This window comes from Bacillus sp. FSL K6-0268 (assembly GCF_038005425.1).
GTDB lineage: Bacteria > Bacillota > Bacilli > Bacillales > Bacillaceae_G > Bacillus_A > Bacillus_A thuringiensis_S.
This window is the reverse complement of record NZ_JBBOTF010000005.1, coordinates 1-57,671: the sequence shown is the minus strand read 5'-3', so window position 1 is coordinate 57,671 and position 57,671 is coordinate 1. Positions and strand designations below refer to the sequence as shown.

The following is a 57,671-nucleotide window of genomic DNA, read 5'->3' as shown; positions in this document are numbered from 1 at the left end:
GTATATTGAAAAAGCGATTGAATTATTACGATCGCAAGGAATGGAAATTCCAGAAGAATATGTGCAACACATTTCTCCATTAGGTTGGGAACATATTGCATTAACGGGCGATTATATCTGGAATGTACAGCAAAAGGCATCGATTCATCATTTAAGACCTTTGCGAACAAAATATGCAAGAAATAGATACTAACACCCATTACCGATTCCGTATGTAAATACGGAATCGGTAAAAATGTGTCCAAATTGTGTCTAAACGTACAATTTTCCCGAAATGGTATCGTGAGGCCATGCCCATCAACTTAAGCCTTTTTACTACCCCCAAGTACAAAAAAAACGTTATTCTTTCTTAATAAACTATAAGGAAGGGTGACGTTTTTTTATGAATCTCTCGATTCAAGAGGAGTTACAACCATTTGCAGAAGAATTACAGCGCTATATCACACCTGATTTTTTGGAAGAACTCGCAAGAGAGATGAAATTTGTAAAGAGAAAGCGCAAATTTTCGGGGGCAGATTTAGCTACCATTTGTATTTGGATTAGCCAAAGGGTGGCCAGTGATCCTTTAGTACGATTATGTAGTAGGCTTCACGCAGTTACAGGTACTGTACTTAGTCCGGAGGGCTTAAATAAACGATTTAATGAAAAATCAGTGTTATTTTTAAAACATATCTTTTCTTTGTTGTTACAACAAAAAGTCTGCGAGCAAACGCACATTTCTAGCCAACTTTATACTCATTTTAAACGTATTCGCATCATGGATGCCACTATGTTTCAGGTACCTAATACTTTGGAACATATATATCCTGGTTCAGGTGGTTGTGCGCAAACAGCTGGGATCAAAATTCAATTAGAATATGACTTACATAGTGGCCAATTTCTCAATTTTCAAGTGGGACCTGGAAAAAATAATGATAAAACATTCGGAACAGAATGTTTAGATACGTTACGACCAGGCGATTTATGTATTCGTGATTTAGGGTATTTCTCATTAGAAGATTTAGACCAAATGGATCAACGGGGGACATATTATATTTCGAGGTTAAAGTTAAATACGAACGTATATGTAAAAAATCCAAGTCCGGAGTACTTTAAAAATGGTACCATTAAAAAGCAATCAGAATACATACAAATCAATGTCATGCAAATTTTGAATCAACTCCAACCAGGTGAAACAATAGAATACCAGCAAGCTTATATTGGAGATAAACAGCAGTTATTTTCACGTCTCGTTTTTCATCGTTTAACAGCAGCACAATTACAAAAACGCTTGAAAAAAATTGCAGAAAAAGAAAAGTTGAAACATAGAACCTATTCAGAGAAAAGTAAATTAGTAGCAGGATTAAATGTATATGTGACAAATGCACCTTGGGAATGGGTTCCGATGGAACAAGTACATGAATTGTATACATTACGCTGGCAGATAGAAATTGTTTTTAAAACGTGGAAATCATTGTTTGATATAGATCATTGTCGCACTGTCAAACGAGAAAGAATAGAGTGCCACTTATATGGAAAACTAATTGCTATTTTTTTATGTTCTTCTACTATATTTAAAATGCGCCAACTTTTGTTACAGAAGAAACAAATAGAATTAAGTGAATATAAAGCGATAGGAATGATTCAAGATCACCTATTTCTCCTCTATCAAGCCATACAGAAAAACACCCAAGAGATAACAAAGCTTCTAATTCGTCTGTTCCACCTTCTACAACAAAACGGACGGAAATCTCATCGATATGAGAAGAAAACGGTCTTTGATATCATGGGTGTTCATTATGAGTATAGTATAGCTAGGGAACAAAAGAAAGCTGCATAGTTTTAAAAATAAAACTCGGTAGAGTTTATTTAGTGTGCGTGCTTTTAGAAATAATCAATATGATGAACAATTGGTAGCTATTTTGAAGGGAACTTCATTTTATTTGTTCTCTTAAGTTGATGGGCATGTATCGTGAGGCCTTTAGATGAAACCTATATCAAAGTCAAGGGAAAGTGGCGTTATCTTTATCGTGCGATTGATAAGGAAGGTCACACATTGGATATTCAACTTCGCAAAAAGCGAGATCATCAAGCAGCCTATATGTTTATGAAAAGGTTAGTGAAAGCTTTTGGAGAACCAACGGTTCTCACAACAGACAAGGCTCATGCTTTACTTTGTGCGTTTAAAAAACTAAAACATAATGGCTTTTATGTGCATACGAAACATTGTACTGTTAAGCATTTCAATAATCTCATCGAACAAGACCATAGACATATCAAACGACGTTTTGTTAAATCCGCAGGATTTCAAAACCTGCGCCATGCTTGGGGTATGGCAACCAAAAGCGAAATATGGGGCCATATGCAATAATTTCCCAAATCAAAACTAATTATTGTAACAAAAAGGTATAGAATTAATATTGTGACGAATTATTTTTGATACAGTATTTTGTTACAGCTAGTTCAACAGTTAGGATATTTCATATTTTTAAACACAAAACGTAACAAAAACGAACGTTTAAGTTACAGTTTGGTCCCTTCACTAAAATAATTGGAATTTATTTGCATATGGCCCCGGAAAAGTGTTTTGGTTGCCATACCTCTGCTTCACGTACATTGAAAGGAATCGAAACGGTTCATGCCATATATAAACAAAAGAGAAGTCACATTCCAGACTTCTCTTTTTCAACGTACAAGGAATTACAGCAGTTATTTAAAACTGCTTAAACTACAACCGTATTTTGTAAGCAGGTTGATGTTTTTTCAAACTTTGCAACAGAACCTAATTGGTACTCACTATATCAACTTGATATGTATTTCCCAAATACAGTTAATTACCCAGAGTATTTTATATTCTTTCCATCTACGATAAAACGTGGCTTCACTTATATTCGTGATTTTACATATTTCTTTCACCGTCTTGTTTGTTGTTTCATGTAATTCCATTGCATGTTTCACTCCATCATGTTTTAGATTTAATTTTTGTTTTCGTCCTTTATATATACCTTTTCTTTTAGCAACTGCAATTCCTGCTTGTTGTTTTTCTTTGATCATTGTCCGATCTAACTCACTAAAAGCAGACATAATTGTCAAAATAAATTTTCCAGAAGGCGTTCTCGTATCAATCCCTAAATTCAATATTACTAAATGAATGCCTCGTTTTTCTAATTCTTCCGTTAGTTCCAGTAACTGTTTTGTATTCCTTCCTAGTCGGTCCATTCTAGTTACAACCAACGTATCTCCTTTAATGAGTTGATTTAGCAATTGGTCCAATTTTCCTTTTTGTTCTAGTACGCCAGATATTTTTTCATGAACAATTTGATCTACTTTTGCATTCCTTAATTGTTCGATTTGAGAATCTAAGTTTTGATCAAAAGAAGAAACACGTGCATATCCAAAAATCATTACAATATCCTCCAATCTCCCTTTTTAAAAGACAAGTGTATATGATAGCTTGATTATACAGTAAAATCAACACTCTCTCAACCTATCGATAAAGTACACTCTATTGATAGTGAAATTAACGTTATAATAAACATTGAATATAATAATAATACAATAAAAAACGTATAAATTAATGTGGATTTGGTATATTTTGTCTTATTCCCCCTCGTATATTAATATTTAAGCCCTATCTCAGGCTTAGTTTTTCTCTCTAATAAGAGTCCAGTAATAAAGAAAATACTTGGACGTCTCAAGATATTTCTAGATAATGGTCTTAGGATCATTTGGGACAATTCTGTATTCCCCTGTGGATTTACCACACGAAAAGAGTGTTTCTCAGTGAACGCGCGGGGCTCCCTACTCGCAGGCTGAGCAGCCTGATCCTCGAACCTAGATGTTAGTAGCTCTAGGGCGGCTTTCGATTCAGGACTAGCTCTTATACACGAGGTTGTTGGTCGGCGTACACACTAGAGATATCTCGAGACGTCCAAGCAATGATTCTAAATCGAAAGGAGGTCTCTTACGTGAGATTATTTGTTGGTCTAGATGTAAGTTCGTTTGATATGAAAGTTTGCTTTTTAAATGGTGAAGGAGAAAAGCTAGATTCTTTTTCAGTCAGTAATGACTTACCAGGTGCACAGGTACTTAAAGAACGATTATTACAGTGCACAACCAATCAAGAGGTTGAAACTTTAAAAATCGGCTTAGAATCTACATCTGTTTACAGTTTTCACCCATCCATGTTTCTCCATCATGACGAAGACTTAAAAAGATTTGGCACAAAGGTATTTCTTCTAAATCCAAAACAAGTCGCAAACTTCAAGAAAAGTTATTCAGACATGAATAAGACTGACGAAATTGATGCCTTTGTCATCGCTGATTATTTACGATTTGGGCGAAATCAAATGTCCATCGTGAAAGAAAGTCAATACGTGGCATTACAGCAATTAACAAGAGCTCGTTATCAACTCGTTAGAATGTTGACAAAGGAGAAACAACATTTTCTACAACACCTAAGTTATAAATGTAATACGTTCTCACAAGAAGTCGATTCTTCTATATTTGGTAACGCCATGATGGAATTGTTCCTTGAAAAATTCAGTCTAGAAGAGCTAGCTGACATGCCTTTAGAGGAACTCGCTGAGTTCCTACAGGAAAAGAGTAAAAATCGATTTGGTGACCCGAAATGTGTCGCATCAACCATTCAAAAGGCTGTTCGCACGTCGTACCGTTTAGATAAGGTGGTAGAAGACTCAATCGATATTCTTTTAGGAACATCAATCGAAATCATTCGTACCTATCAAAGACAAATTAAAGAACTAGAAAAATCTATTAAGCGGATCATGGCTGGATTAACGCAAACATTAGAATCCATTCCTGGAATCGGGCCTATATATGCCGCTGGTATTATCGCTGAAATTGGCCAAATCGAAAGATTTGACGATGAAACCAAAATCGCAAAATATGCCGGGTTATATTGGCGTACATACCAGTCTGGCCGGTTCACCGCTGAAAATACTTCATTATCTCGTAATGGGAATCATTACTTGCGGTATTACTTAGTTGAAGCCGCCAACTCTGTAAGAAAGCATGTATTGGAATACCAAGAATATTACGCAAAAAAGTATAATGAAGTACCAAAACATCAACACAAACGTGCACTCGTTCTAACCGCAAGAAAATTTGTGCGATTGGTGGATGCGCTACTACGTAATCACCAACTCTTTACGCCTGAAAGGTGTGTGAAAGTGTGACATAAAACTTGTCATCGCTACCTTTCAATCAATTCCAGTATTTTACATGCGGTGCTGGTCTAGTTTCGTGATGTCTTTTTTAAGCAATTTGTCCTTTGATAACTTCAAAATATATTATTTTTCAGTTGACATACTACCGCAGGTCTCTATTTCACACGTCTAATTCCGACGAAGTGATCAGCCCAGTATTTTTGACTTAAATCCGCATAATGCAAATGGGTTCCACCCGCATTAAACATTTTATTATTACCAATGTAGATTCCAATATGTGAAATACCTTCTTTATATGTCCCTTGGAAGAAAACCAAGTCACCTGGTGCTGGATTATCCACTGGTACCGTAGCATTATACATAGATTCAGCGGTTCCACTGATCTTAATCCCAACTTTGTTATAGCTCCATTCAATAAGCCCTGAACAGTCAAAATTTGGTGGCGCCCTACCCGCCCATACGTAAGGGTAACCGTCATATGGTGTTACTAACGCCATAATTTCATTAAACTTCGCATTAGCTGGACCATCGCCTGTTCCATCTCCAGGGCCAGATCCGCCCCCCTGATTCGTAACAGTATAATACTTTAAAACTTTTTCAACATAGGAAAAGTCGCCATAACAGTAGGGCGATCGGAAGCCACATTGCGTTCTTCCTCCATTGTGTTCTAAGGCAAATTGTTTTGCCAATTCAAGCGTATATTCACCACCATTACTGTTTATATAGTTTAAAAAACCTGGCCCGAAATTATAAGTTTGCAAAGCTAGTTTAATACGATTTATATCAGAAGGACTTTGTACATTTGCTATTGTAATAGAATGTTTAAATTCCTGTACCCCGCACCAAACGGAATAGTCCGGATCAGATATACCATTCTGAATTTTGGGATATCTTGTATTAAAAGCCCCTTCCGCTGACTGCATGACATCGAGCAAACGGCCGCCGCTTTCCTGCATAATTAGGCTAAGCATTAAAGGTACATAAGGCTCTACACCAAATTCTTGTGCATATTTTCGTACAAGGGGTTCCCACTTTAACACTTCCGCTGGTACGGTTGCAGTTCCTACTCCTGGTCCAATAGGATTTGCATTCTGTCCTCCCTCTTCTTTCTTTTCCATGCCTTGCCCAAACAAAACAAGTATGATAAATCCAAAAAAGAATAGAACTGCAAAGATTTTTGCCGATAACAGCGTCAAAAAGATTCGTAATTTCCAAGGTTTCTTTTTCTTTTTTTTGATACTCTTGACCACTTCTTCTTGCAGTTCTTCATGAATGACTTCTTGTATTTGTGCCTTCATCACCTACCTCCTCCTTCCCGTCTCTGAAAATATTATTGTTCTGAACGTTTTTCTCTACTTATAAGAATCAAATATAGAAACCCTAAGAAAACAGGCGTATATGTGAAAATATGAAAGATTGTTAGTAATATAGGAGAGTGTTGCTGTTGAATAAAATCTAGTCCACTGCCGTATCCAGCTCCTAAGAACCAAATAAACAATACCGTTCTAAATTGGAGTTTTTGATCCAAAACGATAAAATCGAATAAAACTACAACAAGTAGCACTAACATTGGTACAGTAATCGTCCATAATTGATCTATTTCTTCATTTGTGAAGAGCGTCAAGATGAGATATGACCACCCAAATAAACCTATGAGCCAAAACATACCTAAACTGATTGTACATAACTCACTTAATCTGTAACGTTTCATACCATGCCACACTCCTTTTTTGTTAAGGGGACTGAGCCCCTTACAGGACTCAATCCTCTTTATTCGGTTCTAGACGTTCTAATTGCTTAGGTTCTGATGCAGGTAGATTCCAAGATTCACTTCCAGCTGCAATCGCATCTGGAATGACTGGCGGTGATGGAATTTCAATTTCTTGTTGTGGCAGAATTTCACCTTGTTCTGTAACTCTTGCTGGTATCAAATCCGGAATAGACACCGTTTCACTTGGTGTAGAAACGGGAGATGTTTCTACTACAGGTTGTGGAATAGTTGACTTGACATCTATATCTGTATGTTGCGGGATAATACGCCCTTCCTCGTCTACTTTTGCTGGAATTAGGTCTGGAACAGAAACGGAATGAAGTGATGTTGGATCATTTGGAAGCATATTGTGTATGTCTTCTTGTTGTGGTGTAATTGCGTTGCCTTCAATCTCATTAGATGTAATGTCTAACTCCGTATCTGACAGTGTTGTTGTGTGGTGTTCTTGTTGTGGTAGGTGAATAGACTCTTGTTCTATTGGCATCTCATTTGTAGGGTATTCAATAATGTCTAGTGCTGATGGGTCTGCAAGTTCTTCCTCGTTTACCTTCGGCTGATCTGCGTCATATATCGATGGTTTCTCACCCTCTTCTAACGATACATAATGTGGTGGTAAGTTAGCGTCTTCCATGTCTTCCGGTACAGGTGAAGTAGCCTCTTCTGTCTGTTCCATTACAGAATCTAATTCAGATTGATCTAAACGAGCAAGTGGTTTTTGACCAGATTCATCCGTTTCCTCTTGCGTTGCATGTTGTTCTTCCGCCTCTGCTTGCTCTTCACTTTTAAGCGGAATTAATTTACGGCCATGCTTCTCTTCTTGTTTCTCTTTATCCTGGTAATCAGCTAAATCCTCTGGAACATTTGCTTTGGCAAGATGTGGTTTTCTATCTTTTTCCGATTGGGATTCAACTGGCGTCTCTGCGTCTCCCACTGCTGCCAGTTCGGCTGCTGTATTAAAATGATCTCCTATTCGCTCAATTGCTGCGCTACCAGCATCCATTGCTACTTCTTTTCCCCGATTTGCAAAACTCTCTGTCATAAGGGAGATATCTGTAACCGTTTTATAGATGTTTTTCGTTTTCTGGAAGCATGCTGCGATATTGTCTCTAAAGATGTAGCATAGAACGAACACGATAATTTGAAAAATCATCGTAGATACATACCCAGCGAGTCCTGCTTCAGGTAAAACATAGATTAATTCTGATACTGTGAAAATAATGACAAGCATCACGGACATTAACATTTTTAAAGCAAGTGGTCTAACCCATTGTTTTGCCCAACTTTCTAATACTTTACGATGTCCTGGTAATAACGCCACTGCTAAAACGATTGGCGCAATTAAACTCATTACAAGGAACCATAATTGAAAGGCTACAATCAGTAAACAGAATACTAGAATGGGAAGACCGACGAATGGATTTACAATGTAGTAGATAATAGTGAAGATGATACGCTCTCCCACAGAATCCATTTTCATCATTTGATTTTTCTTGTTTTGAATTTCATCCCCCACTATTGTATCTCTCGCTTCTCCAATTGGAGTTTTTAATAACGTATCTACACGATCCTTACCAATTTTCTCTTTTGAATCTTCTCCATACTGTAGAAATAAGTAAGGTCTCTCCACTAATATCCCCCAAATTTGTTTCTTGACTGATGATATAGCGGCTTCTTGGGATCGATTTGGATCACCTGCTACTGTTCCCGTAGATTTTGCTAAAATGATTGTGCTAATTTCTGAACTAATTGTATTCGCTGTTTTTAGTACTGTTCCCGCATTTCCAATGAAAACGAGTATAAATGTAATGACTAATACTGTTTTAACGAGTTCGTTTAATCCTGCGGTTGGTTGACGTTTTACAAAAAAGATATAAGCTGCGTAACAAGCAGATAACATACATGTCAGGCCAATAATAGAAGGGAACAATCCCCCACTTAAGAAGCCCATTTTTCCGTCTTCTCCTTCACCAATACCTGAGATGTTTTGCATTGCTGTTGCCAATTTATCCGCAACCGCTGAAACAATATCTAATTTCAACGCTTGATCAACTAAAAAAATCGTAAGCTGCGTCAACATAATATTGAGTTTAAAAGCCAAATTTACAAACCACTGACAGGTACTATAAATCATGCGCTGAAGATCTTGCCCAACACTGTCATCACCAAATATATAACCACCCAGTTTCTGCAAAACGCCTTTATCATCTTTTTTGGGTGTTTCGGTGTCAATTTCATAATACTTATCTTTATACACCTCATCTGTATGCCCTTGAAATAAACTTTCTGATATCCTTGGTCCTGGTTGTTCTTGCTTTTTCTCTTCTTCCGCTAGAGTCACTGATGACCCTAGCGGCATGAGTAGAAATGCAAAGATCATGCAAAGTGAAAGAATTTTTTTCATTCTTTTTGCCCCCATTTATGGACATGTACCGGTTTCACACTTCCTACAATATTATCTATACTGTGTGACCTTTCCCATGACCAAATATAATTTTTCCATTTCCCATCTTTTTCATCTTTTACTATCTTGAGATCAAGCGCTCTCTGCACTTTATCAACAGGATGATAATACACCACATGGTAGTAATACTCATCTTTTCCTTCTTTTAAATCGTAACGATACAAATCATATCTTTCTCCCATTTCTTTACTTGCTCCAGGATATGTGTTTCCTCCTTCCATAAATTTGTATGGTTTATAGAATAGTGCTTCTAATTTTGCTGAATCCATCTCAATAAATGCCTTCACATAATCCATTGCTGCTTTATCTGCTTCTTTCATATCACGTTCTTTTTGGCTTTCTTGTTGGTTTGCATTACTCTTTGTTTCATTTGCCCCACAACCAGATATTCCACCAAGCACTAACATGCCTGCCACACACATTCCAGATACGAATTTCATTTTTTTCATTTCCCTCACCCTCCATATACAGATAATTTAGACTTTTCTTACCTGTATTGTACTACGCTTTACGCCATTTGCATGGCACGTTCTTCTTCTGTTTTCGTTGAGGAATCAAATGCTAATGCAAGTTCTTCAAATACTGGATCAATATCAACAATGGCTGTTCTCCCGTAAATATCCTGGAACAACGCCTCGCCCCTTCTAAGCTCTCGAAGCATACGCACATTTTCTTCTGTCACTGGTAAGTTGTAATATTTCAACATTTCTTCTGCCTGGTCATCCTGCTTAAGTGAGAAACAAAACTTCATCCCTACATTGGCAATCTCTTTATTTTCCGAATTGTAGTCAGATGCGTTTTGCGTCCCAAGATATAACCCGATGTTATGATAACGACCTTCCCGAATAATTTTGTCAGAAGCGCTTGCACCTTCACGATTTTGTAACATACTAGACGCTTCATCAACCATGTAAATTTTAAAAATTTCACGATCCGAGAACATGAGCGATTTCCCAAATGCCCCTAGTGCAATTAAAATACTACGAGATAATTTATCCGTTACACCTTCATGATTTTGATTCCCTTTTGGAATGCGTAGATGCTGAATTTGTAACACTTGTAGTGGTCGTTCTAAACTAAGTACGCGATAATTTTGACCAGGCTTTCCGAATAACAAGTTTCCTAGCTGAATGGATTCTAGCGTCGCTAATCGGTTTGTTAATGCGTTTAACTTTTCTAATTCATTTGGAAGTATATTGGAACCTAATTTCATTTTTTCTAACTCTACTCGAACAAGAGATAAACAAGCGTCTTGATCCTTCGCTACCGTCTCAATCGCTTTATATAAGTAATCGTATCTTGTATCATTTAACCCGACTTCCGCTAAAAACGTTAAGATTTCAAGTGCCAAACTTTTCGCATCTTCTATCGATGCACTAATGCGAAATGGATCTAAACAGCCAGCATCTTCTTTCTGTTTTCCGAGTGTCCAAACTTCCAAGAATCCCAAATCTGGTTTATTAAATCCAGGTAATAACTTTGGCCAATCGGTCCTATCACCCTTAGGATCTGTAATGAATGCTCTCCCGCCACTAAGAACAATCCAAAAGGCTAATAGATTCATTAAAAACGATTTTCCTTTTCCAGTTTGCCCTGCAAATATGACGGATAAGCTATCAAACTCTGTCACAATATGTTCTAACGCTTTTGCCGCCAAATCTGGACGAATAAAGACCGGACGCTCTAATTTTTTGGTTTTCCCAATGTAGAATCCTTGATTATCTCCAATTTGTGTTGTGGCACCAAACATGCCTTGTGCGAGTACGCCTGGTTCTACAAACAACTTGAAATCTTTGTTGTATCGTTTTGATCCTGGTAAGAATTCATAGAAGTAGGCCAATTGGTCACCATATGGATTTACCAGTTCAATTTTCATTTTTTTATATTCTGTAGTGAGTGTCTTGATTCTCTTTTGCAATGTCTTCGCATCATTCGCATAGACACAAAATAGAACACTTAACTCATAACCTGGCGCACCTGTTCTTTCAAAACGATCTTTCACCATCCGAACACCTTGTCGTTTCCCCTCAATCGTCATATCCTTTGAGCCGCGTCCCATCATCGCTTGTTTTTGCTGATCTTCTAATTCCATTTCACTGTTCGTTAATTTTTTGGTTACCATTTCATTTTCTAAATGGTGCGCACGAATACTCAGCTCAACTGGAAACTTTAAAGCCTGTGATTGCAGTCGATAAATCCATTCGCCACCTGGAAAAAGAGAGGCCTCTGGCATACTCTTGACTGCTAAAAAAGCAACGTGCGCTTGTTCTACCTCACCCGCTTCATTTTGTCCTTCTAGGATGAGAGAACGTCCTGGACTTTCATCAATGACGCAATCTGTTAATTGAATCATTTCTTGCAAGTTTGGACGGCGTACTTTTACCATCTCGCCATCTTCCTTTGGTAATTCCATTGTTGTACCAACACGCCAATGTTTTTTCTCGTTAGGTTCCGTCATGCCACGTGTAAAGTTATGCTGGAAGAGAAAACGAATGGAAGATGATGTTGCCCGCTTTGTATTGGGAAACGCACTACGTACTTGGTGATACACAAGTTCTTCTAATTCTAAGTACGATTCGATTTCCTCTTCTAAAATATCTGTTGGAGCTAATCCTGAAATGTTGCTTGCCGTTTGCGTGAATCCCTCTCCCATCTTCTTTAAGAACTTCCATGACTCTACAACGGGATTCATAATTTTTCTTTCTTTTTTTGCTTGGTTCATCTGAACCAAGATATAAAAGCGATACTCCATACTTTCTTTTGCCATCGATGAGTTTCGAAGGTACTTTTTTACTTGTTCAAAAAAGTACCTACCAGTTGGCGCCATCGGTCCTTTTAATGTCGCAATATGTTCATCAATAATTTCATCACAATTGGTTGTACGCGGAATCACCAGAAAATGTACGTCGTAGTCTTGTTGATTAAATAAGGCAAGCTGATTACGATAATACGTTTTCTTTGTACTTTCGTCTTTGTGATCGTATCCAAAACCTTCTGCCTCAAATATGCATGAACAGCGACCATCTGCACTAAACGCTAGGTTTTTTTCAATATGTTTCAGTGGGTTTCGTTTCATACTGTTGAACATCTTGTAATTCCTCCTTTTGATTCAAAAATGTAAGAGAATAGGCGTGTATGTCTACATTCTTCTTTTCAATGGGTTGTTCTCTATTTTCTAAATCAGATGGTTCATACTGTACAAATGTAGCTCCTCTTATCACATGTTTTTTTAGTTTAGACATACGAGCCAAACGGCTACTTCGATGCTTTCGAAACAGAAATCCTACCCGAGCACGAACATAGGCCAATAATGACTTGTCGTCTGTTTTATATTGATCCACACCCCAAACAAGAAAGATAGGAAGGACAATGTAGTAAATGAGATAAAATCGATCAATAAAATCACCGAACCACCATTTAAATGGTGGAAGGATGCGGAGCGCTACAAGCCCCGCCTCCACCACTACAAAGTAACCCATTGCGCGCCAAGTAATCGCGCGGGGAAGTCGTTTTCCCATGAGTTCGTATTGTCTTCTCAAAAACTTCATATAACTTCCGTAACAATACACCACAATAGAATTTTGTTTTGGTTCTTGCATGCTCTTTCCCCTCTCTTCTTATAGGCCGACAAGTCTACCAAAAAATTCTCCGATTGCTTTCAATGCATCTGGTTTATTGATGAAGAAAACCATTGCCGCACCGCCTACAACCAAAGATGCAAAGATCGTCCAAGCACGTTTCACTGCTAAAAAGATACCCCCGATAATAAACACAATGTATAAGGCGTACGTTCCTTGCTCTTTCACTTCATCAAAAACCCCTTTTAATCCCATTCCTAATACCATATCGTTTAGCATTTGAAACATATACATTCTCCTCTCGATTCCTTAATTTTGTAGGTCTGTCACAACAAATTGTTTTCCATCTTGTTTCACAAACAAGGTGTATACCGTCTTCATTTTTGTTTCAGAGTGTGCGTCCATTAACACGACCTCTGCTTGCACCTCATAAGTGCCTTTCGTTTTGCCTGGATACACTTTTGAAGAAGTAACCTTATCAAACTTCATTGCTCCTTCTAACCCTTTCACACGAGGATTATCAAGTACATAAGCTAATTCTTTTGGTGATGCCGTTGTATACGATTTAAAAAATGTGGGTAAAAATTCTTGCATGTCTTTTTTTGTTTTCACATCTTTCATTTCTTCCCGTTCATTTTCTTTTTCTTTTACATTCGCTTTTTCATCGACTTTCACAATTTGCGGTAATCCATTGATAACAAACGCTTTTCCATCGGTTTGTACCGGAACTGATACTTGTTGCCAAACTTCTTTTACTTCTTCCCCGCTGTTATCTGGTTTCTGTCGGTGTAATTTATACTTCACTTTAAAAATGATGTTGGCTTCCTTTTCCTTCTTCTCATCCACTTTTAGAATAGTGGCATAAAGAAAATCGGAATCCCATTGTAGGCCGTTTGTTTCTAGTCCAGCTTGCGAATCGCCCGTTTGTGACAAATACCCTTTTAAGCGCTCTGCACGCTTTTTAAGGTCTTCTTCTCCTCGTTTCCAGGTAAAGTACTCTTTTGTAAATAAACGAGCAAATTCGATCGCTTCTGGACGTGTCGCAAGGTTTTGCTTGGGTGCGACTTGTTTTGTTTCTGTTTGCGGTGTTACTTTTGCATCTGCCTTCATCGTTTTAAATACTGTGGTACAAGAAACGAAAAACATCCAAGCTAATATCCCCCAAAAGAGCCATTTCCCTATTAATCTCCCTTTATAAGAGGGAACACGTAACGCCTTACGTGGTTCTCCTTCTTTTCCATTTTTCATGTTCTGAAACCAATGTTTGATTTTTTGAAACACAGCTATCATTCCTCCTTTATTTTTTACGATTCACCACCAAAAGCGATTGGTCCACCCAGGAACTTTGCAACCCCTACCATTTCTTGACTAAAGAAGAGAGACGTACCAACCAGGCCATATCCTAAGAATTTCACGCAGCCTTCCCACTGTTTCCGTTTGGCACAAATCATCAACCCTAAAAGCGAATACAACCATATGGCGAGACCTACACACCTTACAAGCGTCATTGGATGAATCATATCCATCATCATGTTCCTCCTCTATCGATCTACCAGTTTATATACACCTACTGCAACGACTCCCAAAATCAGTACGCCTTCCCAGCCTTGGCTATGATACGTCTTGATTACCGTTTCTTGTATTGCTTCCCATGCGGCTTGTGCGCCTGGTACTCTTGCGAATATCCAATCTGAGAAAACCACTAATACGATGATGCTTGCTACAGAGGATATAATAAATTTGAACACATTCTTACAACCTCACTTTCTTGTCTGGATTCCGAATATTTCGATAAATGACCCCGAATGGTTCTTGTAATATCTCCTCATACCCTGTGATATACACTGGAATGTCTGGACTACTGACATCCTTCAAATAGCGAATTAATTCTTTTTCTCTACTCTCACTCCCCGCTACAAAGACCAAACGCCATAAGGGAAGCTCATATGCCATTCCTATATGCATGCGATAATCTGCTCGTTTCTCTTCTCGTTGCATAAAATCGTTGTACCGAAGAATTTTCTTTTGTAGCACCTCTTTTGAACCATACGATCGTTCCATCTCTATAAATACACACATATTTTTATCGAGTTCGTTTTTCAGTCCAATAAGAGCTGTTCCATCGGGCCGAATCACTTGATTTTTCCCGTTTGCATATTGAAATGTACCACGTGGCTCATTAATCCACCCTTTTAATTCAAGTTTTTCTGCTTTTTTTGAAGCGATTGTCATAGCACATTCAATATGTGATAGCATCACACTATGATATACAAATGATGCTGAACGTTGTGACCATTTCGATTTCCAATGTACTTCTCCCCGTAAGCCTCTTACTACATCCACCCCTTGTGACGCCAATGTATAAACACGCTGCGGTCTTCCTGATTTCCGGGTTTGATATCGAACAGACGCACATGGTAAATGTTCGCATTTCAGATAATTCGCTTTCGTTAGTTTTCCTAAGCGATTCAAAACGGATCTCTTTTGATATCCCGTATAAATTTTCGAATGAATGTATTCGAAGTCTACATATATGTGATTGTGTATATCTACCAGTAATTGTTCATCATCTAAGTGCAATACAACATTCATACGATTTCACTCCTTTTCCCAGCTATCAAAACCACTGACTTCCTCTTCTATCCCTGTTTCTATTTTTTGATTTACTTCTTTTGATATGTCAGGCTGCTTTTCACTTTTTATGTTCTCCATCTCATGTTTCGCTTCCGCTGTAATCCTTTGGTTCGTTTCTACATTTGAGTTAGGAAAAGGAATAACTTGTGCCGCTTGCTTATTTTGTTTTGTTTCTTGTATGTTTGTATTTTGACTATTCCTTTCATCCACTTGCTCTTTGCTTTCCTGTTTTTCACTTGTTCCCCTTACCAAGGAAGCCTTCTCTTCCATTTCGTCTAAACCGGATTCAATGGTTGGTTCTTCTTTTTTTAGCATCACTTTTTCAGATACAAGATACTTCCCTTTTCCATATAAGAACTCATCAATTTCTTTATCAATTTCTGAACCTGATTTTCCCGTGCTACGCTCCAGTTCTTTAATTTTCGTTTTCGTCCATTCATTCGAAGCTTGAATTTCTTGTTCTATTTGATAATTGGCTACTTTTCCACTTGGCAAGTATCGCTCTAATGGCGGAACACGTATCGTACACCACACATTTTGAGCATCCCCATCTATTCGGTCCTGTGTTTGAATGGCCACCACCAAGTTAGGCAAACTTTGCAGATATTCTGTACGAAATTGTTTTTGCATAATTCCTTCTAATGTTTTCGCAGAATTAAAGCCTTGCCTACAGACAAAGTAATTTCCGCCTGCTTCTGTTAACATGTCTGTCAGTTCTTTGTCTAGCTGCCCTGATACTTGCTGCGTAATCACCCAAAGACCTAATCCGTGTTTCCGATCTTTCGCAATAATTTTTGGAAGAACTGGCACTTGTACGTCATGCGCTTCATCAATCACCACTAAATGAAGTTTAGAACCATGTGGACGCTGCTGTGCAATGCGGTGATATTGACTACTGATATAACCGACTGTAAGTTGAATATCTTCTTTACTCATTCCTGCTAAATCATAAAAAATGAGATGTCCTTGATCCATCCATTTGCGGATATCTAATGAAAAGCCAGTTTGCCCATACATACGTTTCAAGTACAAGGTATTTCGGAATATATCTAAACGATTTAATATCGCTTGTGTGCTGTCCTCTAAAGCTTTCCCTACTTCATTTTTCCAAAAATGAGCGTAGTACTTTTTCTCTGTCCCTTGTAGATTTTGCAACACATTTGCTCGGAATAATTCATCGCTAATGAATAACGGGATACTTAAAATCGTATGATTTTGACTTCCATCACACAGCAAGGTACCAATAATCGCTCGTAATAAACGCTCTGTTTGTTGCGCTTGCCCTGGAATCATTAACTGAATCATTTCCATAATGGATTCAACAACTGTTTGGATATCTTCTCCTGGAAAGCGATGAAATAAATTGAGTGCTGGTGGATAATCCGTATCTCGAAAACGGATAAAATGAACCTTACTCCAATCAACACGTTTCCCATCCTTTTCCGCTTTCAATAAACGATTGAGCGCAACATAAGCCAAATCTTTTGTTGGATCAAAAAGGGACTGTCCCCCGGCTTCATCTGGATTTTCTAACCATTCATCTATGATGCTCTGCATCACTTTCATAGCAACTGTACTTTTACCAGAACCAACTTTCCCTGTAATGTAGCCATGATTTTTGAAAAACTCTTCTCGAATCTTTACCAGCCTATTTTTGATATAAGGATGCATGACATGACCAATCGTAATACCTTCTGCCAACATGTCATCTGGTATCATTGCTTCTCCTTTATCGAGATATAAAATGTTCTTCTCTATTTTATTGTTTTTATCACCTGTCACATTGGGAAGATGCATCAAATTGAGAAGCTCTGATCCCGTCCAGACCATTTTTCCGTATACTGGATGGGGTACAATTGGCATACAACGTCTCAACCTTCTATACCGAAGCTCATTCACATCTGCCATTAAACTGGCTACCATATGACCAATATTTTTAATCACTGGTACACCTGGATGATGATTACTCGCAAAAGAAACAGAAACTTGAAAAGCCACTTCGTTTTTGGAAAAGCGTTTGTTTAAGGCACGTATTTCTTCTTTCTCAAAAGCATCTAATCCATCTTTTTTCTTTTTTTTGATTGCTTTTTCTGCTTTTCGAATGCCCTTTGTCAATCGATATCCATTGTCTGGAGAAAAAGCAATGTCTACCCATGTCTTTTCCTCCATCGCATTTCCTAGCATCGGTAGTACATCTCGTGTATACCGCGCTAAGGACAACGTTGCCTCCAAGCGTTTTCTTTTTAATACCATTCTTCCTCCCACTGCTTTTTTCGTTGGAAATGGCATTTCTTCTTTCAAGATGGTATACACCTCACTGTTGGTATACACACTCTGTATGGCTTCCACAATCAACTGTAATTTATCCTCTGGACCACCAATATAGTAACGAACACGCTCCTTACGACCTTCTGGACGGTACATGATCATCCGATACCAATCTCGCCCTTTTCTCAGGCGTTCAAGTGGTTTCCGTCCTGTACCATGTACATGTCGGATCATTTGGCCTAACTTTTCTGTTGTCACTTCATCCTCAATATGTGGAATCAACATGACATATCGATACCGTTTTGTTTCAAAATGTAAATACAAGTAATGTAGGGCTATGCGAATCACAGCATATACGATTATTCCCCACAAGATTAGGCGGCAAATGCTAACTGTTACATCAATCACTGTTGGTACACGTTTCATGATTTCCGTCACTATTTTTTCTCTGGAAAACCAGACAAAACCCACAGCTCCTAAAACTAAGAGCGCTTTCCAATTCTTCTCAATCATATTTTCAAGTTCTTTATCAAACTTGCTGCGCGCCACTCTTTCACTTCCTTTCTATCTGGTAATGACATGACTTATGCGAGTTCTAACACTTTTTCTTGATGTTTTTGTATACGTTGTTCTGTTGCTAAGTGGATCAGTATGTGGGGCTGCGGTTGATTGATTTGTTCTAACAATGTTTTATATTCGAAGAGTTCTTGCTTGATTTGCTCTATATCCATTTCTCCATTTACTGTGACTTGTTCTTTCCAAAATGCTTCCCAGCATTCATGACGATTGGTATACATGGTTTCTGTTCCTCCTTTTTTTGATGGAGGACACTCTAGGAAAGGGCATCCTCACATCAATCAAATGTGTTATCACTTATGTGTATGTTGATGAAAACTCGTTTTTGGATCTATGAGTTTCATTCCCTTTTGATGACCAGCTAACGTCATCAAAAAACTTGAAAATGCCATCCCTCTTCCTGTCATTCCAATCAATTCAGATGAAAGTTTTGAATGATTCGCTTGCTTTCCCACTTGTCTATTCAATCTACCAATATAAAATCCACGTTTGCTACGCATATGCTTAATTGGTTTCATTCTATTTTCTCCTCTCATCGTTTTATCTTTTTATATCGTTAAATAGAAATATTGTGTGATTTTAAGACTGCTCCTCATCTAAATTATAAGGATCACCAAATTTCGCTGCTAATTCTGGTGGTGGTTCCTCTTGACAGCTTGCAATGATCCCTATATGCGACTGCTCTAATTCTTCTAAAAATGTAAGGAACCGCTCTGGATCTTGACGATACCATTTCATCGCTTCATCTATTACAACAACCTGAGATTGCTTGCACTGCTGTTGTTCTGATAAGGTGAGAAACACTCCTTCATGCGCAAAAGGAATCACACAAATCTGTTCCTCGTATTCTTGATATTCTCCACAACCATCTAATATGGTCAATTGAACATCATCTATGATGACGTTGATTGTTTCTTTCAATAACTTTGTTTTCCCTTTTCCCACGCTTCCTTGCACCAAGATATTTCTATTGTCTTCTGCAAACACGAAATGTTGACTGATTCCTTTTCCCGCTTTCCCCGTTACCAATACATTTGACTTGCTCATGTCATACCACTTTGGTTTTATAAAAGCTGGAGCCTTTGTACTTCTTCCAATAAATGTTCCATTCATGCAAACCACACCTTTCCTTTTCTTATTTAGATTTTTTTAGTGATTTTGAACAGCATTTATAATTTTCGACCTGTATAACCAGAAAGCTGCACAAACGATGATTTGGGCCCCTGTAAGTAAAGTAGAATGTATTAGCATACTCATTACGTCCCTCCTTATAACTCTTCTAAATCTGTAGAAAGGATTTTTACTAGTTGTTGGTGATCTTGAAACAGAACATGTTGTATATCGTTTCGCAACTGAAACCCATCTTCAGGTAATGCTAGCAAATACGATTTTTTGTATTTGATCCCATTGATCTGATAATGTACATCAAACACGCACATTGTGTCCCGCCCTCCCTATCAGTTGAGAGTATTACTTACATTTCTTGTTTTGCTTTTTTACGCATTCTGTACGCGTAAACTGCTGCGATGCTGCCAAGAACTACAAATGTAACTCCAATCCATTTCCAATATGGATTTTCTGCTTTACCGCCTGTCGTTGGTAAATGATTTTCTACTTTCTTCGGTTGTTCTGGTTGTTTTACAATAGGTTGTGGTTTCTCTGTTGGTACAGGTTTTTCGATAACCTGTGGTGTTTGTGGTTGTTTCTCTGGTTGTGGTTGAGGTTGTTCTGGCTGTTTTGGCGTTTCTGGTGTTGGTGGAACTTCTTTTTTCTTATCTTGTACTGTGTGTTTGATAATTTGACCATCTTCTTTGATTGTAAAAGAGAATGTCTCTTCGTTAATTAGATAGCCGTTTGGGGCGAGAGTTTCTTTATACGTATATGCCCCTGCTGGAATCTTCTCAAATTTCGCAATTCCTTGCTCATTTGTTTTACCTTTTACTACTTCTTCGCCTGTCTCGTTATAAATCGTAAACTCTGCTCCTGGAAGTTTATTATTTCCGTTTGCTACATCTACTTTTGTGATTTCTAAGCTACCTTCGATTTTTTTATCTTGTACGGTATGTTTGATAATTTGGCCGTCCTCTCTAATTTCAAAAGAGAATGTTTCTTCATTAATCACATAACCTTGTGGTGCGAGTGTCTCTTTATATGTGTACTTTTTTGCTGGGAGTTTCTCAAACTTCACAATACCTTGCTCGTTCGTTTTACCCTTTACTACTTCTTTACCTTGCTCATCGTAAATGGTGAACTCTGCACCTGGCAATTTGTTATTTCCGTAAGGTAAGCACCCAGCGCCTTTTTGTATTTCTACAATAGGTTTCCAAATACTCCCTCCCAAACCGTACGTACCCCTCTCGAGGTATACGGCTTTCCACCTATCCATCTAATCTTCCTGCGTGTAGGTCTCGATGGCATTTTTCACATAGAGCTAACGTTTTTCGCTGTCTGGCTATCATTTGTTGTTCCCATAGCTTTTTCCCCTTTAAGTCTTTTAACTTTCTTATGTGATGAATATGAATTTTAATTCCTTTTGACTCACACCATTCACATTTTTCAGCCAAAAGTCTTTCAGTTAGGCTAGTTCGCCATGTGTATGTTAATGTATTGGGAATTTCATCAATATTTATATTTTTATCTTTAATACTCTTGACCCACTGAAATCCCTCATGATATAAGAATCGTGTTTTCATTCCATTTTTAGTTTTATATGTAACAGCGAATTTTCCATTAATGTTATATTTTTTACGTATTTTACCGATTGATGTTTTATATTTGGCCGCGAAAGTTTTATACATGCTATATTCCATAATGTATTTAAAGTTATTGAGAGTACTTACATTACAGGCTAGTTTGAAATAGTTATACAGTCCTCTAATTTCAGCATTATATATACTTAAAATTTCAAGGTCGTCTTTAGTGATTAAGTAAGCCCTATGTTTAGGTTTCCATGTATTCTCTTTTGTAATAAAAAGAACATCTAAAGCTAGTAACTTCTCAAACCATATGTCTTTAGATAGTTGTAAATGACATACTCCTAGCTGCGTTCTTCTAAGATAACCTCTTTTTGTTTTCTTTACTTGTAAGGAGCGATTTATTTTAATATCATAACTGAGAAATTTAGCTGCTTTACTACTATGCGTGATAAGAGTTTTATCTAGGGATAGCTCAAGACCGAGGTGATTTCGAAGAAATTTATGTATATCTTCTTTGAGTCGTATAGCCTCTTCTTTACTCCCTATTACTCCTAGAATAAAATCATCTGCGTATCTGACGTACTGTAGCCTTTTATAGTTTTCATCCATTGGTTCGCCCTGAGATATAGCTCTTTTCATACTTGATATTTCTTTACATTTTTTCTTAATTTCTTGTTTCTTTTTCTCATCTAATGTATGCCAATGTTCTCTACATTTCCTTTTCAATGTCATTTCTCTGGCATGCAACGTCCCATACTGCTTTGTTTGTCGTCTTTTCTGTCCCCTATCAAAATTAAGTTTATATTTTTCAATATATGTATCTAATTCATTTAGATATATATTGGCAAGAATAGGGCTGATAATTCCACCTTGCGGAGTTCCACTATATGTATTGTGAAATACCCAATTTTCCATATACCCAGCTCTCAGAAACTTCCAGATTAGGTTAATAAATTTTTCATCCTTAATATTTCTACGCAATAGTTTAATGAGTATATGGTGATGAATATGGTCGAAAAAACTTTTGATATCTCCTTCAATAAACCATTTGACTCCATTGAAGGTATTTTTACACTGCATTAAAGCAGTGTGGCAGCTTTTATTTGGACGAAATCCGTGAGAAGATGTAGAGAAATGCTTCTCGTAAATAGCTTCAAGTATGTTTTTTACTATTTCTTGTATGAGCTTATCCTCAAATGAAGGTATTCCCAATGGCCGTTTATTTCCATTTCTTTTAGGAATATATACTCGTTTAACCGGTGTAGGCTGATACGTTTGTGCTTTAAGCTGGCTAATTAACTCAGCAATTCGGTCCACATTCATTCCATCTATCGTTTTGTCATTTACTCCCGCTGTAAGATTCCCTTCTTTCGCATACATCTTCTGATAGGCCAAATAATAAAATTCTGGGTTATAGAGATTGCGATATAACTTTTCAAATACGTAATGCTCTTTTGTTGCATGGGAAGATAGATTATCTAAAACTATTTTTGGATTTCTCATAGCGTCTCACACACTTTCCAATTTTGTTTTAAGATAGAATAGGCTGTTTCCCTTCGCCATGTATTAGGCTTTCCCCAACTCAGACTACTACGAAAACTCCGTTACCTTGTCAATTTTTCATGAGTCACACTTCTTGGCAGTGCCTTGAAGTCATTCTCAATAGCCTGTAATAATATTAGGCATTTTGATTTAGGTAATCCCCGTTTATCACTTTAACAACTGGCTTTCTACAATATCGGGTGTGACTTTCGCCTTTTTCCTCTTATGGAGGATGGGTGGTCCTGGATCACTAGGATTAAGAACGCGGACGGTATTCTTTTCCCTGCATAGAGTTTGGTTCCAACTCTATTGGGACCATGTAACGTTTCTAACTATCTTTCGCTACTAGCGACATTATACTCCCTCAGGCTATCATTCAAGCAGTTTAGCTTTCATCCTTGTTTGTAGTATTTCACCTTGCTCTTCAGTCTTGACGGGATAGTTCGCCAACTTAGAGCTTTATCAACATGCTATTGTCCCCTTCCGATTTCTCTTTCAGGTTAGTTGATTGATGATAGGGTATACATGTGATCTTTCCCTACATTAGTGCCACCTAATGATTTGTTAAAGCGACCCTACGGGCGCACATCCGCTACATCTACCTTTGTGATTTCAATCGTTCCTTTTGCTTGTGTGTTCTTAGCCATCAGTTCAATTGTTTTACCGTTTTCCTTAATAGTAAAAGGAATTGGCTCTTTCACAAGAATGTAACCAGCTGGAGACGTTTTTTCAATCCATTGATATTGGCCAAATGGTAAGTTCTCAACTTTGATGACACCATTTTTATCCGTTGTGTGCTCACTAATTGAATTTCCTTTAGAATCCGCAAGTGTAAATACCGCACCTTCTAATTTCTTTTTACCGTCTTGATCTACTTTTAGTAGCTGTACATTTCCTTTGATTTGTACATTTTTCATTTCAATAACAGCAACTTCACCTGTTTTCACTTCAAATGTCTTAGGAGTTTCGTCTAAAACATACCCTGTAGGTGCTTTTACTTCTTTAACCGTGTACGTCCCTAGCTCTAAGTTACCTAGTTCAGCTACACCGTTTTTATCTGCTGTAATCGTTCCCATAACTTCTTGGTTACTGTTAAAGACTTCAAATACTGCACCTGGAAGTGGCTTTTTATTCTCATTCACTTTCATTACTTTGAGTGAACCATTTGCTTTCCAATATACTTGTAAATCTGTACTTACTTGCTCTGTACTACGTTCTAATAAAACCGTTGCATCCTGGATGGTTTCAGTTCCCTTATATGCAATCGCATTGTAATTCGTTAGATTTGAAACAACTTTTAAGGATAGTTCGTTACTCTTAGAGGATTTCGGTACTTGAATACGGAATTTTTCTCCTATCTGGAACATTTCCTTGGCTTCACCTTGTTCTGTGACAACACGTGTACCTTGTGGTGCATTGTTCATTTGTACTTTGAATGTACCTTTCTTCGCGTTTGTTTGTACTGCATATGTTGTAGTTTCAAAATATTCGCCGTTTAGCTGTGCTTCTTTCTTATCTGTTGGAACTACATTCATGTATACATCTTGCGTGTCTTGACTCTGATTCGCTGCATGAATGATTGCTTTCGTTGCTTTTTCAACAGCTGCATCTTTAAATTGTAATTCTGCCGTATTGATTTGCCCCAATGAATTCCATAGGGCCAGCTGTGTTGAATAATGCGCCTGTTGCCATGTGGAAACTCCTAGTTCTTCTGGACTCTTTTGTGGGTATCCGTTTAACAAGACACGGTATACAACGTCATTCGTTTTCCCCGCCTCTGGGAGGTCTTGACCACTTGGGGATTGCAACCCATATACAAGGCAATAAGCGATTTGACCACTTGCATTCTTCAAAAGTTCTGTACGAACATCTTTCCCATACTGCGGACTATAGGCCCAATCCATCGAATATTTTTCATGATTGATGACCTCCGCACTTGCTTTGTTGAGCGGAATGAAGAAACTCATCGCCAATAAGAGTATACTCATTACCAGTGGCAATAGTTGATAGGATCGTTTCAATATCATTTTGACAGCTCCTTTAGTAGTATCAAGTTTTCAAAGAACTAAATAAACTTAATTTTCTGAAATATAAAACCATAAAAATAAGTTAAATTTGTTTCTTTTATTAATTGTTCATTTACAATATAGATGTATAATTATTTTTTACTAAAACTTAAATCATTCTAATTTTGCTCGGTAATACGTGGAATAGAACAACTTCTCAACTGGTTGTTCAAGTAGATTTGCAAGAAAAAAAGCCCTACTTTCAACTAGCCCTTTTTTTCCAGTCTCTATATGGTACAAAGTTTTTATTGGAATATTAGAGATTCGAGAAACTTCCTTAATTGTAAGTCCTTTTGCTTCTCTAACATTACGTATTATTGTCAAATTCTCACCCCCTTAACTACATTCTATTCTCCTTAAAGGAGAATGTCAACACCAAAAGGATAAAAAAATATCCTTTCGGTGAATAAATTGATTGGAGTGAAATACATGATTCATAACTTTTTCGGAGAAAACGTTAGAATATTAAGAAATTTTAAAGGGCTAAATATGAAAGAACTAGGGGATATACTAGGTGTAGCCAGTAGTACAATTTCGAATTGGGAAAACAATAGAAAACAACCTAGTTTTGAAATGCTTCAAAAAATCTCCCTTTATTTTAATGTTAGTACAGATCGACTTTTGAATCATAAAATTGTTGATGATGATTTATTTACAGATGAACAACGAAAAGAGGTAGTAGAACGTTTAGCCCAAGACCTGTATGAAAGTTACAAAAGTATTCCCGATAGGGATAAACCTTTTTTAGAAAATGAATTACTTGAGTACGCTAAGTATTTGAAACATCGAATCGATATTAAAAATAGTATTCAAAAAAACAACTAGCCAAGATACTATTCTGAATTTCCCTGACTTGATTTAATAAACTCAATTAGTTGTAATATTTCACGATAAGTGTCTAGAACTGAATTATCCTTGTCTAATGTTTCATTAAACCAATTTTTATCTAATTGTAATTCCATATAGAGATCCCCCTATTTTTATATTAAATTTTTGAATTTATTGCCAAAGTGGCACGAAATTTTTTCGTTTTTTAAAAATGTACCACCCCCAAAATGCAAGTAAGACGCCACCAAACGGTGACGTCTTACTTTTTTATATCAACTTACTTTTCATCCACCCCCGGGATCAGTTTGCATATAGGGGTCAACTTGCATATACATTATTTTAGAATTTTCTTGTTTTACTTCTTGTTGTGAGCTTGTTGTACCTGGTTGACAAATCGCTACCAATATCATTAAAGTATAAAAAGTAGTAATGATAGATCTATTCAACAGTTCCCACCTCTTCCCTTATTAATTCACGTTTTACATATTGAGAATAGAAAATATTACCAGTTAATTCAAATGCCTCTAGAGCTTGTTTCAACCCTATTATATCACCATTTACTTTAGAATATGAGTACATTTGGAATGGAGAAAACCCATTTCCATCTTTCTTTACTTCTTCGTATAATATTTTCCCCTTTACTTTATCTCCATACATAGATTCATAAAAAGCTAATTCTGATTTACTAATAAATCGAAAATCAATTTTATCTAGATTAAACCCATTAGCTATATATAAATGAGCTAAAGTAGTCTTAAATGCAAGATATTTTTGAGCTTTTTGTGCTACTTCAATATTTTCACACATTGATATAGCTTTTTTTATGTACTTTTCTGCTGTTTTTATACATTCGAAAGTATAGCTCTCTCCCAAGCAACACCAAGCCGTTGCTTTAATGGTATTAATATCCATTTTAGAATTAAGAATTTCATAGCAAGTTTTTCTACAATTTTCAATATCATTTTTCATTAAATAAATATATGCTAGTCTTTCTTTATATTTCATTTGTAAACATTTTTTTATATAAGACTGATCTATACCAACCAAGTTAACTTTAAGTTTATCTGCATATGGGATTATCGCATTATAATTCTGTTTATCATACATTGCTTCCATATAAATTATATTTAATGCAGCCTGGCAATCTGGATCTGCTGAGAAATCATTTTCATAAATTTCATCAAGTAGTTTTTGTCCTCTAGCTTCATTTTGGTTTCGCTTATTTTGTATTTGATATATAGTTATATACTTTTCTACACTTGCTGTTTTCTCATGTTTTTCTACTAATTTTTTTATTAAGTCAAATTCACCCATGGCCTGACAATAACATAGTGCCTTGCGAATATTTAATGGTCCTGTACAAAGAAGGATATATTGACGAATAAAATAATTTTTTTCTTCTGAATTTTCAAAAATATATTGAACAAGTTCTAGAAACACTTCAAATTTAAATTCTTCTGTCTTTCTTTGTAATCCATTATTAATAGTTGTTCTACTTGTTCCAATATCTTTAGCAATTTTTCTAATGCTCATCTTCTTTGATTCTTTAATTTTTAATAACTCTTTCATCAACCTCTCCACATGAATGCCTCCCCTTAAAGCAAAAGTTATTTCCCAGTAAGAACATTTTTTAGAAACTCATAATTTTTATGAGTTATTCTCTCTAGAGCATTAAGATACAACTGATTCTTTATTTTAAATATGATTAATTAACATCACGGATTTTTTACTTATGACTTAATAAAAAGTGATAGGAGATATACTAAATTGAAGAATACTTTCAACCTAATCTATTGTTCTTCTTACTATATAGATACCATTATTTTACCATGTAACCCTTATCAATTGATGTTTTTTGGGCTGTCTAAAATATTTCTCAAGTTTTTGTATATTTTACCACAAAACAGAACTCATGTTCTGTTTTGTGGTAAAAAAAATAAACTTTCTGTTTTTTTATCATCTAATCCAACAATATATTTACAGTTAGGATAATATAACACTCTCAAAGGGATTGATATTATCTCAATAACAATATAATATATAACATATGAATTATAACTAAAACTTACATAATTAATTTTGAATTAAAAAATAAATCATAAAACCCCCACAACACACCCGTTTTAGATTGGTCTATAGTTTGGCGACTCTAACCAATTTAAAACTCCAATGAAAGTAGGGGTCTTAATTCACAAATCAATATTCACTTCTATAAAAATTATAACACAAAGTGAATGTGGTGTGAATAAGAACCTCTATTTTCCCAAGATTTTTCTGTAAGTGTGTACAGAGGGAAAAATAGGAGGTCTTTTTGTGTTATTAACTAATTTTTTACTGAGTACAGCAAAACGAGAATTAAGTCCGCAATTATATCGTATCCCTAAGTGTAAAGAGGGGGCTATCAATCAAGCAGTTAAAAGTGTGATCAAAGATATTGATAGCATTCTTTTAGATTTGGAAAAGGTAACTACAAAAGAATTCTTCGAAAAAACGCCACGCCGATATGAGGCATTGGAAGTCGTACTTTCCTATCTTGTTCAGGAGGGATTTTCCCAAGTTAGACAAGAGCAAATTAGCAAAAAATCGGGTATTTCTGTACCACTAATCAACTTTATTCTGAAATGGCTAGAAGACTTGGAAGTATGTCATCAAATTAAAACCAGACGTCACAATAAAATTGCGCCATCTATCTACATTTTAAGCCTACATAATAATTACTTGAAAATTATTGAGTATTTTAAGCAAAAATGGGCATTAACAATTGATATTTTTTCTACATTTACAGAGTTTCTGTCCAAGAAAATTGGTAAGAAAAAACATAAGGATACAGATAAAAAAGAGGATGCTCCGGTTTCTACATGCCATGGATTTAATTTATTTACTCCTATTGAAGAAACTGGTGAAGTAGAAGCTGAAGCAAAAGAAAATGAGGGGCAAAAAACGAATCCTAAAGAAGATAAAAAATTAGAACTTAGATTCCAAGAGATGAATGACCATATGAGTGATGCACAAAAGAAGCTGTACATGTACATTCTGACGCAAGAAACAACTATTACTGAAAAAGATGCTTATACAATTGCATTACGTATGCCACCAGATGTTGACTGGGAGGTAAAAAAGACTTTCGAGGAGTGTGTACGTTGGTTTGAACGTAACCAGGCAGATGTAAGTACGCCTGCGCATTTCATGAAGATGTACACAAAGAAACTCCATGCGTATAGGAAAATGCGCATGGAGAAGTATAAAAAAGATCGAGAGTCTAGAGTGGAAATTGACTTTAAAAAATTCAAAGAGATGCTAGATCCTAACTCTTAACTTGTATTTCTCGCAACAAAATAAAATAACTGTAGCCTTGTTCAAAAAAATGACAGTGACAAGGCTTTTTGTCATGCAATCATAATTTTTATTCTTAAAATCTATTAATCTTATTATTTAATTTCAAGGTGTTAGCACCGTTTTCAGCAAAAAAATACGTGAGATTTATCATAGAATGCTAGCTAACTTTCATCAGCAATTAAATAAGGAATTGAATAAGAAGAAATCTCTAAGTCCTTGTGAGAGTAAGGATAAAACCCCTAAAATAAATCCTAATGTATTTAATGTTTTTATTTCTTATAAACAAGATTTAATAAATAAGGTATTCTATGAAATTTTTGTATCTTTCTATCTATGTTTTTTAATCCCATTTTTAAGTATAGTGCTGAAATTTCCACTTACTTTTGTATTTCATATATAAAAAATGAACATACTGTTTCATTCATCCTGTGTAAATCTCCTTTTAAAACACAAACATAATTTCACTCATAATATGAGATTATTCGTCTATTTTTCTTACAGATCATAGTTTGGCAAATAAATATATGCATGAATTTACTACAAAAGAAACTATATATACAAGCAAATGATACGATGAAAAAACAATGAAACTTTGATGACTATCTTGTGAATAATTAATGTTCACGGTCATCAATTATGCATACGTTTAAAAGTATTCTCAAGTACTGATACTATCAATCTAATTACTATATCCAAATGTAAAAGGTAAAGGCTCAGCTCTCCTGTTAAGGGTATCTCGATTCAGCTATGAATCAGATTCCGTTGACAGGCAGATTTTCAAAAACTACATAAACGGGGCGGCGCGGGGGTCTCAATTATCATGGTTATCACAAGGCGATCATACCTCCTACGTTCGCCTTTGGCTCACTCCTCTCGCTCTGCTGCGCGGCGCTCGGTGGCTCGGCTATGCCTCTCCACACTCCTCACCCCCCAAAGGCAAACACCCAGATCCTCAGCATGGTCCCTCCAGGTGCTCAAAAAACAACTTCCCCGCTTTCATTGTCTAGCGCGGCGCATGGGTCTTCCTTTTGGCGCGGCACGATGCTCTATTTTGGATTCGCTCCAGCTGTTCGTTCCAACTGGAAGTTCAAGCAAAGAAAACTGCAAGACGTAGAATCCCCTATTGCTTGTTTTTGTGGTTTTCCTATATAATTGCGGTACACAATTTTTAGGAAAAAGGAGTGTATAGCCATGACATGGCATTCCGCCCTTGATTTGTTCCTTGCTGACTTATTAAAACGTGGTCGCAAGTCTTCCACAGTGAAACAATATCGATATGATTTAGCCTTATTCATCTCTTATCTACAGAAACAGCTTAAATCGCCTCCAGAAGACGTTTTTAGCTCTTTTGATGTAAATGTATTAGAGTGTTACTTAAAATCGCTCAGAAAGAAACGTGGGGCTTCCGTTTCGAATATGAAGCGTGTACGAGGTGTTGTAATCAACTTTTTACAGTTTCACGGTGCCGCAGACAGTTTAAAAAGCGACATAGCGCCGCCAAAACTCACCTCTAAGCACTTTGCATCCGATGAGGAAATAGAGAAGTTATTACACGTTATGCGAAGTTATAGCGGATTAACGGAGTATCAGGCGTCTGGAAGGAAGTTTATTATGGATCGTAATGTATTATTGGTTCATTTCATGCTGCATTACGGGCTATCAATCCAGGACATTATTACTCTTTCTATGCATGATATACATTTCGGTACCAATACCATTACGCCAGGAGGCTTACACGCCTATAAACGCTCTATCACCTTGTCAAAAGACGATGTAAAACTTGCCCTATCCTATTACAAACAGATTCCAAAGCTTATACGGCCACGCCAGCAAACCGGAGATCCTTTCTTTATCGCGTTCGATTTTGCACCGCAAACGTTCCGCTGGGATTATGATAAAGATCAACCTGATGCCCTAACAAGAATCGCCGTTCAACGGATGTTACAAAAAGAAGCAAAGCGAGCTGAAATTAAAGTTACGCCTACCATGTTGCGGAATCGCTTTATCCTAAATGCATTACAAAGTGGCATGAAACCCATTGAAATCAAGGCGTTTTTAGGATTAAAAAGCATTGAAGCATTGCATAGATACACTCAATTCTGGAATCAAGAACAAAACAAACACAATCTAATTAACTTTTAAAAGCCCTGGTGCAAGAATGCCAGGGCTTTTAAAAGTCATTCACGGTAAATTTAACACAAGTCAATACAAATGAATATAAGTTAATACTTATCAATATAAAAATTGTTGGTGTGTTAATGATTTTTATGAGGTTTTGTTGGTATTTTTGTATTGACTTGTATTAAATTGTATTTATTTGTTTGAAATTGTATTGACTTTTAAAGTTTATTTAGCATATAATGGAATTAAGTTAATCGATAAAAAATAATCTTTAGGAGGTTTTTATATATGGTAATTTTTAAAGCTGGTGCAGACGCGGGAAACAGTGGTTTAAAATTAAATGTATTAGGGCATGATCCTTTATTCATACCAAGTATTTATTCACATCATATTGGAGAAGCAACAAACATTTTAAGTGAGGAAGATATTTTTGTTGAGGAATTAGAAAATAACATTGATGTTACCATCTCATCACCTACCTTAAAGGAAAACAATATGCGTTATATTATTGGTCAAAAAGTGATTGATGAAAACATTAAAGGTATTGAAATGGAAAAGAAATCTGATAAATCGAAAGATGATCTAGTGCTACTTGTTACATTAGCTGGTTTAGCAATTACAGCTATGAAAAAGCAACCAAATAAAGATAAAATTGATGTTACTTATGATCTTTCTGTTGCATTACCTGTCGCAACAATTACGCCTCAAACAGCACAAGCATTTGTAGAGCGTTATATGAATCATCATACGGTAAAATTCCACCACCCAAGCGGACGTGAAGTAGTAGTTAATATCCAAATTGAATTTTGCAAGTGTTTACCAGAAGGCGCGGCGGGTTCATGGGGAATCGTTTATGATGAAAAAGGTAAAACCATTAAAAGAAAAGTAGAAGCTACAGAAGGAAAAACTACAGAAATAGACTTTGTTGACAAAACAATATTATCTTTCGATATTGGCGCTGGTACGACAGAAGAAGTTGTTTCTCATGGTGTTAGCTTTAAACATAAAATGAGTCGTGGTTTACCATATGGAGTGAAAGAAACCTTACTTGATATTATCAAGGTTTGGAACTTAAACAATAAACAAAAGACAATAGACAGTATTGCTGAATTTAATGCAATTTATCTTGATTCTGAACATCCTCGTCATATTCGTTTAAAAGAGGCATCACGCGGCGCATTATTAGGTTTAGCAAATCGAATTGCAACTGATATTATTAATAAAATTGATGATATGAAAGATGATCCGTATGTATTCATTTATGGTGGCGGTGCCGCAATTGTAAAAGAAAGCCTACAGCAAATTTTAGAGCAAAAAGGACGTTTAACAAATGTTATTTTCTTAAAAGACCCACTTTTCGTAAATGCACGCGGATTACTTGTGTACACATGCTCTCCAAGATTTGAAGAATTAAAAGAAAAAGCGCTTGCTCCTGTCGGTGAAAAATAATGGCTCGTAAAATATACAAAGCTGGTGATAGAGCAAATGTCTATATTAAGAAAGACATTTCACCAGAAATGATTGATTTTATTAACAAACAAAGTGATCTTACGATGTTCTTTTTGTATGCGGCGCAACAACTTCATAAACAAATTGGTAATACAGATGTAGCGGAAATCCTACCGCGCAAATATACTTTTTCATTAGATAGCGAAACAAAGCCTTTAACAGCAAAACAAGATGAAGAGGCGAAATCTGTTCATACACCTGCTCTGGATCAAACACATGTCGAAACAAACCAAGAAATAACGAAGCCTGGGGAATCCCATGACGAAGAAGAAAATAAATCTTGGAATAAACTAGATGATTTAGACGATGATCCATATGCATAATGCAATAAAAAAGAGTTGTTTTTTTATAAGAACAACTCTTTTATTAAATTTAACTTTTAAAAAAACCTAAAAATTTTTGAAATCCATTTTTTTTAGTTTCCTCTATTTTTTTAACTTCTAATTCCAAGGCTGTTCTATCCCTTTCTTTCGTTAATTCATTTATATTTTTCAAAAGGAATTCTGCTTGCTCCGTCAGTTTTTGATTTAACATTTTCTCGAAATCTTCACTCTGTTTTTCCATTTTTTCTTCAAATTCTTTTTGTTGAATTTCTAATGCCTCACTCACAATTTTCCCGACAACGTCCGCACTTAGCGGACGTATTAAAGGACGCTCTTTTTCACGGACAATGCCTGTCCGTATTTGCCCTTCAACACTTGATATAACAGCATGGACAGCGTCTTTCATACTCATATTGTTTTTTAAGCATTTCTGAAGTAATTTTAGATTTTCAATATCTTTTTCTAGGAACGCTCGACGTCCGTTAGCATCTTTAATAAACTGATAACTTTCTTTTTCCAATGCATTTGTCCAATTGCGCAATGTAGAGGGGTTTGTTTTAAGGCGCTCCGCAACCTCTGCAGCCCAATAGGCCTTTTCTTGTGCAGTATTCTCCGTATTCATAGTATCGTCCATGGACACGTCCACCTCCTATTCTGTTATTATTCTACATCAAAAACGTCATGCCTTTGAACCTTATTTTAATTACCTCTTATTGAATAATAAAAAATAGCTATTAATACAGGAAAATCAAGTAAGATGGATACCTCAACGCATACACAACACTAAAAAGCACTGCGATTTTATCGCAATGCTTCCTTAAATCGACTATCAATCTAATAAAATTACAATCTTTTCACGAAACCGGTTATGCAACACTTGTCACTATACATAGTTTTATCAACAAGTGTTGCAATGTATATGTATGCTATATTCCAAGAAATATTTACAGTTTTTTTGCTGTCTATGAATTTACTTTATTATATGTTCGCCCTGACGAACATATGATATATATTTTTCAAATTGGCAAGTATAAAAAATATAGCTTTGTCCATCCTAGTGATAGTTACATATAAAAAGAGGTGAAAAATATATGTCCAGACAAAAAAAGCGTACAAAATTTGGACAATGGTTAGATAATAAGAAAATCGAACAAAAAGAATTCCAAAAAATAGCTAAAATTGGACGTACTACATGTCATCATCTTTGCAATGATGAAAAACACATCCCATCTGTGCCAATCCTTCGTGCTGTGATAAAAGCTATTAAGAAAATTGATCCTCAGGCTAAGTACAATGATTTTTTTGATATTTAGTATTTTGAGAGAATATAAAAAGCACAAGAACTAGTTCTTGTGCTTTACTAATCTTGTATAGCTTCCATACTATACAAACTGCCTACAAAAATATCATCCATATTGCTTTTGTAAATCTGTCCAGGATCGACCATACATACGTGAATGCCTTTTGGTAAGAAAACTATTATTATATTGTTGTTTTACTGGTGGTGCCATTTTACAAATAAAAGCTGGTTGCATTTCTCCTCCAGCTCTCACACTAATAATTGCATGATGTGCAGGTATTTTATACGCTTGCTCTAATGAAATTGTTTCTTCAAACCGATGTTTAGACAATTCAAACGTTCTTGTATGATCATTCATAAAAAGAAATTGCTGCACTCCACCACCTTGTAAATTCTCCTGTAAGGATGGCTGTAATTTGTTCCAGTGATGGAATGCATATATACTCCCTAAGCGCTCCTTACGTCCTTCTGTACCAATACGCCCCATTAATTTTGTTAAACCTTCACTTTCATATTGTTCAGGTTCATTAAATACAATGAATGCACCATTTTTCTGTTCTTTTTGGCTCATTAGAAGCCTTGTCATGAACGTTTTAAGTGTGATCCAATGAACTAACGTTTTAACTGCATGTTCCCCCAATCCCCTGGCATTTGGAACACGTAAGATAATCACTTTTCCCTCTTGCATCCATTTGGCGAAATCCAGGTCTTTTAGTGGATCTTGTGCAAAGATGTCATATAGTCTTTCGTTTCCAAAAAAACGGTTTAGCCTAGTTATAATTGGATCACATTTACTTCCTAATTGCTCGTTATCACCCCATTGTATTAACTCATTCGCAAGGCGCAGATTCCCTGCGTTCACTAACTCTTGAATACGGTTAACCCGAAAATCCTCATCTTCTATAATACGTTTGATATTAAATAGGCTTCCTTTGCTCGCCTTTGCCGCATCTGTTAAATATTTTTCACTTCTGCTTAATCCCTCAATTTGTAGAAAATCAATCATTTCATCAGCAAACCTAGAAGATCCATTACGCCCTAATTTTGTAATAACTTCTGTTAAGTCTAAAGGTGGTATATAATCATCATCATTTAGATCCAGATCAATGATTCGTTCTGACGGCAATGCATCACGTATTCCATCGGCCATGCCGCGTTCTCCTTCTTCTAGAATGGCATCTGGTATAACAAAACTGATTCCATGTTTTAAATTGCTCTCAACAACGAAATTTTTTATGGCGCTATCTTTTCCAGCACCTTGCCCGCCAATAAAGACGTATCCCCTGTAAAAGTTATCAGGATTGCTAACAGGCATATAGATTGGTATTCTTTCATCCTTCAACTCTGCATGACCTAGAAAAATGCCAGTTTCATCACGCATAATAGCCGGTATTTCAATTTCGACTTTCTTTTTCACACTCAATGCATCAGCATATTTTCTTTGCAGCTCCTTCACTGGCATTTGCAAAGCCAATTTGCTCATTTCATCAGTACTAATTAAATTTACATTTGGATCAAACCTGGTCTTTTTCGATAACGCTAGTGTGTTTAATTCATTTAATATCTCTGTCCGACGATGTCCGATTTTGATTTTTATACCATGCAATTCATTTGTTTCTGCCAAATCTGCCATAGAAAGCGCCAATGTTTCGCTCATCGTTTCCCTGGTTAATCGATCATTAGAATGAGCAGCTACACGTATGCGACTTTTAAAAACAGGCTGATTTCCTTTTTCATGGTTCACACGGTTTGTTCCCACTTCATCAACAGTAGTATGGACTTTTTTTATTACTCCTTCTTTACTGAATTTCTTATCAGATTTGAAAAAGGCATTCGAAAATGCCTGAAATGTATCCGTCAGTAAATCATTAATTTCGTTCACAATTCCAGCAATGCCAATTTTAGCACCTGTTATCAGCCGTCTGCCGCTCATATTGGCTCGTTGAGGTGGCTTTCCTTTCTTTATCTTTTCAAAGGCCCAGGATGCGTTTTTAATCCACTTTTGACGGTTCTCAGCTTCATTACATACACTTAATCGGCACATATCGCCGTCATTATTCAATTCATCAATCACACTCATAATATTAGCAATCGGTGTTTTGGTATCATTGCTATTCGTGTTTAGGGAAAAGATATCGTGTTTCAAGTATCGCATTTCCTGCACAATGGTATTTTCATGTGGTATCTGTATATCATCTATTGACGCCTCTTTAATTGTGACACTCATCTTATTTCCAAGTTTACGCTTTAATTTTTGTGCTTGGTACTCGCTAGTTCCTACGTAAAACTCTATTTTCTTTTTGCCTTTGATCTGTTTGAAAACAACATCAAACCAAAAATAATCTTTCTCCCGATAGTGGAATTTCAGGCCGTCGCGCTCCAATCTGCTACCGCTACTCTCATACATTTCATACATTTTATAAATCGCTCGCCATAAACGTTTTGTATTGTTCGATACGTCCGAATGAGGAATAATGCGATACACAATCATTTCATTGTGTTCAACAGTTAAAAACTCTTTTAAACTGTACGTTTGTTTACGTTTGAACCAGTTTTTTTTCACTTTCTTTGGTTTTTCATATGGAACCGGCAAATAAATAGCCTCTCGTATAACAGGTAAATTCGTGCTTTCCATATCAAGAATTACAAAATTATCACCCTGGATCATGTTATACACCTCCCAAGATGCAAACTGCTATAATGAGTGCACCAGCAAAATATGCAAGTGGTTTCATCATGCCACCTTTTCGAATCATTGCACCAATTATGATACAAGCCGCCGTGAGTAGTGCACCGTAACCCATAATGTCCGGCAAATTCATTACGAACCAATCCCAAATTAACAAACCGCTTTCTTTGAAAAAATGGCCAATCGGTTTCAGAATGAACTCAATTTCTGTTTCTACGATACTATCGCTAAAATCGTTTATAATATCCATGAAAGAACCTTCTTTTGCTTTTTCGCCAATATAACCCGAATTTGCCGCAACCATTTTTCCGCCTTCAAATACAAATTTCATTAAAACCATCCTCCTATTGGTCCATACATTGGCACATAAAATCCAATTAATTTAACCAAAACAATCCCAGCAACTATTTTTAAAGAAGTTATGGCCATTTGTTCTAACATGTTCAATCACCTCTCTATATTGTTTTTAAGAAATCTCTTATATCAACACTGTGTCTGGCAAGTATATATCCACACGATGCACCTATTAATATCTCTATCGCTTTTGTCCGATGTCCTAATCCCCAGGATGCGCCTGCGAATACGATAACGAGTACCACGCCCGCATCAAATCCCCTCATAACTGCCTCATGAATATTTCCGAACGATCCATTCAGTCCTGCAGCCAAAATACTCTTTGGTAAGATGAGAATTAATGCCGGTGCAATTGCGCTAATTACTTTTCCGATAACCTCAACATCAGATTTTTTCTTTTTATTTTTATACGATCCATCCATAAAATCTCGAAAAGGAATTGTTTGTGTTTTCGTCATGCTGTAACACCTCTCGTATATTTTTTTATGAACTACACATACTACAAATAAATACTTAAAGTAGGAGGTCTAACAATATGCATGTTGCTATTGCTGCAGTTGTAGGCGCGATCATTGGATCACTTGTTAATATTTTTGTTGGGTAAATAAACAGGCAGTGGGCTTTGTGAAAGCTGCTGCTTTTTTGTTTGTTGTTTTATTTGTTCAATTCGTTCTGCAGCACTTAATTTCTTTTCTTTTTTTATTGACTGTTTTTCTTGTTTTGTTGGTGAATCTACTTGCTTACTGACGTCTTCATGCACCATTTTTTTGTTTTTCTCCGGTATGTCTTCCCAAATTAATCTTTTTACATAACCACTAAAATTCCGTCGCTTTACATGCTGTAACATAATACGATCTTTCAAATTCTTTTTATTAAATGCAACAGGCTTGCTAAACTTTGATTTTTCCAATCCTTTCACCCTCTCTGCTTTAATCGATAATAGCGGTATTACTAAAACGTATTCCTTGCTGTTTGTACGTTATTCACCTTTTTATGCGAAAAAATTTCCTTTTCTTACTCCTAATCGATATAAGCGGTAATATCACTTTGCCCATAAAAAAAAGCCCTTGTGGACCGTATTTTCAATCATTAGCTATCAGCGCGCTTTACGCTATTAGCTATATGCAATGGATATTACACTTGTGCAAGTACAATAGAAAAAAAGAATGCATTTAATAAATCCAGAAATATAAGAATCTTAAATTTTTATCACTACACAAAATGGTATAATCATACTGTTCATTATAAAGCAATAGGGTACATTGCTAAGGTTCTTAAACAAGTTAGAGAGGGGAAAACAGCTATGTCACTTTTACAGAAACATTTTGAAGAAAGACGTGAATTTATTTTTAACCGTTTAAAACAACCACAATATGTGGACCAGAGCATTGAAAAAATTCGACAGGCTCAAAAAGAAATCAAACAAACAATCCGCGCAATTAAGGATATGTTTCTTCTGGATAGAACAACAGATCCTTGTTTACCGGATATCGCTCAAGTTTCTCTTCTACACATTATCAATTCGGATTCATTTGAGAACGTAAAGAATCTCGTTCCTTCCTCTGTTAGAAAATTGGATGATGAAGAACGAGCAAATATATTAGATGAGACACTCAGTATTGTAAATAAAGTCACGAATTTAGAGCGCACAGTCTTTGTTATGATGTTTAATTCAAAAGAACAACTCCTTATGGATTTTTATAAAAAGAAGCGTAGATCACAGACCGAGCTTCATTTTGATGTTGCGGATAAAGAAGGATTTGACCAGGCGTTTTATGAAACACGTATTGAGGAATTGCGGAATGATATTCGTGTGGTAGCATTTAAAAAATTCTGCTCTAATGAACCAACGCCAGACGATTTAGAATCCTTTAAAGAACGTTATGAAACGGCCATATTGCCAAAAGTACAAGAGATTGTTTCTCTCATTGAACCAAGTCTCATAGGGTTAGATGTATTTTTGAACCCAGTGATTGGATATGGTACGAATCAAATTACATTAGATGAAATGGTAAAACAATTAAGTAAAAACCTTGCGTTACTTCATAAATTATCAAAAACCGAATATTGTCCAACCGTTGAAATGACGGTAAAAGAATATGCTTTTTTAGAAGCCATGAACGATTCTAAAAAAATAAAGGAGTTGCAACCATCTAAATGATGTATACACAAGAAAAGTTTTATGAAAAGCTAATAGAAGAAAAGAAAGAAGTGACGATTTTTTTAATAAACGGTGTTAGAATACCTGGCAAAATTATCGCTGTTGATAAATTTTCCATATTAATTATGAATAAAGATCAACAGCAATTGATATATAAGCAAGCTCTCTCAACCATTGTTATGTAGAAAATACATATTGATTATAGATATTAGATTCACTGTTACAACAAAAAAAGAACCCTTCATAAGGATTCTCAACAGGAAAGAACAAATATATAAAAATAAAAAGAATTAAACATATTATAATTTAAAAATACATTAAAGTATATTGAGAAAAATAACCATCAGATTGAATTTTCTGTTTTAGCGATTTAAAATAAGTTATGAGCTGAGTGAGTTTTCTGTCATCGAAACCCTTGTGTCAAAAAGATAGGATTATTCCTATCTTTTTTGTTACTCTTGAAATTTCATTCTATCTTGGTGTACCATTAAAAAAGGAATTGAGTGGACTAGACTCAATTCCTAAGTACTGTTCATTACTGACAGAATACCTGGTAGAAGGATCCTGCGTTTATTGTAGGATTCTTTTACTTTGTTTTCAACATAAAATGTAACACTGTATATGCCATTTTTCTTGCTGAACATCCTCTTTTGAGTGCTAATTGTTGCAGTAACTTTTGTTGAAAGGGTGATAATTCAATTTCTATAAAATGTTGAAATGCATGATATTGGTGAACCGGAATATCCTCCATATAAATGTAATCTAATCCTTCTATAACAAGCTCTGAAGCAATCTCGTTTAATTCTTCATTGTAAAGCGCTAATCCCTCTAATTTTTCATATAAATACGGTTCTAATGAGATGAGTAGTTTTTTGTTATTTTTCCGAAGAATTGTTCTTTGTTTTTTCCAATACGTTTGTTCTTGTAATGCTACAGATAACATTTTAAATTTCCCCTTTACAAATAGATTTAATATTCAGTCTTTCGATTGTTTATCTTCCCTAAAGCAGCTTGAAGTTTCTAGCTATGCTTTTCTTACATTATTGATTGCCGCTAAACATGCAGCTATTCCAAGGCGTTCTTCACTATATATTTTTTTATTTACAGTTAAGTACCAGCAACCATTTTCTATTACTGTAAAAAGGTCTTTGTAGCGTCTACCTAACATTTCTAAAATCAATGTAGATTCTTCAACAGCATTAAAGTATTCAATTGGCATACGGATAAATGGTGTATTTCCTTTTCCCCAATATGATCCACACTTCTCTAATCCTAGAAATTCCTTTGCAATCACATGATCTAGCTTTTCAGTTGCAATCGATAAATCGTGATATGGGACCCACCAACCAGAAGAGCTCATGGCAACAAATTCTTTTGTAATTCCGTTATAAAGAATTTGGCAAATACTGATTCCTTCAAAATCATCTTGCGCTACAACGAAATCAGATTGTTTCAATTGATTTCCATGTTTATCAGTCGTTCCAATTTCAAGCTCTTCGCCTTTTAACAGTTTTACAGACTTTATCATCATACAGCCCTCCTATTTTTACTTTCTAACACCGCATATCGAAGTAATTTCAACTTTGTTTCTTTGCGAAGCGCTTTCCATTCAGATACACTAATTTTCATCTCTCATTCTCCTTTCGATTCAAATAGTGATTTTATTTTGTTTTTATGTGCCCAAGAATTACTTTGACATGCTGCACTAACTGCTCACGATCCATCTTTGTATAGCCCTTTATTTTGTTGTGCTGACAAACGGATTTGAGTTGTTTCATTGGCCACTCTTCTACTGGTGGGATATTAATAACAATGGTTTCTTCGCTCATCCTGGTTCCCTCCAAAATAAAGATTTTGTTTAATTTACAGAATGTACTTCTGCACAATATACTGTAATCTCTTCCCCTTCGAAATCAGGATCATCAGCAGGTTTCCATTCTTCTTCTCCGACAAGTATTTCTGTTACATGCGCTTTAACAACAATTTTTTCGCCCCATTGATTTTCCAAGAGATACTTTTCAGCCTGTTCAACAAATTCTTTTTTACTTTTAAAATTTCTAACATCACTCAAAATGATTTGTCCGTCATAATCCTCGAAAAAACCTTTGACTGGATTTCTTTTAGCTATTAAGTTCTTTTGTACTTCAATGACTTTATCTCTTAAATGTTCTGGAATGTCTTCAACTAAAATATTCACATAGCATCGTTCTTGATGTTTCTTCAAGAACCTATAAGCTTTTTCTTTATTCTTCTTCAATAAATATTTTGTTTTAAGTAGCGCACCATATGCACTTAATGGAGAATGAGCTATAATTCCACCTGTAGTCATTTCACTTGCTATAAACATTCTTCTCTTATCGCAATACCTAGAAAAAATATGGAGTCCTTCAATCTCACCGCAATACTCATGTTCCGTTACGAATACACCATCCAATATTCCGAACACAGAGTATTTCACAAGGATTCCTAAGTCATATTTCTCTCCTACAATTAATGGTCCATTGACTACATTAAAGTAACGATCTTCTTCATTAAACATATTTGCTACCATTCCTGCGAATCTCATTCTCTCCATCTCCCTTTCTATTCAAATATTTTATGAAGCTTTTAAGTATCCGATTTCGCTTGCATAATCACGTATCTTTTTCATTTCTTCCTCTGACCAACCCCAATGAGTACAGTACAATCCACCATAACCATTTCTACCGTTCGAATTGTCATTTCCATAAATGAAGTCTGTAAAATCTCTAATTAGTGCCCACATTGTTCCACCGCTTGAAAAGTACCTTTCTTGCTTTTTGTTTTTATATGAGCTTCTTGTCATACGCATAGGAACATTTGAATAGTGATCTACAAACCAAAGGTTTCTACCATCATGTTTAAAATGAGCTGTTCTATTTTCATCTTCATAACGGAAGAAATTCTTTTCGTGATCTGCTAAATAATTAAGAAGTGAATTCACAATTTCGATACGTTTTTGCTTGTTCATTTCAATTCTCCTTTTCAATAAAATTCAAATTGTATGAAACTCTTTCAAATAAGGCTTTTGTTTAAATTTCACATCCGCAATCATGACAAATTACAATGGTTTCATCTGTCCCTTTTATCTCAATAGTTTCATTGTTTTCATGTGTGCATTGTTTCATTTCCCATCCCTCTTTCTCATAAAATTCAAATTGTATTAAAATAAACTAATTTACTAAACTAATTGCAATCAACGCACCCACTAATACCAAAGCAATAAATTGCATAGTGTTCTTGATTGTTTGAATCAATGTTTTACCTCCTTTCTAAATGGAAACGCGCCTCCCTATGTTCATTCCTAAATTTTGTATAGAATACCAGCGTATTTTTCTGTGAAAATTGTGCCTTATTGATTTTCCCCTTTACTATCAACCTCATCACTTAACTTTACAGAAATCACTAACTCCATTTTTTTATCAAGGTCTGCATCAATACTTTCTTCATCTTGTTCGTGCAAAAATTGAATCCATTGTTTTCTTAACTCTGCATTCTTATTTATCAAGGTTTGAGGTAATGTATAATAAGAAAATGTTTCCCCTTGTATATGCAGCCATCCAGTAGAATCAGATACTTGCGCATTATTTTCTAAAACTTGCTGTAACTCACCATCGTATATAAATTTCTTACCCTTGTTAAAAAATAACCGAACCATATAATCGTTCTTTAATTTTTTATAAAATTCTTTTCGATTCATATACACTGCACCGTCATAATGATATTGAATATCCATTGTAAAACCTCCCAATTTTATAAGAAATATTTTCTCTAATAAGATTTTTAATATTCCAAAAATGAACACGTATTAAAATCCGTATAGGCTACCAACAATCATGAGTGTGAGAACGATCATAGAAACACATGTAGCATAAAATCCATAAAACCAAACTTTGTCGGAAGTACTTTCATCAACTCCGAAATATTTATTTGTCTTTTTGAAAAATTCTGAAATGAAATTATAAATTTTTTTGAGAGGTTTTTGTTTACGACGAGGGTATGTTAAAATAAACTCATCGCTTTTGATTTTGAATAGATTATTTGTCACAACAAATCATCCTTTCTTTCAAAAGTTGTTGGATAGAAAAAGTCCTGTCGAAGTTTCCTAGGCCTAGTCAGGTCTTTTTCTTATGCAATTTTATTCTTTAAATTCTTTTAGAGCTAGCTCTCTAAAAAATTGTGAAAAAGGCTTCTTACTATCTTCAATTCGTTTCCAATCTTCTTCTGGTAATGTAATGGAAACCTTTTTTGTAATTCCAAGAGATGGGCGACCCGCACCTTCCCTTTTTCCTCCATGTTTCTGCATTGTGTCCCCTTTCTGTTATTTGATTTAAGTTACTTTTATTATAATGAATTAAGTTACTTAAATCAAGAGAGATTATTAAATTTTTTGAATTTTTTATTTCACAACAATTTTAACTCTGGTTCCATCTTTGAATTTCTCTAACTTATTTCCAACAAATGATCCGGCACCGCGATTATCTGAAGGATCAATGTGCTTGATGTGTGCGCCTTTACCACCTTCCAAACAAACCGCCATCGGAAATTCATCTCGGTCAAAGCCTTTCTTTGTTGGTACATTTGCCAGAGACTGTTTTCTTCTATCTGCTGCACCTTTCCGATCTATTGTGCAAATATCTGTTTTCCCTTTTTCAATGGCCTCTTTAATATGAGCGCCAGTTTCGGGATATTTAGAAGAAGGAAATTCTAAGACTTGCTCTACTTGTTCAGAACCGCCAGCCGGCTTCGCACTTGTTGTACTTTTTGTACTATGATTTGCTGAACACCCTGTAAATAAAATACTAGCAATCGCAAAATTGCCTATAATAGCTCTAGCGTTCATTTTCTTCCCCCTTATTAATTCTTATAGCGTGAAATCCTCCATCGACGCTCGAATTTCATCCGCTTCAACACCAATGTACTGTAACGTTTGCCTTTGTGTTGCATGACCAAATAACTTCATCAAATAGTACACATCTTTTTTTCTTTGATAATAATGGTATCCAAATGTTTTTCTCATTGAATGGGTTCCCCAATGCTCCGAATCAATCCCACAAGCCTGTGCCGCTTTATGCAAAAACGTATGAGCCATTTGTCTTGTGATTGGCTTATCTCCTTGCCGACTTGGGAATAACCAATCGGAATCTGCCATGTTACTTGTATATTTCGCAATCTCTTGTTGTAAAACCGTATTGAAATATACTTCTACGGTTGTATCTGTTTTTTCCATTTTAATTTTTATAACATGTTTCCCTCGAACATCTTTTACACGCAACCGTAAAATGTCACTAATGCGTAAACCTGTGTTAATTCCAAAATAAAATAAAAAGTAATTTCGATATGAGGAATTTTGCAACAGCCAATCTTTCATTTCTTCAATTTTTTCTATTGAACGAATTGGCTCTTTTGCCCCAGGTTTTCGTCCCCCTTTCGCCATAAAAAATGACCTCCTAACTCTCTGTTGTAAGCTATAATATGTAAAACTTAGTTTAACTATAACTATAATTTGTAAAACTATCAATACTTTTCTTTTCATTTTATAGCAAAAAAAACCAGTAATACCATAGAAAAACGCATGATATCACTGGTTTTTATGAGTTTAACATTTTGTATGTTTTGTAAAACTCATTTTTCTTTGTAATCTTTAAGTGTGTTCCAAAAGGTATACCTTTTCCAACGCACGATCCCTATCTATGAAACGTTGAAACATCAGGTTTACAAAGGTGATTCAAATCATTTTATAAACGTTTATTTTCAATGAATACCTTTATAAACAAAATGGTATAATTGTGGTAACAAATGTAAGAACCTGTTTAGAATCTATGGTATAATCTGTACAAAAAAGGATATTTTCTATGATACATAATTATACAAGTAATGTTTCACGTGAACAGTTTGAACTCATTCGAGAAGATTTAGAAAACGCGCGAAAAAGGACCCGTCCACGCACAGTTGATTTGTACGAAGTATTCTGCGGTGTGCTATACGTGCTTACTACAGGATGTCAATGGCGTAATCTACCAAGTGACTTTCCAAACTGGCAAACGGTGTATTTCTACTATCAGGTTTGGCGGAAAGTAGACGAGAATGGCATAAGTCTTCTCGAAAAAGTGCATAAAAAAATTGGTTGAAACTTATCGTGAGCAAGATGGACGTAAGAATCAGACAAGTTTCTGCATCGTAGATGCACAAAGCGTAAAAAACACATGGATAGCTGGAGAAAAAGGTTATGATGCTGGAAAGAAAGTGTCAGGAATCAAAAGACATATCGCTGTAGATACGAACGGTCCCATTCATGCTATCGAGATAACAACTGCAAATATAACAGACCGAGCGGGCGCCACCAAAATGTGTGAAAGGCACAAGAAAACACTGGAAAAAGTGACAAATATACTTTGTGATGGCGGATATACGGGGCCATCCTTTGCACAATCAATAAAAAAACGATTGGTTGTTCTGTTGAAATCATCAAACAATCTGAACTTCACAAGTTTGTCGTGTTACCGAAACGCTGGATTGTGGAACGAACTTTTGCTTGGTTGGAAAATTACCGCAGACTGTGGAAGAATTGTGAACGAACACTTGAAAATAGCAGACAAAGTTGCATATTAGCAGGTGTGGCAATTTTATTAAAAAGATTTTAAACAGGTTCTAAAAACCTAAAAAAGGAGCATACCATGTGTATGCTCCTTCGTGCAAAACAATAATTCTTTTTGCTTTCTTAAGGAATATGATTAGAAGATAAAATAAGAAACAAAGGCAATAAACATTAATCCTGTAAGAATTACACGCATCCAATTTATTAAGATTGATTCTGTATCCTTTAATAATTTACTTTGTACCCAAAAACAAACAAAAAAGATAATGATAATAACAACTCTATTGTGTTGTATACTAATTTTATTTAGCAAATAGTCGCCTAGATAAGAGCTATCATTAATTTTAACACTCATTAATATACATAAATACATAATTAATCCTGAAAATACAGCTAAAGTTAGCTTTAATTTATTCATTTTTCGACCACCCTTTATGACAACTATTTTATAATTTTTCCTCTCTAAGATTTCCCTCATGTAAAACTAGAATTCTAGTAGCTAATTTAGCGCTTATTTCAGAAAGGTGTGAGGTGAACAGAATAATAGAACCTTCACTTGCTTTTTGTTTAAGAATATTAATAGCTAATTTTTGAGCATCGCTATCAAATGTTGAAAGTGGTTCATCAAGTAGAACAATTGATGATTTACGTGCTAATACAGCAGACCAATACAATTTATGTTTCATTCCTAGTGAATACTCCTGTACAAATTGATCTAGAGCATGATCCATTTGAAATTCATTTATCATCTTAAGGAAGGAGCTTGAAAATTGCTTTTGATCTACATTAAATAGTTGTTGTAAAAAATCTGCATTTTCTGTTCCTGTTAAATAATTAAATAAATAAGGTTCTGCAGGTATATATGTTAAATTTGCTAATATTTCTTTTCTATTTTCAATCAATTTCCCTTTGAAAGAAATTGTACTTTCAGCATTAATTAGTTGTGCAATTATACGTAATAATGTAGTTTTTCCGCATCCATTGTCTCCTTTTAGCCAAATAATATCACCAGGGTTGGCTGAAAATGAAATGTTTTCTAGTAATTTAAGATTTTTATCATATCTAAAATTTAAATTTTGTATATGAAACATTTTTACTCTCCTTTAAATAGAATCTCATGAATACTGTAAGATAAAGCTTATAATGCGAACATAGTTTCCATGCATCCTGCAATTATTAATAAAAGTGTAATTATTATTGGGACAGGTATTATTTCTCTTTTTAATAAATTGAAATCAATCCCTCTCTTTTTGATACTTTGAAATATGAATCCCCAAATCATATATGGGTATAAACATGATAATAAAATGGCAGGTATCTCAAAAACCCCATGAGGGAGAAAAGCTGTAAAAATTTCTAAAGTCATATCATTTTGAACCATTACAGCAAGCACAATACCTATTAATGAGCCATTCAGAACTAGCAAAATTAAACTACCGATTCCATAAGTGATTATCCCTAATCCAATAGAAATCATTGATTGATTAATATTATGAGAAAAATAATGAAACCATGAATAGCTAGGTGGATCCGGTGGAAAAGGATTATGATGCCGTTGAAAAATACCTCCCCAAAAACAAGCAGCTAAAAAAATCAATGTAATAAATGCAAGCTTTCTAGAATATTTAGACCAAATACTTTGAAATAATTTATTTTGTTCACTCCTCATTTCATTACACACCTATCTTCTTCTTTTTCTTTTTAGAGAAAAATAAACTAAATCCCCATACAATGATTAGCATCATAAAAATATCATAGAAGAATGTTCTTCCTAATGAATGATCAAGAAATACCCCTATAAAGAAAACAATGAATAACAGACCATTTATTATTCGTTTTGGGATAGTAAAGAAATATTGAAGAACTTTCGTTTCATAAGTATCTAAACGAATCATAAATATATTTTCATAATCAAACCGACTACATAATTGTAGCCAATAAGTTGATAAAACACAGCTCACGAAAGAAAGCAACCAACTACCAATAATCCCTATACATAATTCGAGAATTGAACCGTCCATAATTATAAAGCCAATCATAAATATAACACTAATTATTAATTGTAGTGGGCACAATAATAGCGTTAATAATTTTCGTTTACTTTCCATATATTGTTTATCTGAAAAGGATGGAGTTAATTTCACTAAATCTATTTGTCTCAATTCACTTGATGGATGAAGGATAGGATAATTCCATAACCATAACCAAATAGTCTGTGAAATTGCAATCCAACATATAAACCAAAATCCTAATATGAAATTTGTGAAGTTATCTAGATTTCCGATGAAAAATATTGAAAATCCCACAATTGAACAAAAAGCGGGTGGGATAAGCAAGAATGTTTTCTGGGAAATCTTTGTATGTATGATTAATCTTTCAAGAATTATTAAATCTCTACGTATCCATGGATCCTTAGGATAAACTATTTTACCTAGCCATTGATAAAACTTAAAAATATCACTTTTAGATTTTTTTAAGGCAAGTGTATTACGTTTTTCTGTAAAATTCTTCTCGTTAGAATAATAAACAAAATAAAAGACCGTCATAACCAAATAACCAATGATACCCATACCTAAGATGTAATAAATCCAATCATGGTGAACCGCCTTTAATAATGCTTGAAAATGATTAATAAACACTAATTCAATATGTTTTGAAAAGGTAGAAAATGTTTTAAATATTCCTTGACTATAGATATTACTTGGAATGGGTTCTTTGATTAAAGGAAGAAATAGTGTTTTAATGAGTAACCAAATTCCTGCTGATATTAAAATTACCCTTAATAAATAAAAACGTTCATTATATTTTGTATTACGAACCTCAGTATCCCAAGACTGTAATATTGCTTTCTTCAATCTTGAAAAGTAAATTGATGAAATTAACATGATCCAACACATAATAAAAAAAACACCAATGATAAAATTAGGAGAAACTTTTATTATGATATATACTCCCATAGCTTGTAACATAAATTCATGAACCCAGAACATAATTACTTCAGCTAATAATGTTACATTTAGAAGTTGATTTTGATTATATTGAGACTGCCACAGTGTATCGATTAATGGATTATTACTAATACGATTTGAATTTTGTCTAGCCATTGAACTAGGGAGAATGAAATTAAACAAGAGCACAGCAAATATAATCCAAGTTCTAACTGTATCATTGGTAATACCTTCAAAGAAAAAGACAAAAAATAAAAAGAAAATATTTTGCGATAAAAGTATTATAATCCAATTTAATATTGTAGGTAATTTTAATCCTAGCTTTGTCCTTAACTTCTCATTCATACCTGAAAAATCTTGCCTAAGTTGTTCCAAGATAATATTTTTCAAAATAATTTTGTAGAAAATTAAAAAAACCACCTTTCTTTATATAAAAATACATTGAAATAAGGGAGAGATATAATTATCTCCCCCTAAGTAATAAAAGTATGATTGCGATAACAAGAGCTTACCAAACAACTGCAGCAGCTTTCATATCTTTTTTGATGTATTCCTTAATAGTAAAGATCGCAACGTCAACTGTAGCAGCTGCAACAGATAAACCACCTGCTGAAATAATTGCAGCAATTGTTGATGCTGCGATGATGCCATAACCTACTGAATCAACTGCATTAACGATTGCCTGTCCCATTGGTTTACCTACACCAAAGAATCCCATAGCTTCAAACATTCTAAGCACCTCCTTTAAAAAAATTATAATGTATGTAAGTCGCGACCTCAAAAACTATATCATATAAATCTTTAATCAAAAACATTTAAAAAGTATATTGGCAAAGGTAAAAAAATATGAACATTTTTAAAAAAATTAGGATAAAATTAAGAATTGGTCTTGTTTTAACATGCATGATTTTAAAGAAACTTATCAATTAAAGGAGGCATATTATGCAATCAACTATCATTCCCCATCCAAAACGGAAGAAAAAATGGATTATTATCGGGGTTATTGCACTAATTGTTATTGTGGCAGCAGTTAATATTTTTATTATGCAAGATAAGAAGAAGGGCGCATCAACAACAGCTGATGCTGTAAGTTTCGAGAAGGTAACAGAGCGAAAGCTGAATAATACGAAGTTAATTTCTGGTCAGGTGAAGCCTGGAAATATTGAAAGTTTTTATGCGGATCCGACTAAAGGAAAAGTGAAAGATATTGAGGTAAAAGAAGGACAAGAGGTAGAGAAAGGTATGAAGTTATTCTCTTATGACAATGAAGAGATTAATCTTCAAATGAAGCAAGCTGACCTTGATCAGAAAATGGCGGATATGCGTTATGATCAAGGGAAAAAGAAGATTGATTCGTTGAAGAAAGAAATTAAAAAGGCGAAAGATAGCGGAGCTGGGAAAGAAGTAACAGATCCGATGGACGAGCAAGTAAACGAATTAGAGATAGCTCAAAAGACAACTGACCTTGAGAAAGAAAAAGGAAAGTTGCAGAAAGAAGAGTTAAGTAAGAAGCAGAAAGAGCTTACGATCTATAGTAATTTTGCTGGTGTTGTTCAAAAGTTAGATAAAGATGCAGCACAAAGTTCATCTCAAGCGTTAGGTGGTCAAGGAAAAGCGTTTTTACAAGTAGCTTCTAAAGATCCATTCCAAGTTCAAGGTACGTTAACTGAGCTTCAAAAGTCACAAATTCAAAAAGATCAAACATTCACTGTAACGGCAAAAGCGAATAATAAGAAGAAGTGGACAGGTAAGATTACAGAGGTAAGTGAGTTCCCAACAAGTGCAGAGATGGCGCAAGCTGGCGGCATGGGTGAAGCAACTCAAAATATGTCCCAATATACATATAAAGCTAGCCTTGATAGTCAAGATGGTTTATCTCCAGGTTATCACGTTTCTCTGCAAGTAAACTTAGAGAATAAGACGATGATTGCTGTTCCAAGTAAGAGCATTGTAGAAAAAGGCGATGATGCATTTGTTTATGTTGAGGATAAAGGGAAGATTCGTAAACAAAATGTGAAAAAAGGTTCTACTGATGGAGATTGGACAGAGATTACTGAAGGCGTAATAGTGGGGCAAAAGGTGGTTAAAAATCCTTCCGACGATGTGTATGACGGAATGGAAGTGAAAGAGAAATGATTACGTTAAATAATATTTCTAAAACGTATTATCAAGGTAAATTGGCAGTGCCAATTTTACATGGTATTAGTTTAACAATTCAGAGTGGTGAGTTCGTTTCTATTATGGGACCGTCTGGTTCCGGTAAGTCAACGCTTATGAACATTATTGGTTGTTTAGATCGTCCAACAGAAGGCGAATATATGCTGAATGATGTGAATATCTTAACAGCAGACGAGTCAAAGCTTGCTTTAATTCGTAATGAATATATCGGCTTTGTATTCCAGCATTTTAATTTACTGCCACGTCTTTCTGCGGTGGAAAATGTTGAACTTCCGCTCGTATATGGTGGCGTGAAGAAAGCTGAGCGTCATAAGCGTGCTTTAGAGGCGTTAGGTAAAGTTGGATTAGCAGACCGCGTACATCATTTACCGAATGAATTATCAGGTGGACAGAAGCAACGTGTAGCGATTGCAAGAGCGATTGCGAATAATCCAAGGTTCATTATGGCCGATGAGCCGACTGGTGCGCTAGATACGAAGTCTGGTGAGCAAGTTATGGATATTTTTACGAAGCTTAATGCAGAAGGTACGACAATTGTTATGGTTACGCATGAAGAGGAAGTTGCAGCGTATTCTTCCCGCCGGATTGTTTTGAGAGATGGGGAAATTACAGAAGATAGAAGGTGTGCAGTATGAGTTTACTAGATAGTATGAAGATTGCCCTATCTTCTATATTAGCTCATAAATTGCGCTCAGCATTAACGATGCTTGGGATCATCATTGGTGTTGGTTCCATTATTACTGTTGTAGCAATTGGCCAAGGCGGTGAGGCTGCCTTAAAATCACAATTTGTTGGATCAGGAAATCAAACCGTTCCTATTCATTATAGTCCTGATATAAATGACCCTTTTAGTATGGATATGCCTAACATGCCAAAAATAACAGAAGAAGATATTTTTGAAATCAAGAAGATCCCAGAGATTGCACACATCGTAACAACGAATTCCGGTATGGAATCTCTTGATATTGAAGATAAAAAAGACATGGTGAATATTACAGGTTTAGACAATGAGTACTTCAAGGTGAATAAAGTGAAAGTACTCAAAGGACGTTCGCTGCAAGAATTAGATGTGGATCAAGGGAATAATGTTGTCATGATTAATAAACAAATGGAAGATAAAGTGTTTAAGGATGCCAATCCAGTCGGTAAAATCATTGAAATAAAAGGTCAACCAATGCAAATTATTGGTGTCTATAAATCAGATAATGAATTCATGGGAATGGGACCATCAGAAGCACTCGTTCCAATTTCATTATGGCCGACACTATATGGAAAAGATGAAATTCAAAATATTTCTGTTCAAGCAAAAACTGTAGATGATTTAGAGCAAGCAGGTAAAAAAGCTGCGGATGTCTTAAACAGTCGCAAACCAAGCGATGCAACTGGTAAATATGAAGTTATGAATTTAAAAGAGATTCAAGAAGGTATTTCAAAAATGACGGGTATTATGACAATGATCATTGGTGGTATTGCTGGTATTTCATTAGTCGTTGGTGGTATTGGTGTTATGAATATCATGCTCGTATCTGTAACAGAGCGTACGCGTGAAATTGGTGTACGTAAAGCACTTGGAGCAACACGTAGTAAAATTTTATTGCAATTCTTAATTGAAGCAGTTATGTTAACGCTTCTTGGCGGTTTAATTGGTATTGGTCTTGGATATGGCGGAGCATATATCGTTTCGACATTCGCGAAATGGCCACCGCTTGTTTCATGGGAAGTTGTTATTGGCGGCGTATTATTCTCCATGACACTCGGTATTATTTTCGGATTAATTCCAGCGAATAAAGCTGCAAAATTAGATCCAATTGAAGCACTTCGTTACGAATAGTTTACTAGTGTAGTAAAGATATTTCTCGCTACTACATATACATATTGTTCTAGTGGGCGGTTTGTAGCGACCTTTAAAAGATGTGAATCGCCCGTTAGAACGAATTATATAAATAGAAGGAGGCGCTATATATGGAAGCGAATATTAATACACAAGATGTAGGTGCGAAAAAGCCATCATTATTTGGAATGATTACATCTCCTGGACTACAGTTTGAAAGAATGAAAACAAGTAATAAGGTTTGGGGGGTGTTCTTCTTAGTAGCACTGCTACAAGGACTCCTAGGTGGTTTAAGTGCGTATGTTATGTATACCTCACCTGAGATGGTTAAAATGAAAAAAGAATTAGGTGAACTTGCTGGACAAAGTTCACTTACATCAGAAGTTATTTCTGGAATTGGATCAAGCTTTGCTGGTGCAATGGTTGGAACACTATTTATAGCAGCTATTTATAAAATATTTATGATGTTCTTTGGTAATGATACACCTTATAAAACTTTATTGAATATTGTAGTTTATACAAACATTGTCCTTATTATTGGTGGACTTGTTAATACAATTTTAAGTCTAATCTTTGGTACTGGAATGACTCAATATACGAGTTTAGGGTTACTATTTAAGGAGGGTACATTTGCATATGGAATTGGTAATACGATTGAAATATTCTATGTATGGAATTTAGTTTTAATTTGGCTTGGATTACACATTACAGCTGGATTAAGTAAGGTAAAAGCATCAATTCCAATTATTGTTCTATTCATTATTAAAGCAGTATTCTTAGCGGCAATTTTGGTATTAATAGCGAAATTTTTACCTGTGATGCCGTTATAATGAGATAGAATTAGAAAAAGAGTTCATTAAGAACTCTTTTCTTATTTTCTGTTGTAAACTTTTTGATAAATGTAACTATATTTTTAAAATGAGCTTTACAAAATGTATCTTTTGTAAAACTCATTTTATTCTATCTCTACTTTCAACTAGTATTGGAACTAATGTACAATTATAGTATTCGCAATAATTTGAAATCAATTTATTTTAGTTAAAAAGAGGTGTTTTAATGGCTATGCAGCGTGCTATAAATCAAAATGGTGAAGATTCCTATATTTGGATAGTCGAAAAAGGAGATGGCAATACATATTTCTGTCCACATTGTAAAGCACAAGTCAATCCTAGAAAAGGGGATGAGAGGATTCATCATTTTGCGCATGTACCAGGTAGCTCTTGTGCTTTTAGTGGCACTGGTGAATCTAAAAAACATGTAGATATGAAAGAGAACTTTTTTAAACACTTAAAAAAATATCGACCGGAACTTAAAGTTGATATGGAAGCAATCCTTATTCCAGGAAGACGAGCTGATATGGTTATCTATGAAAATGATCAACCATTTGTGGTCGAATTCCAAGCATCAAAAATAGAACGTGAAGAGTTAATAGCCCGGACAAAAGACTATAGTAAAGCAAACATTCCTGTACTATGGATTTTTCATATCAGCCGAGTGAAACTTGATGATTTCAAGAAAAATCAAACCGGACGTATTTCCAATGAACTAGTATATTTAAATAACGCTGATTCACTTTATATTTTAAACGACAAGGGTTTTATACAAAAATGCTCTTTAAGAAAGAAAGCGAATCGACAAGAAACATTTTATATAAATTTTTATAATGCACAAAGAATTTTCAAATTCAATAAAGTGGTTATGAATCCACCAGATAAACAAACCTTGTATTTATGCCAACTTGAAAAAGATTCCATACAAAGTGAAAAATTTTATTATTATGGTTATTTATTTAAGACGAATATAAACAGCCTTCCTAATTACTATAATGTAAAGCTAGAATTGGAGCGCTTTATTAAAAATGGGAATCTATACATATATGACAATAAAGATCACAACAATGAAGGCGTATACATGTTTAATTGCTTTATTCGTTTAGAAGACTCTTTTGAAAATAGGTATCATTTAAATGATGGGATTTGTTATTTATTTCAAAACCCTTTAACCACAGATGAGATTATAAATTTACAACAAGTACAGCTTTCTAAAAAAAACCTCTCTGACAAAACGAAAGAAGACAATTCAGCATATCGTGCAAAAGAAATTACTATTGAACCAACTACGACACCAAGAATAAACGGGGACAATATTTATTGTCCTTATCCTCAGAAAAAAAATATTCAACAAAAAAAAGGTAATTCCAAAGCGCAAAATGTTAAAGCACCATATTTAGTAAAGAAAAAAGATGTACCTAAGTTGACTATTTCAAACGAAGTGAACAAAACTAGTACACTACAACAAATAGCAGCAACTACCAATGAAACAGATGAAAATCTAAATAAAAAGATACAGACCTCTAAATATCATACTTTGCAAAATAATCCTATAAAAAATAGATATAGTGAAACCAAACATCAAAATAAGAAATTAACTATTTTTCAAAAGTTGAAACACCTTATAAATAATCTTTTTAAATAAATATACAATTGTTATATTCTCCTTTTTCGGAGGATGGGCAAAACCAAATATAAAAAACAGAGGTAATCTATGAGTAATGTTCAAAATTATGAAGACCAAGAAACATATTTTTTTCATGATACAACCTCATCTGATTTTGCAAACCTCTATCGTTATCGGGTACGCTCTCCTTTAGTTGAGGATTGCATTGAAGGTGGTATAATACATGATGTAGAAATTACATCTTTTACTCTGGATAATGAACGGTATAATTTTACTAGATATTATCTAACATCTTTAATTAAATTTGCCTTTAATATTCAAAGACGATTAGGATATGAAGAGACATATTATATGCCAGTTGAATATGGACAGAATATTTATCGGCGAGATTACTTTGAAGATACATTAGCTCTGGCCAATTCGATTTCTGATGATATGTTTTATGAAGCAATTGATGACATTCAGAATATATATACTCATACCCAATACATGCTAAAAGTATGTAACCTAATAGAAGAAGGAGGATTTGTACGAGTTTATCGTTCTTTAAATACTATCGAATTAGCACAAGTCCTTCGACAAATAGAAATAGGTGGTTTAAATAACCCGGAATTTACATTCGAAATTGATACAAATATTCTGCTATCTGGCCAGTACTTTCATAGTAAATTAGATGCAGTTTATGGCCATAAATTGATAAAAGTTTGCTTCAAGGTACCAGTCGAAGATATTATTATGTATCCAGATTTTATATTAACGAAATATGCTAAAAGAGCTTTTCCAGCTAACAGCTTAAAATGCGAAAATGAGATTTTGTTTGTAAATAGACATCCTAGGGGGAAAATGACATTTAAAACTAAAGATATATATCACATAAACAAAGAGGCTTGTTATGAAAGTATTAAAAAGTTGAATCAAAATAATGGACACTTGGACATTGCTACTAAACAATATACAAGTCATTATAGGTATATAAATGATGCTACATATTATTTAATGATGGATGCTCAATTTTTAATATTAAACAGCCAATTACAAGATACGCTAGCAAAGTTAAAGCCCCGTTTAAGAAAAAAAGTAATAAAAAACCTTAATGAATGGAACGCTCAATTTTGACAAATCAATTAAAACAATAAATTAACTCCCCATGACTTTAAAAGATGGGGAGTTAATTTATACACGCCCTCTATTATTATAAATATGGCAACCGAGATGTGCTTGTTTGCGACTTTTATATCGATAAGGCATTTCAAATGCATCTATCACTTTATCACAGTGAATACAAATATCTACTTTTCCAAACATACTTTGTAGTTTATTCGCGAGATGTATAATTTCATTTTTGTTTAAAGTAATTTGAACATGAGTTAAACCTTTGGAATTTACATTAGACTGACTGATTTCAACTAAATCATTTTTTATATGCGCCAATGTGTCATCTCTAATTAAAATGGTCTTCACCAATCCCAATCACCTTCCTTATTTTATATTCTGCTCAGGAAGTTTTAGGATTAAACTATTTAGGTGAAGTCTTTTAACATGTATTATCAATCATTGGATACAGCTTGCAATCAGGCAGTACTAACAGAGGATTCTAAAATTAGATGTCTTACACCAAAAGAAACTTGACGACTTCAAGGGTTTTCAGATTCGGCTTTTGAACGAGCAAGTAAAGTAACTTCAGATACACAATTGTATCGACAAGCGGGTAATTCTGTTAGTGTTCCTGTTATTTTTGCGATTGCACAACGTTTGAAATATCGGAATTTTTAATCATTTAATGATGTTTTACCCTAATACACTGTGCTAGTATGAAGATATAATTTAGAAAGGGAGGAAATCACAATGAATTACATACTTTTTAGAAGTGCAGATGGGAATACAGGGTATATGAGTCAACATGGAAATGGTGGCGGACATCATCGTGAGCCAGGGGGGCATTCAAGGGGTTAGTGTAAAACATATGTATTTTCACCACAAGTTAAGGTATACTGTGAAATGAAGAGCAATCTGTAAAGGTTAGTTGCTAGATATAGTGAGTTTACGCAGAGAAAAGATACAGTCGCGGATTATCGTGGCTGTATCTTTTTTTGAGGAGTGTTCCCACAACACACTCTATACATATAGACTTTTCTTTTGTATGGTAGAAGCTATTTTGATATGATATATACGTACAAACACTTGCAAAATCACAAACACAACAAAGACAGTCTGGCATAACTGTCTTTGTTGTGTTTTTTCGTAAAAAGAGGCGGTCTTT

At 35.1% G+C, this 57,671-nt stretch carries 60 protein-coding genes and 5 pseudogenes (1 of these 65 running past the window's edge); 20 read left to right on the top strand and 45 right to left on the bottom strand.

Going from position 1 to position 57,671, the window contains the following annotated elements; translation table 11 throughout:
• From MHI28_RS35035 to MHI28_RS35025, 3 genes and pseudogenes are all read left to right on the top strand, one after another.
• Positions 1–193, top strand: partial view of a Tn3 family transposase gene (locus tag MHI28_RS35035; protein WP_340829272.1) — the 3' portion only. Its footprint begins 2,789 nt before the window's first position; the window shows 193 of its 2,982 coding nt (coding positions 2,790–2,982); its start codon lies off the left edge, out of view; it ends in the stop codon at positions 191–193.
• Between the two features lie 189 nt (positions 194–382).
• Positions 383–1,819 carry an IS4 family transposase gene (locus MHI28_RS35030; RefSeq protein ID WP_199665201.1) on the top strand — a complete coding sequence of 479 codons (1,437 nt, stop codon included), beginning with the start codon at positions 383–385 and terminating at the stop codon, positions 1,817–1,819.
• Positions 1,820–1,960: 141 nt separating this feature from the next.
• A pseudogene (locus MHI28_RS35025) lies at positions 1,961–2,302 on the top strand (IS6 family transposase); the annotation flags it as partial.
• 473 nt (positions 2,303–2,775) lie between these two features.
• On the opposite strand, the gene MHI28_RS35015 reads toward MHI28_RS35025, so the two are convergent.
• Positions 2,776–3,384 (bottom strand): recombinase family protein, encoded by a 609-nt coding sequence (locus MHI28_RS35015; RefSeq protein WP_340829269.1) that lies wholly within the window; start codon positions 3,382–3,384, stop codon positions 2,776–2,778.
• A 563-nt stretch (positions 3,385–3,947) separates the two neighbouring features.
• Between MHI28_RS35015 and MHI28_RS35010 the strand changes: the two genes are divergently transcribed.
• Positions 3,948–5,177: an IS110 family transposase gene (locus tag MHI28_RS35010; RefSeq protein ID WP_100909797.1), complete on the top strand. Its 1,230-nt coding sequence runs from the start codon at positions 3,948–3,950 to the stop codon at positions 5,175–5,177.
• Positions 5,178–5,323: 146 nt separating this feature from the next.
• Here the strand turns inward: MHI28_RS35010 and MHI28_RS35005 are convergent, their stop codons facing one another.
• The 20 genes and pseudogenes from MHI28_RS35005 to MHI28_RS34910 all read right to left on the bottom strand — a co-directional run bounded on the left by MHI28_RS35005 (position 5,324) and on the right by MHI28_RS34910 (position 25,084).
• Positions 5,324–6,466 (bottom strand): bifunctional lytic transglycosylase/C40 family peptidase, encoded by a 1,143-nt coding sequence (locus MHI28_RS35005; RefSeq protein WP_340829266.1) that lies wholly within the window; start codon positions 6,464–6,466, stop codon positions 5,324–5,326.
• A gap of 32 nt (positions 6,467–6,498) precedes the next feature.
• The gene (locus MHI28_RS35000) at positions 6,499–6,879 is read right to left on the bottom strand and encodes a hypothetical protein (RefSeq protein ID WP_340829263.1); all 381 of its coding nucleotides are present in this window, start codon (positions 6,877–6,879) and stop codon (positions 6,499–6,501) included.
• Between the two features lie 49 nt (positions 6,880–6,928).
• Positions 6,929–9,340 carry a CD3337/EF1877 family mobilome membrane protein gene (locus MHI28_RS34995; RefSeq protein ID WP_340829260.1) on the bottom strand — a complete coding sequence of 804 codons (2,412 nt, stop codon included), beginning with the start codon at positions 9,338–9,340 and terminating at the stop codon, positions 6,929–6,931.
• Positions 9,337–9,849, bottom strand: coding sequence for a hypothetical protein (locus tag MHI28_RS34990; RefSeq protein WP_340829257.1), 513 nt, complete (start codon positions 9,847–9,849; stop codon positions 9,337–9,339). The genes MHI28_RS34995 and MHI28_RS34990 overlap by 4 nt, the downstream gene beginning before the upstream one ends.
• Before the next feature lie 59 nt (positions 9,850–9,908).
• Positions 9,909–12,488 (bottom strand): ATP-binding protein, encoded by a 2,580-nt coding sequence (locus MHI28_RS34985; protein WP_340829254.1) that lies wholly within the window; start codon positions 12,486–12,488, stop codon positions 9,909–9,911.
• On the bottom strand, positions 12,448–12,999 hold the full coding sequence (locus MHI28_RS34980) for a TcpE family conjugal transfer membrane protein (protein WP_340829252.1): 552 nt from the start codon (positions 12,997–12,999) through the stop codon (positions 12,448–12,450). Before MHI28_RS34980 ends, MHI28_RS34985 begins: the two co-directional genes overlap by 41 nt.
• Before the next feature lie 18 nt (positions 13,000–13,017).
• Positions 13,018–13,266 carry a TcpD family membrane protein gene (locus MHI28_RS34975; RefSeq protein ID WP_340829249.1) on the bottom strand — a complete coding sequence of 83 codons (249 nt, stop codon included), beginning with the start codon at positions 13,264–13,266 and terminating at the stop codon, positions 13,018–13,020.
• Between the two features lie 21 nt (positions 13,267–13,287).
• Positions 13,288–14,259, bottom strand: a complete 972-nt coding sequence (locus tag MHI28_RS34970) for a conjugal transfer protein (RefSeq protein ID WP_340829247.1) — start codon at positions 14,257–14,259, stop codon at positions 13,288–13,290.
• Between the two features lie 23 nt (positions 14,260–14,282).
• Positions 14,283–14,507, bottom strand: a complete 225-nt coding sequence (locus MHI28_RS34965; protein WP_340829245.1) for a hypothetical protein — start codon at positions 14,505–14,507, stop codon at positions 14,283–14,285.
• A gap of 12 nt (positions 14,508–14,519) precedes the next feature.
• Positions 14,520–14,726, bottom strand: a complete 207-nt coding sequence (locus MHI28_RS34960) for a hypothetical protein (RefSeq protein ID WP_340829243.1) — start codon at positions 14,724–14,726, stop codon at positions 14,520–14,522.
• Between the two features lie 4 nt (positions 14,727–14,730).
• A complete protein-coding gene (locus tag MHI28_RS34955) occupies positions 14,731–15,570 on the bottom strand; it encodes a replication-relaxation family protein (protein WP_340829239.1) in 840 nt (279 codons plus the stop codon).
• Between the two features lie 6 nt (positions 15,571–15,576).
• The gene (locus MHI28_RS34950; RefSeq protein ID WP_340829236.1) at positions 15,577–18,429 is read right to left on the bottom strand and encodes an ATP-binding protein; all 2,853 of its coding nucleotides are present in this window, start codon (positions 18,427–18,429) and stop codon (positions 15,577–15,579) included.
• 35 nt (positions 18,430–18,464) lie between these two features.
• Positions 18,465–18,677: a hypothetical protein gene (locus tag MHI28_RS34945; RefSeq protein WP_340829233.1), complete on the bottom strand. Its 213-nt coding sequence runs from the start codon at positions 18,675–18,677 to the stop codon at positions 18,465–18,467.
• Positions 18,678–18,749: 72 nt separating this feature from the next.
• Positions 18,750–18,974: a hypothetical protein gene (locus MHI28_RS34940; protein ID WP_340829230.1), complete on the bottom strand. Its 225-nt coding sequence runs from the start codon at positions 18,972–18,974 to the stop codon at positions 18,750–18,752.
• Between the two features lie 61 nt (positions 18,975–19,035).
• Positions 19,036–19,569 (bottom strand): hypothetical protein, encoded by a 534-nt coding sequence (locus MHI28_RS34935; protein WP_340829228.1) that lies wholly within the window; start codon positions 19,567–19,569, stop codon positions 19,036–19,038.
• 155 nt (positions 19,570–19,724) lie between these two features.
• Positions 19,725–19,895: a hypothetical protein gene (locus MHI28_RS34930; protein ID WP_340829225.1), complete on the bottom strand. Its 171-nt coding sequence runs from the start codon at positions 19,893–19,895 to the stop codon at positions 19,725–19,727.
• Between the two features lie 35 nt (positions 19,896–19,930).
• Positions 19,931–20,734, bottom strand: a pseudogene (locus tag MHI28_RS34925) (MSCRAMM family protein); the annotation flags it as partial.
• A gap of 100 nt (positions 20,735–20,834) precedes the next feature.
• Positions 20,835–22,655 carry a reverse transcriptase/maturase family protein gene (locus tag MHI28_RS34920; RefSeq protein ID WP_078186893.1) on the bottom strand — a complete coding sequence of 607 codons (1,821 nt, stop codon included), beginning with the start codon at positions 22,653–22,655 and terminating at the stop codon, positions 20,835–20,837.
• A 626-nt stretch (positions 22,656–23,281) separates the two neighbouring features.
• Positions 23,282–24,721, bottom strand: a pseudogene (locus MHI28_RS34915) (SpaA isopeptide-forming pilin-related protein); the annotation flags it as partial.
• Between the two features lie 153 nt (positions 24,722–24,874).
• The gene (locus MHI28_RS34910) at positions 24,875–25,084 is read right to left on the bottom strand and encodes a helix-turn-helix domain-containing protein (RefSeq protein WP_097847928.1); all 210 of its coding nucleotides are present in this window, start codon (positions 25,082–25,084) and stop codon (positions 24,875–24,877) included.
• A 105-nt stretch (positions 25,085–25,189) separates the two neighbouring features.
• Here MHI28_RS34910 and MHI28_RS34905 point away from each other — a divergent pair, with 105 nt between their 5' ends.
• Positions 25,190–25,585 (top strand): helix-turn-helix domain-containing protein, encoded by a 396-nt coding sequence (locus MHI28_RS34905; RefSeq protein WP_340829220.1) that lies wholly within the window; start codon positions 25,190–25,192, stop codon positions 25,583–25,585.
• Between the two features lie 8 nt (positions 25,586–25,593).
• Here the strand turns inward: MHI28_RS34905 and MHI28_RS34900 are convergent, their stop codons facing one another.
• The 3 genes from MHI28_RS34900 to MHI28_RS34890 form a co-directional block, all read right to left on the bottom strand.
• Entirely contained in the window at positions 25,594–25,722 is a 129-nt protein-coding gene (locus MHI28_RS34900) for a hypothetical protein (RefSeq protein ID WP_274605968.1), read from the bottom strand.
• Between the two features lie 150 nt (positions 25,723–25,872).
• The gene (locus tag MHI28_RS34895; RefSeq protein ID WP_340829213.1) at positions 25,873–26,034 is read right to left on the bottom strand and encodes a hypothetical protein; all 162 of its coding nucleotides are present in this window, start codon (positions 26,032–26,034) and stop codon (positions 25,873–25,875) included.
• The gene (locus MHI28_RS34890; protein WP_340829333.1) at positions 26,027–27,157 is read right to left on the bottom strand and encodes an AimR family lysis-lysogeny pheromone receptor; all 1,131 of its coding nucleotides are present in this window, start codon (positions 27,155–27,157) and stop codon (positions 26,027–26,029) included. The genes MHI28_RS34895 and MHI28_RS34890 overlap by 8 nt, the downstream gene beginning before the upstream one ends.
• A 744-nt stretch (positions 27,158–27,901) precedes the next feature.
• Here MHI28_RS34890 and MHI28_RS34885 point away from each other — a divergent pair.
• The 4 genes from MHI28_RS34885 (at position 27,902) to MHI28_RS34870 (ending at position 32,877) form a co-directional block, all read left to right on the top strand.
• Positions 27,902–28,903, top strand: coding sequence for a Replicase RepFR55 (locus MHI28_RS34885; protein WP_340829210.1), 1,002 nt, complete (start codon positions 27,902–27,904; stop codon positions 28,901–28,903).
• A 1,212-nt stretch (positions 28,904–30,115) separates the two neighbouring features.
• Positions 30,116–31,066 carry a tyrosine-type recombinase/integrase gene (locus tag MHI28_RS34880; RefSeq protein WP_340829207.1) on the top strand — a complete coding sequence of 317 codons (951 nt, stop codon included), beginning with the start codon at positions 30,116–30,118 and terminating at the stop codon, positions 31,064–31,066.
• A gap of 267 nt (positions 31,067–31,333) precedes the next feature.
• Positions 31,334–32,494 carry a ParM/StbA family protein gene (locus MHI28_RS34875; RefSeq protein ID WP_340829204.1) on the top strand — a complete coding sequence of 387 codons (1,161 nt, stop codon included), beginning with the start codon at positions 31,334–31,336 and terminating at the stop codon, positions 32,492–32,494.
• A complete protein-coding gene (locus MHI28_RS34870; RefSeq protein WP_340829201.1) occupies positions 32,494–32,877 on the top strand; it encodes a hypothetical protein in 384 nt (127 codons plus the stop codon). Before MHI28_RS34875 ends, MHI28_RS34870 begins: the two co-directional genes overlap by 1 nt.
• A 49-nt stretch (positions 32,878–32,926) precedes the next feature.
• Here MHI28_RS34870 and MHI28_RS34865 read toward each other — a convergent pair whose 3' ends face one another.
• Positions 32,927–33,511, bottom strand: a complete 585-nt coding sequence (locus MHI28_RS34865) for a MerR family transcriptional regulator (protein WP_340829198.1) — start codon at positions 33,509–33,511, stop codon at positions 32,927–32,929.
• A gap of 457 nt (positions 33,512–33,968) precedes the next feature.
• Here MHI28_RS34865 and MHI28_RS34860 point away from each other — a divergent pair, with 457 nt between their 5' ends.
• Entirely contained in the window at positions 33,969–34,190 is a 222-nt protein-coding gene (locus MHI28_RS34860; protein WP_098126939.1) for a transcriptional regulator, read from the top strand.
• Between the two features lie 93 nt (positions 34,191–34,283).
• Here the strand turns inward: MHI28_RS34860 and MHI28_RS34855 are convergent, their stop codons facing one another.
• From MHI28_RS34855 to MHI28_RS34840, 4 genes are all read right to left on the bottom strand, one after another.
• Positions 34,284–36,845, bottom strand: a complete 2,562-nt coding sequence (locus MHI28_RS34855; protein WP_340829194.1) for an ATP-binding protein — start codon at positions 36,843–36,845, stop codon at positions 34,284–34,286.
• A 1-nt stretch (position 36,846) separates the two neighbouring features.
• A complete protein-coding gene (locus MHI28_RS34850; RefSeq protein WP_340829191.1) occupies positions 36,847–37,197 on the bottom strand; it encodes a hypothetical protein in 351 nt (116 codons plus the stop codon).
• 124 nt (positions 37,198–37,321) lie between these two features.
• Positions 37,322–37,678, bottom strand: a complete 357-nt coding sequence (locus tag MHI28_RS34845) for a glycosyltransferase (protein ID WP_289670140.1) — start codon at positions 37,676–37,678, stop codon at positions 37,322–37,324.
• Positions 37,679–37,797: 119 nt separating this feature from the next.
• Positions 37,798–38,139 (bottom strand): hypothetical protein, encoded by a 342-nt coding sequence (locus MHI28_RS34840; RefSeq protein ID WP_340829185.1) that lies wholly within the window; start codon positions 38,137–38,139, stop codon positions 37,798–37,800.
• A gap of 384 nt (positions 38,140–38,523) precedes the next feature.
• Between MHI28_RS34840 and MHI28_RS34835 the strand changes: the two genes are divergently transcribed.
• On the top strand, positions 38,524–39,381 hold the full coding sequence (locus MHI28_RS34835) for a hypothetical protein (RefSeq protein WP_340829182.1): 858 nt from the start codon (positions 38,524–38,526) through the stop codon (positions 39,379–39,381).
• Positions 39,378–39,566, top strand: coding sequence for an RNA chaperone Hfq (gene hfq / locus MHI28_RS34830; protein WP_340829178.1), 189 nt, complete (start codon positions 39,378–39,380; stop codon positions 39,564–39,566). Before MHI28_RS34835 ends, hfq begins: the two co-directional genes overlap by 4 nt.
• 401 nt (positions 39,567–39,967) lie before the next feature.
• Here the strand turns inward: hfq and MHI28_RS34825 are convergent, their stop codons facing one another.
• From MHI28_RS34825 to MHI28_RS34780, 10 genes are all read right to left on the bottom strand, one after another.
• Complete coding sequence (locus tag MHI28_RS34825; RefSeq protein WP_340829176.1) at positions 39,968–40,324, bottom strand: hypothetical protein; 357 nt, start codon at positions 40,322–40,324, stop codon at positions 39,968–39,970.
• An 81-nt stretch (positions 40,325–40,405) separates the two neighbouring features.
• Positions 40,406–40,909, bottom strand: a complete 504-nt coding sequence (locus tag MHI28_RS34820; protein ID WP_445661819.1) for a hypothetical protein — start codon at positions 40,907–40,909, stop codon at positions 40,406–40,408.
• Positions 40,910–41,042: 133 nt separating this feature from the next.
• Positions 41,043–41,210 carry a hypothetical protein gene (locus MHI28_RS34815; RefSeq protein ID WP_340829172.1) on the bottom strand — a complete coding sequence of 56 codons (168 nt, stop codon included), beginning with the start codon at positions 41,208–41,210 and terminating at the stop codon, positions 41,043–41,045.
• Between the two features lie 29 nt (positions 41,211–41,239).
• The gene (locus MHI28_RS34810; RefSeq protein WP_340829169.1) at positions 41,240–41,947 is read right to left on the bottom strand and encodes a hypothetical protein; all 708 of its coding nucleotides are present in this window, start codon (positions 41,945–41,947) and stop codon (positions 41,240–41,242) included.
• A 30-nt stretch (positions 41,948–41,977) separates the two neighbouring features.
• Positions 41,978–42,370, bottom strand: a complete 393-nt coding sequence (locus tag MHI28_RS34805) for a hypothetical protein (RefSeq protein ID WP_340829166.1) — start codon at positions 42,368–42,370, stop codon at positions 41,978–41,980.
• A 381-nt stretch (positions 42,371–42,751) separates the two neighbouring features.
• Positions 42,752–43,135, bottom strand: coding sequence for a hypothetical protein (locus tag MHI28_RS34800; protein WP_340829163.1), 384 nt, complete (start codon positions 43,133–43,135; stop codon positions 42,752–42,754).
• Between the two features lie 72 nt (positions 43,136–43,207).
• Complete coding sequence (locus MHI28_RS34795) at positions 43,208–43,447, bottom strand: DUF3961 domain-containing protein (protein ID WP_340829160.1); 240 nt, start codon at positions 43,445–43,447, stop codon at positions 43,208–43,210.
• Between the two features lie 90 nt (positions 43,448–43,537).
• The gene (locus tag MHI28_RS34790; RefSeq protein ID WP_340829159.1) at positions 43,538–43,705 is read right to left on the bottom strand and encodes a CopG family transcriptional regulator; all 168 of its coding nucleotides are present in this window, start codon (positions 43,703–43,705) and stop codon (positions 43,538–43,540) included.
• A 93-nt stretch (positions 43,706–43,798) separates the two neighbouring features.
• Positions 43,799–44,242 (bottom strand): NucA/NucB deoxyribonuclease domain-containing protein, encoded by a 444-nt coding sequence (locus MHI28_RS34785; protein WP_340829158.1) that lies wholly within the window; start codon positions 44,240–44,242, stop codon positions 43,799–43,801.
• A gap of 21 nt (positions 44,243–44,263) precedes the next feature.
• Positions 44,264–44,836: a tyrosine-type recombinase/integrase gene (locus MHI28_RS34780; protein ID WP_340829155.1), complete on the bottom strand. Its 573-nt coding sequence runs from the start codon at positions 44,834–44,836 to the stop codon at positions 44,264–44,266.
• Positions 44,837–45,254: 418 nt separating this feature from the next.
• Between MHI28_RS34780 and MHI28_RS34775 the strand changes: the two are divergent.
• Positions 45,255–46,043: pseudogene (locus MHI28_RS34775) on the top strand (IS5 family transposase).
• A gap of 90 nt (positions 46,044–46,133) precedes the next feature.
• Here the strand turns inward: MHI28_RS34775 and MHI28_RS34770 are convergent.
• From MHI28_RS34770 to MHI28_RS34750, 5 genes are all read right to left on the bottom strand, one after another.
• Entirely contained in the window at positions 46,134–46,415 is a 282-nt protein-coding gene (locus MHI28_RS34770; protein WP_340829153.1) for a hypothetical protein, read from the bottom strand.
• 28 nt (positions 46,416–46,443) lie between these two features.
• Positions 46,444–47,088, bottom strand: coding sequence for an ABC transporter ATP-binding protein (locus MHI28_RS34765; RefSeq protein ID WP_340829151.1), 645 nt, complete (start codon positions 47,086–47,088; stop codon positions 46,444–46,446).
• 47 nt (positions 47,089–47,135) lie between these two features.
• Complete coding sequence (locus MHI28_RS34760) at positions 47,136–47,666, bottom strand: stage II sporulation protein M (RefSeq protein WP_061656697.1); 531 nt, start codon at positions 47,664–47,666, stop codon at positions 47,136–47,138.
• Positions 47,667–47,670: 4 nt separating this feature from the next.
• Positions 47,671–49,290, bottom strand: a complete 1,620-nt coding sequence (locus tag MHI28_RS34755) for a hypothetical protein (protein WP_340829149.1) — start codon at positions 49,288–49,290, stop codon at positions 47,671–47,673.
• Positions 49,291–49,453: 163 nt separating this feature from the next.
• Complete coding sequence (locus MHI28_RS34750) at positions 49,454–49,675, bottom strand: uberolysin/carnocyclin family circular bacteriocin (protein WP_098507295.1); 222 nt, start codon at positions 49,673–49,675, stop codon at positions 49,454–49,456.
• A gap of 212 nt (positions 49,676–49,887) precedes the next feature.
• On the opposite strand from MHI28_RS34750, the gene MHI28_RS34745 reads away from it, so the two are divergent.
• The 6 genes from MHI28_RS34745 to MHI28_RS34720 all read left to right on the top strand — a co-directional run bounded on the left by MHI28_RS34745 (position 49,888) and on the right by MHI28_RS34720 (position 56,527).
• Positions 49,888–51,081: an efflux RND transporter periplasmic adaptor subunit gene (locus MHI28_RS34745; protein WP_340829145.1), complete on the top strand. Its 1,194-nt coding sequence runs from the start codon at positions 49,888–49,890 to the stop codon at positions 51,079–51,081.
• Positions 51,078–51,758: an ABC transporter ATP-binding protein gene (locus MHI28_RS34740; RefSeq protein ID WP_340829144.1), complete on the top strand. Its 681-nt coding sequence runs from the start codon at positions 51,078–51,080 to the stop codon at positions 51,756–51,758. Before MHI28_RS34745 ends, MHI28_RS34740 begins: the two co-directional genes overlap by 4 nt.
• Positions 51,755–52,954, top strand: a complete 1,200-nt coding sequence (locus MHI28_RS34735; RefSeq protein WP_086422460.1) for an ABC transporter permease — start codon at positions 51,755–51,757, stop codon at positions 52,952–52,954. Before MHI28_RS34740 ends, MHI28_RS34735 begins: the two co-directional genes overlap by 4 nt.
• 131 nt (positions 52,955–53,085) lie before the next feature.
• Positions 53,086–53,784: a Yip1 family protein gene (locus MHI28_RS34730; protein ID WP_340829139.1), complete on the top strand. Its 699-nt coding sequence runs from the start codon at positions 53,086–53,088 to the stop codon at positions 53,782–53,784.
• Positions 53,785–54,010: 226 nt separating this feature from the next.
• A complete protein-coding gene (locus MHI28_RS34725) occupies positions 54,011–55,429 on the top strand; it encodes a competence protein CoiA (RefSeq protein ID WP_340829137.1) in 1,419 nt (472 codons plus the stop codon).
• Positions 55,430–55,498: 69 nt separating this feature from the next.
• Positions 55,499–56,527 (top strand): hypothetical protein, encoded by a 1,029-nt coding sequence (locus tag MHI28_RS34720; RefSeq protein ID WP_340829135.1) that lies wholly within the window; start codon positions 55,499–55,501, stop codon positions 56,525–56,527.
• Between the two features lie 57 nt (positions 56,528–56,584).
• Here the strand turns inward: MHI28_RS34720 and MHI28_RS34715 are convergent, their stop codons facing one another.
• Positions 56,585–56,872, bottom strand: coding sequence for a hypothetical protein (locus tag MHI28_RS34715; protein ID WP_000849150.1), 288 nt, complete (start codon positions 56,870–56,872; stop codon positions 56,585–56,587).
• 87 nt (positions 56,873–56,959) lie between these two features.
• Here MHI28_RS34715 and MHI28_RS34710 point away from each other — a divergent pair.
• Positions 56,960–57,184: pseudogene (locus MHI28_RS34710) on the top strand (DNA cytosine methyltransferase); the annotation flags it as partial.
• Between the last annotated feature and the right edge of the window lie 487 nt (positions 57,185–57,671).

What these genes read in the sequence shown, in the direction of transcription:
- MHI28_RS35030 (WP_199665201.1), top strand. Translation starts at nt 383, where the DNA reads ATGAATCTCTCGATTCAAGAGGAGTTACAACCATTTGCAGAAGAATTA.
- MHI28_RS35015 (WP_340829269.1), bottom strand. Translation starts at nt 3,384, where the DNA reads ATGATTTTTGGATATGCACGTGTTTCTTCTTTTGATCAAAACTTAGAT.
- MHI28_RS35005 (WP_340829266.1), bottom strand. Translation starts at nt 6,466, where the DNA reads ATGAAGGCACAAATACAAGAAGTCATTCATGAAGAACTGCAAGAAGAA.
- MHI28_RS35000 (WP_340829263.1), bottom strand. Translation starts at nt 6,879, where the DNA reads ATGAAACGTTACAGATTAAGTGAGTTATGTACAATCAGTTTAGGTATG.
- MHI28_RS34995 (WP_340829260.1), bottom strand. Translation starts at nt 9,340, where the DNA reads ATGAAAAAAATTCTTTCACTTTGCATGATCTTTGCATTTCTACTCATG.
- MHI28_RS34990 (WP_340829257.1), bottom strand. Translation starts at nt 9,849, where the DNA reads ATGAAAAAAATGAAATTCGTATCTGGAATGTGTGTGGCAGGCATGTTA.
- MHI28_RS34985 (WP_340829254.1), bottom strand. Translation starts at nt 12,488, where the DNA reads ATGTTCAACAGTATGAAACGAAACCCACTGAAACATATTGAAAAAAAC.
- MHI28_RS34980 (WP_340829252.1), bottom strand. Translation starts at nt 12,999, where the DNA reads ATGCAAGAACCAAAACAAAATTCTATTGTGGTGTATTGTTACGGAAGT.
- MHI28_RS34975 (WP_340829249.1), bottom strand. Translation starts at nt 13,266, where the DNA reads ATGTTTCAAATGCTAAACGATATGGTATTAGGAATGGGATTAAAAGGG.
- MHI28_RS34965 (WP_340829245.1), bottom strand. Translation starts at nt 14,507, where the DNA reads ATGATGGATATGATTCATCCAATGACGCTTGTAAGGTGTGTAGGTCTC.
- MHI28_RS34955 (WP_340829239.1), bottom strand. Translation starts at nt 15,570, where the DNA reads ATGAATGTTGTATTGCACTTAGATGATGAACAATTACTGGTAGATATA.
- MHI28_RS34945 (WP_340829233.1), bottom strand. Translation starts at nt 18,677, where the DNA reads ATGTATACCAATCGTCATGAATGCTGGGAAGCATTTTGGAAAGAACAA.
- MHI28_RS34940 (WP_340829230.1), bottom strand. Translation starts at nt 18,974, where the DNA reads ATGAAACCAATTAAGCATATGCGTAGCAAACGTGGATTTTATATTGGT.
- MHI28_RS34935 (WP_340829228.1), bottom strand. Translation starts at nt 19,569, where the DNA reads ATGAATGGAACATTTATTGGAAGAAGTACAAAGGCTCCAGCTTTTATA.
- MHI28_RS34930 (WP_340829225.1), bottom strand. Translation starts at nt 19,895, where the DNA reads ATGTGCGTGTTTGATGTACATTATCAGATCAATGGGATCAAATACAAA.
- MHI28_RS34920 (WP_078186893.1), bottom strand. Translation starts at nt 22,655, where the DNA reads ATGAGAAATCCAAAAATAGTTTTAGATAATCTATCTTCCCATGCAACA.
- MHI28_RS34905 (WP_340829220.1), top strand. Translation starts at nt 25,190, where the DNA reads ATGATTCATAACTTTTTCGGAGAAAACGTTAGAATATTAAGAAATTTT.
- MHI28_RS34900 (WP_274605968.1), bottom strand. Translation starts at nt 25,722, where the DNA reads ATGGAATTACAATTAGATAAAAATTGGTTTAATGAAACATTAGACAAG.
- MHI28_RS34890 (WP_340829333.1), bottom strand. Translation starts at nt 27,157, where the DNA reads ATGAAAGAGTTATTAAAAATTAAAGAATCAAAGAAGATGAGCATTAGA.
- MHI28_RS34880 (WP_340829207.1), top strand. Translation starts at nt 30,116, where the DNA reads ATGACATGGCATTCCGCCCTTGATTTGTTCCTTGCTGACTTATTAAAA.
- MHI28_RS34875 (WP_340829204.1), top strand. Translation starts at nt 31,334, where the DNA reads ATGGTAATTTTTAAAGCTGGTGCAGACGCGGGAAACAGTGGTTTAAAA.
- MHI28_RS34870 (WP_340829201.1), top strand. Translation starts at nt 32,494, where the DNA reads ATGGCTCGTAAAATATACAAAGCTGGTGATAGAGCAAATGTCTATATT.
- MHI28_RS34865 (WP_340829198.1), bottom strand. Translation starts at nt 33,511, where the DNA reads ATGGACGATACTATGAATACGGAGAATACTGCACAAGAAAAGGCCTAT.
- MHI28_RS34860 (WP_098126939.1), top strand. Translation starts at nt 33,969, where the DNA reads ATGTCCAGACAAAAAAAGCGTACAAAATTTGGACAATGGTTAGATAAT.
- MHI28_RS34855 (WP_340829194.1), bottom strand. Translation starts at nt 36,845, where the DNA reads ATGATCCAGGGTGATAATTTTGTAATTCTTGATATGGAAAGCACGAAT.
- MHI28_RS34850 (WP_340829191.1), bottom strand. Translation starts at nt 37,197, where the DNA reads ATGAAATTTGTATTTGAAGGCGGAAAAATGGTTGCGGCAAATTCGGGT.
- MHI28_RS34845 (WP_289670140.1), bottom strand. Translation starts at nt 37,678, where the DNA reads ATGACGAAAACACAAACAATTCCTTTTCGAGATTTTATGGATGGATCG.
- MHI28_RS34835 (WP_340829182.1), top strand. Translation starts at nt 38,524, where the DNA reads ATGTCACTTTTACAGAAACATTTTGAAGAAAGACGTGAATTTATTTTT.
- hfq (WP_340829178.1), top strand. Translation starts at nt 39,378, where the DNA reads ATGATGTATACACAAGAAAAGTTTTATGAAAAGCTAATAGAAGAAAAG.
- MHI28_RS34825 (WP_340829176.1), bottom strand. Translation starts at nt 40,324, where the DNA reads ATGTTATCTGTAGCATTACAAGAACAAACGTATTGGAAAAAACAAAGA.
- MHI28_RS34820 (WP_445661819.1), bottom strand. Translation starts at nt 40,909, where the DNA reads ATGATAAAGTCTGTAAAACTGTTAAAAGGCGAAGAGCTTGAAATTGGA.
- MHI28_RS34815 (WP_340829172.1), bottom strand. Translation starts at nt 41,210, where the DNA reads ATGAGCGAAGAAACCATTGTTATTAATATCCCACCAGTAGAAGAGTGG.
- MHI28_RS34810 (WP_340829169.1), bottom strand. Translation starts at nt 41,947, where the DNA reads ATGAGATTCGCAGGAATGGTAGCAAATATGTTTAATGAAGAAGATCGT.
- MHI28_RS34805 (WP_340829166.1), bottom strand. Translation starts at nt 42,370, where the DNA reads ATGAACAAGCAAAAACGTATCGAAATTGTGAATTCACTTCTTAATTAT.
- MHI28_RS34800 (WP_340829163.1), bottom strand. Translation starts at nt 43,135, where the DNA reads ATGGATATTCAATATCATTATGACGGTGCAGTGTATATGAATCGAAAA.
- MHI28_RS34790 (WP_340829159.1), bottom strand. Translation starts at nt 43,705, where the DNA reads ATGCAGAAACATGGAGGAAAAAGGGAAGGTGCGGGTCGCCCATCTCTT.
- MHI28_RS34785 (WP_340829158.1), bottom strand. Translation starts at nt 44,242, where the DNA reads ATGAACGCTAGAGCTATTATAGGCAATTTTGCGATTGCTAGTATTTTA.
- MHI28_RS34780 (WP_340829155.1), bottom strand. Translation starts at nt 44,836, where the DNA reads ATGGCGAAAGGGGGACGAAAACCTGGGGCAAAAGAGCCAATTCGTTCA.
- MHI28_RS34770 (WP_340829153.1), bottom strand. Translation starts at nt 46,415, where the DNA reads ATGAATAAATTAAAGCTAACTTTAGCTGTATTTTCAGGATTAATTATG.
- MHI28_RS34765 (WP_340829151.1), bottom strand. Translation starts at nt 47,088, where the DNA reads ATGTTTCATATACAAAATTTAAATTTTAGATATGATAAAAATCTTAAA.
- MHI28_RS34760 (WP_061656697.1), bottom strand. Translation starts at nt 47,666, where the DNA reads ATGAGGAGTGAACAAAATAAATTATTTCAAAGTATTTGGTCTAAATAT.
- MHI28_RS34755 (WP_340829149.1), bottom strand. Translation starts at nt 49,290, where the DNA reads ATGAATGAGAAGTTAAGGACAAAGCTAGGATTAAAATTACCTACAATA.
- MHI28_RS34750 (WP_098507295.1), bottom strand. Translation starts at nt 49,675, where the DNA reads ATGTTTGAAGCTATGGGATTCTTTGGTGTAGGTAAACCAATGGGACAG.
- MHI28_RS34745 (WP_340829145.1), top strand. Translation starts at nt 49,888, where the DNA reads ATGCAATCAACTATCATTCCCCATCCAAAACGGAAGAAAAAATGGATT.
- MHI28_RS34740 (WP_340829144.1), top strand. Translation starts at nt 51,078, where the DNA reads ATGATTACGTTAAATAATATTTCTAAAACGTATTATCAAGGTAAATTG.
- MHI28_RS34735 (WP_086422460.1), top strand. Translation starts at nt 51,755, where the DNA reads ATGAGTTTACTAGATAGTATGAAGATTGCCCTATCTTCTATATTAGCT.
- MHI28_RS34730 (WP_340829139.1), top strand. Translation starts at nt 53,086, where the DNA reads ATGGAAGCGAATATTAATACACAAGATGTAGGTGCGAAAAAGCCATCA.
- MHI28_RS34725 (WP_340829137.1), top strand. Translation starts at nt 54,011, where the DNA reads ATGGCTATGCAGCGTGCTATAAATCAAAATGGTGAAGATTCCTATATT.
- MHI28_RS34720 (WP_340829135.1), top strand. Translation starts at nt 55,499, where the DNA reads ATGAGTAATGTTCAAAATTATGAAGACCAAGAAACATATTTTTTTCAT.